Consider the following 48226-nt stretch of genomic DNA (forward strand, 5'->3'; position numbering starts at 1 on the left):
CGGCTTTCATCCAGTCGCTGTAGCGCGAGTAGACCGAGTTCCAATGTCCGAAATATGTCGGCAGATCCCGCCATGGACTGCTGGTCCGCGCAATCCACAGGACCGCCTCGATAAAAAGGCGGTTATCCTTCCCGCTGCGCCCCCGATCTGTCTTCTTGCCAAGGCACAGGGGTTCCATCTTCGCCCATTGGGCATCCGTTAGTATGAAGCGATCCATACAGACCTTGAATCACATCCAGCATGCTTCAGAAAAGCATAATTCCCAACAGGCCCTGAAAAAAGCTTCACCAAAAACTTCTTCATGCTTACGGCGTGACGGTGGGTTCCATCATCACGTCCTCCGCCTGCCGCAAGACACGCGACAGAATCTCCATCATGCCCTGCACCCTGTCGGCGGGAATGCCATCCAGCACGCGGGCTTCCATGTCGGCGCAGATCCGGTGCAGGGTCACGCATTTGCGCCGGCCGCGCGCGGTCAGCACAAGGCTCTTGGCGCGCCTGTCCTCCTGATCGGGATGGCGTTCGACCAGCCCTTCCTCCTCCAGCAGGTCCAGCACGCGCACCAGCGCCGAACTGTCGGTGTTCATGGCATGGGCCAGCGTGCGCTGGCTGACGCGGTCGGGCAGCATCATGAGATACGCCAGCGGGCGCATCATCGCCATGCTCATGCCTTCGGGCCGCAGCGCGCGGTCCAGGCCCAGCCGCCACGTATTGGCCAGCCGCATGGTCAGGAACGTCATCCTCATGTCCTGAAAGCCCGCGCCCTCGATATCAGGCAATGGTGAACGGTCAGCCATGCGCATCCCCTGCTGGTGTCAGACCCCGCCGAAGTCCTCTGCGTGCCCGATAGCATGCCCGCATGGCCCGATCATGACCCATTTATGCGATGGCTGCCCGGCGGCACCGATATGCAGGACAGATATAATTGACATGGCATTAATTGTCATACAATAAATTACGCTCCATGCCCTTTAACTTCCTGCGGCATGCGTTATCAGATGCCCCAAACGCCGCAGCCGGGAGTCGGCACCCACATGTTGTCCAGCCTTACGCGCCATTTTTCCGATGATGCCCAATGGGCCGCGCTGCGCACCACGGCGGCGTTCAGCGCGCGCGCCCTGCTGTCGGTTGCCATAGCCCTGTTCCTGGCGTTCAGCTTCCAGCTCCAGTCCCCGATGAGTTCGGTCACCACGGTCATGATCGTGGCCAACCCGACGGTGGGCGCGCTGGTATCCAAAAGCGTGTGGCGCGTGATCGGGACCATTATCGGGGCCTCGATCAGCGTGGGGCTGATGGCGGTGTTCGTGCAGTCGCCGGCGCTGTATTTCATGGGGCTGTCGGCCACGGTGGGGCTGGCATGCATGGCGGCGACCTTCCTGCGGCTGTTCCGCGCCTATGCCGCCGTGCTGACGGGTTATACCATCGTCATCATCTCGGCCCCCGCCTTTGATGACCCGGATGGCATTTTCCTCAGCGCCATGTCGCGGCTTTCCGCCGTTGTGGTGGGAATCGTGACCACGGCGGCGGTATTCATGGTCACCTCGCCGCGCCGGTCGGACACGCTGTTCGTGCAGATCCACGGCCTGTTCCGCGACACGGTCAGCTATATCCTGGCCTTCCACCAGGGCTACACCAACGTGCCGGCGCAAAACCCGGACGCCCTGCCGGGCAGCACGTTTCGCGCGCTACCCACCAATTTCCATGACAGCCGGGCCGCCATGCTGGCGCGGATCGGGCGGCTGTCGGATGCGGTGGAATACGCGGCCACCGACAATTACGACATAAGCGTGCGTGAACGTGAAATCCGCGCGGGACTGGCGCGTCTGTCGGGCATCGTGGCGTCGTACCATCCCCACACCATCACCGCATCCGATACCGAACAGGACCGTATGGTGCATGCCGAGATCGTGTCCATGCTCCAGTTCCTCATGGACCGCACGGCGGACCGGACGCTGGAAGCCAGCTGGATGGAGGGCTGCGCGCGCATACGCCATACCCGCGACCTCATGATCGCGCAGGCGCGCGAGACGCATTCCCCGCAGTCGCTGCTGTTCCTTGACGACATACAGGACCTGCTGGGCCAGATCGAAACCGCGCTGCAGGACCTGTCGCGCCGGGGCAGCGCGGGGCGCAGGCTGCGGTTGCAACCCTACCTGGAATGGCCGACGGCGCTGCGCAACGGCGCGCGCGGCATGCTGATCACCATGTCGGCGTGCCTGATCTGGTACGTGCTGCACTGGACGGCGGCCCCGACCATGATGCTGTACGTGGTGGCGGCGGCCAGCCTGCTGTCCACCCTGCCTTCCGCATCCCGCGCGGCGGGGCTTATGGCGGCGGGCACGGCGCTGGGGGTGCCGGCGGGGCTTTTGTGCCATACCTACCTGCTGCCGCAGATAGACGGCTACCCGCTGCTGTGGCTTTCGCTGTGCATCATGCTGCTGCCGGGGATATGGTTGCAGTTCCACCCGAAATTCGGGGTTGGCGGGTTTGGCTACGGCGTGTTTTCGACCGTGATGCTGCAGGTCAACAACCCGATCCATTACTATAATGATATCAGCCTGCTGAACGGGTGGATGGCGCTGCTTATGGGCTGCATCATGCTGGTGCTGTCGTTCCGGGTCATCCTGCCGCCCAACCACAGGCTGGATGCCGCCCGCCTTGTCACGTCGCTGACGCGCAGCCTGCGCAGGCTGGCGCTGTCGGGGCGCAGGCAGGGCAGGGAATGGCTGGTGTGGGAAAACCTGCAATTGCAGAAGGTGCTGCGGCTGGCGATGCGGCTGTCGTTTTTCGCCCGGCCCGCCATGATCCATGAATACATAGACGCCGCCCTTGCCACGCTGTCACTGGGGCGGCTGGTGGAACGGATCCGGATGCTGGCCGCAAGCCCCGACATAACCGGGGCGCAGCAGGTCGCCATTTACGATGCGCTCGATACGTTTTCCGAACTGGCGCACAACCCGCTGCTGACGGCGGCGGGGCTGCGGCGGGCCGCCAGCGTGCTGTGCCCGCCTGACGCGATCACGCTACGCCCCCCCGCACAGGTCGAGGCCATGGCGTGCCTGGTGCAGGCGGCGCGGATCATCCAGGACATTCCCGGCTTCCTTGACCAGCGCGGCCCGCTGCAATGGGCGGAAGATTATCCCGCCGCCCACCGTCCGCCGCTTGCGGCCGTCAGGACGGAATCCGGCTGAGCACCGAGAACGACACCGCATCCATGACCGTCGTGTCCACCTCGTCGCCCGGCTTCAGGGTTTTCAGGAATTCCTGCATCGGCTTCTGGCGCACCAGCACGACGCGGGTAATGTCATCGGGATCGACAAACACGACCTGATTGCGCGTGGTGTCCACGCCCGTCACCTTCACGCGTTCACGCTTGAAGGACACCATCATGCCATGCGGGTGCGGGCCGGTGCGCGTGCCTGCGGCGTTTTCGGTCGATTCCGGCATCGGCGCGCCCGGCGGCGCAATGACGGCGTCAATGGTGCGCACGATGCGCAGGCCGATCTTGTCACCGGCATGAAAGGTCGGCAGCTTGGCGCGCAGGTCGGGGTCAATGCGCACGGTGTCCAGGTTGCCCGCCTTGTCACGCAGCAGCACCATGCCTGCATCGTGGTCCACGCTTTCGACGATGGCGGTCGCCGTCTGGTTGCCCACGATAACCGGGGCGGCCTGCGCCATGGCGGACTGTGATGCGCCACACAGGCTGGCGGCGCCTGTGGTGATGGTCATGGCCAGGGCCGCCGCAAGGCGACGGGGTGCAAACAGCTTCACGTTCATATTCCTAGTTCTTTCCTCAATCTTCCCGGGGGATGCGCCCCCCGCCAGCCGGGCCTGCGCCCGGCCCGGTTCCGTCCTATTCCATAACGTCCAAATGCAGTCATGTATCCAAAGATGTATGACGCTCACGCATAATCCGGAACGCCGGGCATGACCATGAAGCCCGGCAGGCCGCGCATCCGGCGCGCCCACCGCCGCAGGGCGGGGCAGGTATCACGCTCCACCCCAAGGTCCACCGTCAGCGCGAACGTAACAAACAGCACGACATCGGCAATGCTGGCGGCGGGGGAAGCGAACCAGTCATGCCCTTCCATCGCGCGCGCGCTCATGTGGTCTTCCATCCGGCGCAGGGCGGCCGCCAGCGCGCCCATGGGCGGCAGCACCGGCAGCGTGGTGCCGAAGGCGATGTCCCGCGCCGCCGCCATCGTATCAAGCGCCGCCGCCCCGAAATCCAGCCAGTCGAGGATCGCCCATTCATGCGCCGGGTCCAGCCATGCCCGCGCGACCCCGGGCTGACGGGCGATGAACGGCATGATGGCGCCGGGGCGGGACAGGCGCACGCCGCCCGCCACCAGCAACGGCGGCCTTTCGCCCGGCCGCAGTCCCGCCGGGCGCTGGGCCATGGGCAGGTCCATGTCCACGGCCCGTACCTCATACGTCATGCCCATGAGCGACAGGCCAAGGCGCACGGCGTAGCAGCGCACATCCGGCGTCCAGTCATACAGGACCATTGCAGCACTCATGCCCGTTCCCCCGCGGCCAGTTCGTTCATGACGGCAGCGGTCGCGGCCCCGCTTTCCACCGCGTCACGCAGCCGTTCGGCCCAGCGTGACAGTGCCAGGGGCGATACGTCCTGCGCAGCCGCCACCCGCACCACATGCAGCATGGCCTGTCCCGCCGCCGGTTCATGCACCGCCAGCCCGACCGGCCCATGCCACGCGATCCCCGCATCGGGCGCAATGCCGGTCACATGGCGCAACACGCCCACGGGCGCATTGACGTGCAGGGTGCGCACCGGCAGCACGTTGCCCGGCCCGGTCCCTTCGGCGGGAAAATCCTCCGCCCCGTCCATGCTGACCCATGCAAGGCCGGCATGTTCACGCACGCCATAGGCCTGCACATGGATCGAGGCGGGCACACGCACCTGCGGGTGGGCCGGGATCAGCCTGCACCGCGCGCCGCCGCCAAACTGCCAGCCATGGTACAGGCACCCCAGCGCGTCATCGCGCACGAAGCCGAAACTCAGCCGCATGCCACGATGGGGGCAGCGGTCTTCCCATGCATGCAGCGTGGGGGTGGGGGCGTCCTCGCGCCACAACACGACCTCGCGGCCACCAATCCGCACGCCCGCGACCTCGCCACGGCGTATATCGGACAGGACACTGACCGGCTGCCATCTTTTCATACGTTCCCCGCTTCCTTCCATCAGACCCCGAGGATTGCACACCGCCGGGCTTATCGGACGCAACAGCGTGTATTCTTTCACGCAACGCCATGGCGTGCCACCATGGGGGCAGCTAACATTGCGCCACCGTCACGGCAATCCGCGCCCAGCGCGATGGCATACCGCAAACAGGAACCGGGCAATGACACAGATCACCGCCGATGCAACCATCCTGTCCGACTGGCATGTGATCAGTCCCCTGTCACACCTGCGCACCACGCCCACCGACAGCATGCTGCTGGACCGGCATATCACCTTCGGCCTTGATGCGCAGGGCAATCCCTTCGCCTGCGACGTGGCGGACAGGCGCACCCTGCCGGTCCGCGCCCGCCATGGCTGCCTGTGGACCTGCCTGGGCACGCCCGCAGGCGACATTCCCGCCATTGACGAAGCCCTGGAACCCGACCGCAGGCTGGTGGATTGCGGGGTGTTCACGGTGCGGACATCGGCCCCGCGCATTGTCGAGAATTTCCTCGACATGGCGCATTTCCCCTTTGTCCACACCAATATCCTTGGCGCCGAGCCGAACACCGAAGTCGCCCGCTACACCATCGAGATGCGTGAAGGTGGTAACGAGGTCTGGGCCACGGACTGCCATTTCTTCCAGCCGCAGGCCGCCCTGTCCGCCACTGACGGGCTGGACACGGAATACCTGTACCGCGTGGCGGGACCGTTCGTGACACTGCTGTACAAGACCTGCCCCGCGCAGCCCGGACGCTTTGATGTCATTGCCCTGTTCGTGCAGCCCATGACGCAGGAATGTTCCCGCGCGCATCCGGTCATGTTCCTGGTTGACGATGTCTCGTCCCAGGCCAGCCTGGTCGAATTCCAGCAGACCATCTTCCTGCAGGACCGCATCATACTGGAAAACCAGCGCCCGCGCCGGCTGCCGCTTTCGGCCGGGGCGGAAATCCCCACCATGGCGGACCGCATGTCCGTCGCCTACCGCCGATGGCTGCGCGACCGCAAGGTAACCTATGGCACCACGGCCTGAACACCTGCGCCTGACGCATTACCCCCTTCCGCCGGGTGGGGCTGCCCGCGCGGGGCACATGGTGTAAGCGTCACGCATCACCAGACAGAGACACGTCAGGAAAACCACCCATGACCGACCAGACCCCGCCCGACGCCTTTGAACAGGGCAAGGTAGCCGCCACCAAGGGCGAACCACTGATCGAAAACCCGTTTGACGAGACCCTGCCCGCCTATGAACAGTGGAACAGGGGCTGGTGGAGCGTGCGTGAAAACGACGGTGACTTCGATCCTTTTGCTGAAAAATAATAGAGTCATTTTGATAATTTATTCATAAATAATAAATGCTTATGGGTGCTGCCTTTTCCCAAAAAGGCGGCATTCCCTGAAGCTTTTTGAAAAAAGCTTCACCAAAGACTTCTTTATCATTTGCACGATGATGCAACGCCAGGGCCACGATGGCGTGAGGTCATTCAAACGTGAGTGTCCCCCCCATTGTAGGGATGCTGGCCCGCGTGGGATGAATGGCGCTGACGGTTTTGCTGAAACGAAAACGGCGACTGTCCTCAGGGAAAGGCGGCATCGGCAACGGTGCCGCCTTTTTCCGTTCAGACGCTGTCTGGAAAGACTGTCCGAAACATATCGGGCGATCACTAAGACACTGTTTGAAAAGTCAGCCCATGATAGCGCTTTAAAATTAAAGGAAGTTTTTGGTGAAGCTTTTTGCAGAAGCTTCGAAAGAACGCCGCCTTTTTGAAAAAAGGCAGCACCCAAAAACTTTTATTGTTTTTTATCAATTTGTTATTCTAGGAAATCAGGATCGGGCCGACATGCTGCCCGGCGCGCTGGGCTGCGTCTGGGCCGCCATCCGTCCCCCCACCCGCGCGCAGACCCGGAAGGCCAGCAGCGCGCCAGCCGATGTGATGAAAACCGGGATCCACATGTCATGCCCCAGATGCGTGAACTCGATCCCCAGCGCCACGGCCGTCAGCGGCATGGACATGAACGTGCCAAGGAAGGCAATGCCACCCAGCAGCGCAACACTGCCCGCATCCACCGCAGGCAGCACCATGTTCCACGCCCCCGCCAGAACGGTGGACAGCAGCGCCCCCATGGTCAGGCTGGGCGTCAGCAGGCCGCCCGCCGCCCCCGCGCGCAATGCCCCCATGATGACCACCACCTTGAGGGCCAGCAGGATGGCCGCCAGTTCCATGCCCAGCCGGGCCGACAGCGCCAGTTGCATCGGCCCGCGTCCGTTGCCCGGTAGCTGCGGGTAAAAACAGGTCAGCACCCCCAGCAGGGGAAACACCACCAGGCACCAGCCGATGCGCGACACGCCCTTCGCCGCGCGGTTCTGCACGATACCCATCAGCCGCCTGGCCATATGCGCGCCAATGCCAATGGCCGGGCCGGCGCATATCGCCCACAGCACCACGGGGGCTGTGACCGCCATCGGCCCGGTTTCATACTGGTGCACATTGCCCAGCACCGCCCACGGCACGAACGCCCCGATGGCCGACGCCGCCACCGCGCACAGCACGGCACGCTGGCCTACGGTGCCCAGCAGTACTTCCAGTATGAACAGCGCACCGCCCAGCGGCACGTTATACACCGCCGACAGGCCCGCCCCGGCGCCACAGGCGATGAGGATGCGCCGGTCATCGGCCACAAGGTCCAGCATGCGGCCCGTGCCGGTGGCCAGCACGGCGCCCAGTTCACGCGGCGCGACCTCGCGCCCCAGTGGCGAGCCAAGGGCCACGGTCACGATCTGCAGCAGCAGGTGAACAAGGGTGGATAGCGGCGGCATGGGCCTGCCCAGCCCCGTCTTGCCAACAGCGGCGGCAATGCTGACCAGCGGCCGGCCAAAACGCCCCAGCGCCCACCACCCCACGCCGGCCACGATACCCGCGATACACAGGGCCATGATACGCCGCCAGGGGGGCGCGGCGCTGACGCCGAGCAGGAAGTTATGTGGCCCGCCCGCCTGGCCGTAGCCATAGGCGACATGCTGGATCATGTGCAGCAGCAGCGACAGCACCGTGCCCCCCAGCCCGGACAGGATACCCGTGCAGACGACCGCCATGGCCATGACCGGCCAAGGGGTTGAGGCAGCAGGGGGAACGGAAGGCGAAGCGGGTGTGGTCATGGCTGCATGGGGTATGCCGGATCGGGGTCCGGGCGCAAGGCAGGTTTCAGAAACGCAAGGACAGGCTGGACATGTAATAGGTGCCGCTGCCGCCCCCCGCGCGGTTCAGGGCCGGCGCGGTCATGAACCGCGACAGGGTCTGCGCCCATGAAAGATGGGGGCCGACCTGCCATGTCAGCGTGGCCTGCGGGGCCATGCCGATGAACGCCCCACTGTAATGGAACGCATACTGCAACGCACCCGGCCGCGACAGCGGGGCCTGCGTGCTGTCGCGCCAGTACAGCGGGTAGCGGGCCATCACACTCAGTGATCTGAAGAACGTCATGCGCACCTCCGGCCCGATATCGACCATGTTCGATTCGGATACCGTGAGCGAGGCATCGACATACGTCAATTGCGGGTTGAACGGCTGGCTGTACGTGCCCACCGTATCGCGCCGCGCATCCCCGCCCGAAAACACATCCGCCTGCATGCCGACAAAGGTATGGAAACGGTCATGCGGGATACGGTAGCCCACCGTGCCGCTGAACGACCATGCATCGATCGGCCGCGACGGGCTGTCCGGCCGCCCCGTGGCGCGAAAGGCCCCGCCCTGCCATATGCCGCCCACCGAAAACTCGACCGGTCCCGCGATGCCATGCCACCGCCCGCCGAAGTTGTTGCGCGTGGCCATGCCGGGCTGCACCATGAATGACGGCGCGGACACACCACTCAGCCCCCCGCCCGCCTTGGTGCCAAAGTAGAACAGGTCAAGGAAGGAGTAGCCCGCCTGCCCCATAAAGGTGAAATCAGGCGGCGCCCATGTGGTCTCCACGCCATACAGGCGGGTGCCGTAATCTTCCGTATCGTGGAAAATGCCCTTGGGGGTGATGTCGGTGCCGACAAAATCCCACGCATCCACCCGCACGCGCGACCACGCGGCATAGGCCCGGAACCCGTTCCACGCCAGCGGCACGGAGGAGGACATGCGGTAGTACAGCACATAGGCCGGCATATCGAGAAAGGCCTGCCGCCCGAACATGAAGCCCGCCTTCGCCCCCGCCACATGCCCCTTCACTTCAATGAAGGCCTGCTGCGCATCAAGCGGCTTGCGATAGGTGTCGCCATAACCATAAGGCCGCCAGCCACCCGCATCGGCATTGACCAGCTCGCCATACAGCCGCACATACGCCCCCAGGTGCAGGTCCGCCCCATACAGGTTGCGCACCGTAAAACGGCCCGAATCCACGACATGGGCCGCCCCCAGCACCGGGCGGTTCTCGAACCAGTTGCGTGCCCGGCTCTCGCCCGAAAAACTGATCCACACGCTGCCGCCGCGGGTCAGGGGAATGTATTTCAGCACATCGAAGGGATCGTTACCCTTCTTTTTGCCGCGCAGGCTGCTCCAGTCCTCCGCCCAGCGGGCCACGCCATACCGGCCGACGGGACCGAAACCCGCCGCCTCGCCGCTGTCGCGGTTGAACACGCCCCAGTCATACTGGTGGCCCGACGGGCGGCGATACGCCATGGCGGGCATGCGGATGGGCTGGCCCACGGGGTTGGCCGATGGCAGGTACTCGACCGGCGGCACGGTGGTGGCATGCACATGGATGTTTTCCGGCGCACTGCGCCCCGGCTGTGTTACGGACGCAAAGGCCGCGGGGAGCTGCGCGCCCCATGCCAGTGCCCCGGATACCGGCAGGACAAGGGCGGAAAAAGGCCGCCGCCCGGCGGTCCGGGCACGCCGCGAAACCGCGCGGGCGGAAAGATCAGACATAAAGGGGAACAGCACCTTTCGTTACGGAACGGTTCCAATAACGGCATTTCCCCGTATCGCAAGCGAAAACCGGGAACACGCCGCGTCCGTAATGGCAACACGCAGGCACTGCACAACCGGGTCCAAAGGCGGTAGCAAGTTCATATTGCTTCCGGATATGGTTACCTGTACGGAACAGAGACAGCGAAATGATGTTTCAGGGGCAAGGCAGGAAGGGAACGAAATGAAATTCGTTATTGCCGTCATCAAGCCGTTCAAGCTCGATGAGGTGCGCGAAGGGTTGCATTCCATCGGGGTGGACGCCCTGACCGCAACCGAGGTCAAGGGCTATGGCCGCCAGAAGGGCCAGACCGAAATCTATCGCGGCGCCGAATACAACATCCAGTTCCTGCCCAAGATCAAGCTGGAGATCGCGGTGGCGGACGCGCAGTGCGACAAGGTGGTGGAGGTGATCCAGGCCGCTTCGTGCACCGGCAAGATCGGCGATGGCAAGATTTTCGTCCTCGACCTTGAACAGGCAATGCGTATCAGGACACAGGAAACCGGAGAAAACGCGCTGTGATCACAAAGATTGGCAAGGGCGCCCGCCAGTTCGGGCCTGCCGCCGCAACCGTCGCGCTATCCATGGGCAGCCTGCCCGCCATGGCGGCCGATGCGCCCCCCGCCGCGATCGACACGGGTGACACGGCGTGGATGCTGGTCAGCACGGGACTTGTGCTGATGATGACCATTCCCGGCCTTGCCCTGTTCTATGCCGGGATGGTGCGCAAGAAGAACGTGCTGGCGACCCTCATGCAGTCGTTCAGCATCTGCTGCATCATGACCGTGGTGTGGATGGTGCTGGGCTACAGCCTGGCCTTCACGTCGGGCAACGCGTTCATCGGCGGCCTGTCGCGCGTGATGCTCAACGGCCTTGGCGCGGGGATCTCCAAGGGGTCCGACGTGGCCTTCACCATGGCTGCCGGCACCCCCGCCGCGACGACCATGACCATTCCCGAAAGCGTGTGGATGACGTTCCAGATGACGTTCGCCATCATCACGCCCGCGCTGATTACCGGCGCGTTTGCCGAACGCATGAAGTTCAGCGCGCTGTGTGTCTTTACCATCCTGTGGTCGCTGATCGTGTACGTGCCGGTTGCCCACTGGGTGTGGGGGCCGGATGGGTGGGTCGCCAGCAAGATCGGCGCGATCGATTTCGCAGGTGGCACCGTCGTGCATATCAACGCCGGTATCGCGGGCCTTGTCGCCGCCCTGGTGATCGGGCGGCGCAAGGGGTATGGGGAAGAAGACCTGTCCCCCTATAACCTGACCTACGCGGTCATTGGCGCGTCCCTGCTATGGGTGGGCTGGTTCGGGTTCAACGCCGGGTCCGCCGTGGGCGCGAACGGCCGCGCGGGCATGGCCATGGCCACCACCCAGATCGCGGCGGCGGCGGCTGGCGTGTCATGGATGTGCGCCGAATGGATGAAGACCGGCAAGCCGACCGTGCTGGGCATCATTTCCGGCGCGGTGGGCGGGCTTGTGGCCATTACGCCCGCGGCGGGCTTCGTGCTGCCGGGTGGCGCGCTGATGATCGGGCTGGCCGCCGGGCTGATCTGCTTCTGGGGGGCGACGGGCCTCAAGCACATGATGGGCTATGACGACAGCCTTGACGCCTTTGGCGTGCATGGCATTGGCGGCATCGTGGGCGCGCTGCTGACCGGCGTGTTCGCCTATGGCCCGCTTTCGGCCACCGACGCCAACCCTGCGGGAATCAGCGGGTCGTTCGCACAGTTCGTGGCGCAGGCGGAATCCGTTGGCATCACCATCGCCTGGTGCGCGGTGCTGACGTTCATCCTGCTCAAGCTGATTGACCTGACCATCGGGCTGCGTGTCACGCGCGATGAGGAAATGGAAGGGCTGGACATGAGCCTGCATGGCGAGCGGATCAATTCCTGATCCCCTCCGGACCTTCCCGCATCCCCTGAAACTGAGGGCGGCCCCGACGGGTCGCCCTTTTTTCATGCGCAATAATCCATTGATGAAAAAACAAGACGTTTTTGGGTGCCGCCTTTTTTCAAGAAGGCGGCGTTCTTTGAAGCTTTTTGAAAAAAGCTTCACCAAAAACTTCTTTCAATCCGCAACCGTCACGTCCCGCCGCATTGCGCAGCGTGAGCCGGGGGGGAAGCCCGCCTGCGTTTCTTCCCGCAACACGGCGGCAAGGCGTGTATCCAGCATGTCGGGCGGCAGCAGGTAAAAGCCTGATTTTTGGTAAAACGGAGCATTCCACGGAATATTGCGGAAGGTTGTCAGCGTAAGCCCGAACAGATCAAGCGCCCGCGCGCCGTCATATGCCGCAGCCAGCAGCCGTCGCCCCAGCCCCCTGCCCTGCCGGTCACGGGCCACCGACATTTCAAGGATATGCAGGTCCTGCCCACACGGCTGCGCGCTGAGGAAGCCCGCGATCCGTCCCTGTTCATCCACCACGACCCAGCAGGTGCGCGTGGCGATGCAGGCCCGGTGCGCATCAACGGACATGACCCCGTCATCCGCCACCCACGCCAGTTCGGGCACGCTGCGGAAAGCCTGCCCCGCCGAACGTTCGATGGCGGGCAGGAAGCGGGCATCGTCATCGACCGCCTCACGGATGGAAAAAGACATAAGGGTCATCCCGTTTGTGTAACGGGATGACCCTAGCACACCCGTCAGAACGACTGCGAAATACCGGTCAGGATGGTTCGGCGCAGGCCGTATTGCGGCGCGCCCACCCCCACGCCCGTGCCGCTGCGCAGCATGTAGGGGTGATCGAACAGGTTGGTCACATCCAGCCGCAACTGCGTGGTGCGCAGGAAGCGGGAGTGGAACAGGTCGCGGAAGGACTGCACGACCGACATGTTGAAGGTCGCGTATTGCGGAATGACGCCCCCATTGGGCACGTCCGAATCCTGCCGCAGGCCGCTGCCATAGACCATGGTGGCCGAAATGCGCGTGGGGTGCCCGCTGCGATGGAAGAAGGTGTAGCACCCACCGGCGGACGCCGTCCAGCGCTGGTCATGATCCAGATGGATCCAGTGCTGGCTGATATATTTCAGGTCATCGGCGTCAAAGTTGAACTGCGCGCTGGTAATGTCCTTGCCGATCGCCCGCGACCACGCGAAATTGCCATATAGCGATAGCGGCCCGTGGTCATAGGATGTGGAGAATTCATACCCGTTGACCTGCCCGCGCCGGTAATTGAACCCCGACAGGATGATGGGCGCGCCGAACTGCCCTTCATCAATCAGGTTATGGGCCAGCTTGTAATAGGCATCGAACGACACGCGCCAGCCGGGCAGGATGACCTGCTCGATGCCCGCATCAAAATAATGGTCACGCTCGGCCTTGACCGTGTCGCTGCGGCTGACATCGGTCGCAGCCGAGGTATTGGCGAACTGCCGCAGGTCGGACCCACCTACCACCTCGAACGGCGGCGGCGTGAAATAGCGGGAATAGCCCGCATGCAGCGCCGCCCCCTTCCATGCACGCCAGACCACGTTGATGCGCGGGCTGAGCTGGTGTTCGTCGGTATATTCCCCCACGCCATCAAAGCGCAGGCCATAATTGACCGTCAGGTTGCGCACCGGCTGCCATTCATCCTGCACGTACAGGCCGTAGATGTCGCCCGTACGGCCATTGCCCGTGTGGATGCTGACCTGCTGGTTCGCATCATTGAACACCGTGGCGTCAGCCTTGGTGATGTTGCGTTCGCCAAAGACCTGAAAGCCGAAACGGATGGTGTGGTCGGGGCGCACGCGCCATGTCACGTCGCTCTGGGTGCCGGTGGACATGACCGAACGTTCAGCGTGCTGGCTTATGCCCATATAGGCCAGGTCACCCATATTGGGGTCGGGGCTGTAGCCAAGGCTGCTGTAGCGCGAGAAAACCGATGTCTGCAGGCTGAACGCGCCAATCGTCTTTTGCAGCGACAGGATGCCGAAATCGGTGATTTCCTTCTGGCGTTCATTCAGGTTGCTGCTGCCCGGGGCCTGGGGCAGCAGGCTGCTGTAATTATCGCCAAACATGGGCTGGCCACCGATATTGGGCAACTGGTACTCGGCGTTGGAGACACCGGCGATCAGGCTGATCCGCGTGTTCTCATCCACCGTGTACCGCACATGGCCAAGGAAATGGTACTGGTTGCTCAGGTCATGCGGCGCGTTGAAGGACGGGGTCGTGTTCTCGATCCCCACCCGGTCATGCACGTAATCGGCGGTGAAGAAGTAATCCCACTTGCCATGCTGCCCCCCGTACTGGGCGGAGGGGAAGAAATAGTCCCGCGCACCGCCGTAAATGGACACGTTGCCGCCCTTGTTGGTGGACCCGTTCTTGGTGTTGATGTCCACCACGGCGGCTTGCAGGAAGCCATACTGCACCGGCAATGCGCCGGTCGAAAGCGACAGGTTGTCGGCAAAGCGCGTCATCAGCGTCTGGCCGAACACGTTCATGCCTTCGGGCAGTTGCACGCCATCAAGGCGGAACTGCACCTCGTTATGGTCACCGCGGACATGGATCTGCCCATAGCTGTCCTGCGCCACGCCGGGGGCCTGCAACAGCACACTGTTCATCCCGGCGTTATCGCCACCGGGAATGGTTTCCAGCGCCTTGCGGCTGAAGGCATGCACCGTGGCCCCGGTGGAAGGCTGCAACTGGATGCGCGCACGGTCCAGCCGGGCGGTGACGGTCATGGCGTCCGGGGCGGATGACCGGCGCGTGATTTCCCCATCCGTCACCTGCGTGGTGGCCGTGCCGGTCGCGCCAGCCGGCGTGCCCGCCGTCGTGGTCTGCGCCACGAGGGGAGAAACCGGGGTAAACGCGGTCATGGCCGCCAGCACGGCGGGGGATAGCGGGCGACGGGAAAACCATAGGCGGGTCATGTCAGGGCAGGCTCGCATCCAGTCAGGAGATTTCGGATGCCCCAGTTCTATATTGGTACAATATAACATAACAGGCTAAAAAAGCAGGCTTCCGCGTGACGCAGCCGGAATGTTGTTTTTATGCAACAGAAGCATGACCGCCCTGACTTACGCACAGGGCGATCCACGACACGCGCCATTCCATCAATGCGGAACCATGCAGGGACAGACCGGGTCAGGATGCCGGATCGGTCCACAAATCCGCCCGAAAACCAAAAGCCGTTTCTGGTGAAGCTTTTTGCAAAAAGTTCGAAAGAACGCCGCCTTTTTGAAAAAAGGCGGCACCCAAAAACTTTTATTTTTTATCAATGAGTTGTTTTCAAACAGCCTTTTAGAAAACCGTCGCCTTTTATGGCGTCTGGCTGGCACCGGGTGCCGGGCGTTCCATCACGACCGGCGGTTGGCGCGGCGCGTCACGCAGATAGGCATTGAGGAACGTCCGCACGGCGGAGCGGGCGATGAATTCGATGTGCGCCTCATCCGTATCAACCGGAAGTTGCAGCCGTGCGCGCGCCACGATCCGGGTCTGGCACAGGCCATAGAACTGTTCCGCCGCGAAAACCGGGTCGGGAATGTTCAGCACACCCGCGTCATTATGCTGCATGAGCCACGCGGACAGGATGCCAATGGCCTTTTCCGGCCCATACTTCCAGAAGGTTGCGGCAAGGTCGGGGAAATTGCCCGCCTCCGAAATGATGATGCGGTTGAGCATGAGCGACAGCGGCGAGGTCAGCAGCCTGATCATGGCAACGGCCAGATGTTCGAGCGATTCCGTAAGGTTCGCCCCTTCGTCAATCCGGCTGAACAGCAGGGGCATCTTCTCGCACGCGCACTGCTCCACAAAGGCGGAAAACAGCGTGGCCTTGCTTTCGAAATAATTATACAGCGTCCCCTTGGACACGCCCGCATCCCGGGCGATTCCCGACATGCTCGCCCCTTCATATCCCTGCTGGGCAAAAACACGCGCGGCACCGGCCAGGATCTGCTGGCGCTTGGCGGCCGACGCACCGGACAGCGGGCAGCTTTCGGCCTGTGTCTGGCCCGGATGGTCTGGCGTGGTACCCATGGAAATCATCCTGCTCCCGTTATCGGTGCGTACTTTCGATTGACCCCGTGTGGAAAGCCGATAGGCTAGGGGACTGACCGAACTGATCGGTCAATTCATGGCATGGTCACGAAACCATGCCAAGGGCATACAGGTTTATATCAACTGTTTTTGGGACAACAGGGGGCCGCGTTGGTGGGTAGGGGATTTTCATGGCGCACGGCGGTGGTTGGATTGTCGGTCATGACCGCCGGGTGCGCGGTCGGCCCGAACTTCCACAAGCCAACCCCGTGGACGCCCAGGGAGTATGGCGGCCCGAAGCGCATCCAGGCCACGAATGGCAAGGATGGCACGCCAGCGCAGGTCGCAAGCCAGACCACGCCCGATGATCCCGATACCGCGTGGTGGACCATCTTCAACGACCCCGAGCTGACAAAGCTGGAACAGCGCGTCGCGACCGATAACCTCGATGTCCGCCGCTATGCCTACCGCATGGCGCAAAGCCGCGCGGAACTGCGCATTGCAGGCGCCGAACGCTACCCCGCCATGTCCGCCACCGGGTCCTATGCCCGCCAGCAGTACAGCACCAAGATGCTGCAGCGGATCGTGACGGATGTGGAAAGCAGCCCGGGGGTGATGGAGCAGGCACCTGCCCTGGCTAACCTGCAACCCGGACAGGCCAAGATCCCCCTGTTCAACCAGTGGCGCGACAGCATTGACGCGACATGGGAAATTGACCTGTGGGGCCGCGTGCGCCGCCAGTACGAAGCCGCAGCCGCCCAGACGCAGGCCACGAACGAGGCCCGGCGCGGCATGCTGATTTCACGCCAGGCCGAAGTGGCGCGTGATTACATGGACCTGCGCAACACGCAGCAGCAGTTGCGCATTGTCATGGAAAACCGCGACGTGGCCAGTTCCATGCTGGACCTGAACCAGCAGCGCTACGCCAAGGGGCTGGCCAGCGACATGGAAGTGGAACAGGCCCGCGTGCAGTACCAGAACACGCTGGCGCAACTGCCCCAGCTTGAGCAGCAGCTGGTGGCCCAGGTCAACGCGCTCAGCCTGCTTATGGGCGAGCCGCCGCGCGCCCTGTCCGACGAACTGCTGACTGCCTCCGCCATTCCCCCCGTCCCGCCGCGCGTACCCGTCGGCGTGCCGTCCGAACTGGCGCGCCGCCGCCCCGATATCCGCCGCGCCGAAGCCAACCTGCATGCCGCAACCGCGCAGGTGGGCGAGGCAGTGGCCGAATTCTATCCGCGCGTGACGATCAATGCCGGGTTCGGGTTTGAATCCCTGTCCTTCCGCGACCTTGGTTTCTGGAACGCCAAGGCATGGAATGTCGGCCCGTCCATCACCCTGCCCATCTTCCAGGGCGGACGCCTGCGCGGGCAGCTGGAACTGCGCAAGGCCGCCCAGAAGGAGGCGGCCATCAGCTACCAGCAGACCGTGCTGGGCGCATGGCATGACATTGACAACGCGCTGACCGCCTATACCGATGAACAGCTCCGCCACGACAACCTGACCCAGCGCATGGAAGCCAGCCACCATGCCCTGCAACTGGCGCAGGACCAGTACCGCCATGGCATGGTGACCTACCTGAACGTGCTGGACAGCCAGCGCCAGTACCTGGGCGCGCAATCCGACCTGACCACCAGCACGGCCACCATATCAGGCAATCTTGTCCGTCTTTACAACGCACTGGGCGGCGGCTGGGAAACCACGTACCCCGAACCCGCCCCCCGCACGAAGCAGGCGAAGGCGGCCCCGACCCCGGCTTCGACCACCCTGCCCGCCACCACCCCCAACCCCGTCACATCGCACCAACCGGCCTGAATCCGGTGTTAAAGGCTTGGCGCGCACGCGCCTTGCTAGTATAAGCCGCCCCGTTCCCGACTGGATGGGCATACGCCGCCATACGGAACCACGGCGCAGGGACCTGTCATCATGATTACATTGCCCCCCGATTATCGCCCTTCGGATGATGAGGAATTCATGAATCCGCAGCAGGTGGAATATTTCCGCCTCAAACTGCTGAAATGGCGTGCGGACCTCCTCAAGGAAGCGGATGAGACACTTGCCAGCCTGTCAGAAGGCGGCATTCACGAAGCGGACATTACCGACCGCGCCAGTGTCGAGACGGACCGTGCGCTGGAACTGCGCACACGCGACCGGGCGCGCAAGCTGATTTCCAAGATCAACCAGGCGTTGCTGCGCGTCGAGGCCGGCACCTACGGCTATTGCGAGGAAACGGGCGAACCCATCGGCCTGAAACGGCTGGAAGCCCGCCCCATCGCAACCCTTTCGATCGAGGCGCAGGAACGCCACGAACGCATGGAACGCATCCACCGCGACGACTGATCACGCCTGCCTTCCGGCTGGATGACCCCAATTTGCCAGAATACGACAAAAGGGGGTTGCCAGCCGATGCAGGAAAAGTTAGGAAGCGCGCATACAGTGCTGCTGTAGCTCAGTGGTAGAGCACTCCCTTGGTAAGGGAGAGGTCGACAGTTCAATCCTGTCCAGCAGCACCATGATTTTCCTGGACTTTGTTGTTCCGCATTTCCGTGTTGTCTGGTCCACGTGGACCGGAGGATACTGATAGGGCATCAGTGGCCTTTGCCAGCCAGTCCGGGCCATGGTGGCCGTAGGGCCGAGCTCGGCCATCTCGACACCGTTTCCCAAAAAATTTGGCGACCATCTGCAATGGTACGCCCGCCATTACCATCCATGTGGCGCAGATATGCCGCAGGGTATGAGGGGTCACATCATCCAGGCCCGCTTTCGCGACGCGCCTGCTGAACGCTGTCCTGATCTTGTGGATCGGCTTCCGCCGCCCGGTACGCGGGCCAGATGGCCCCCCCAGCACCCCGGCGAATACGAAAGCAACCGATCCCGGATCATCCGGCAACACTGTTCCCATGTAGGGACACGATGATCTGTTCAGCCATGCGCCAAGTGATGATGGTCGGAATCGGTTGACTGCTACAGCCCCGACCTCGTGGTTGGACGGCCGATGAAGGCCGGGACTGCGCGCGCAAGATAGACAACCCATGCGTGTATTTATGTAAAGAAACACAACCTAAGGTAACCGCCCGCGAGGCGGTTTTTTTATGGAGACATCATTCATGGGGGCGTCATCTCCGGCGCGGGCGGCATGGTCGTCCCCATCGGGCTACGGCGCACGCCCCTGCTCAAACGGCTATGGGACCGTAGGCATAAACCAATCCGGGTATTCGTGACGGGTCGCTAGCGCATAAGGTCCGACAGGGCATCGAGTTTGTCAGCTATTGCGGCCACGCCTGAACGCAGGGTGTCTGTAACCGGCCCCGCAGGCTCCATACTGGCAGACAAGTTCTGTACGTCTGAGCGGATTTCATCCAGAAGTGTCCGGCGCTCCGCAAGCAGGCCATCTTCATCTTCCATGAGCCTCTTCCCTCTCCCGCATCCCCGTTCGGGGATGCAGGCAGTGTATGGCGTGAAGGGAGGAAACGCAAAACCTGGCTGTCGATCGGGTGCGTATGCCGCCATGGTTGCCGGACCGGGTCACCACGCAGGAGGGGCAAAGGGTGTCACTTGTTCTTGTGAAGCACAGGGGTCCCATATTAAAGCAGTGCCGCAGGCGGGGACGGGAGCGGTAGGCACCTCATGATCGAGAACATGCATTTCGGAAACATTGCCATCGTGGGCGATGTGATACTGGACCGCTATATTTCCGGCCGGATTGACCGTATCTCCCCCGAGGCCCCCGTGCCGGTGCTGGTGCATGAGCACCTCGATACCGTTGCCGGCGGGGCCGCCAATGTAGCGGCGAATGCCGCGGCACTGGGTGCGCGCGTCTCGCTTGTCGGGTTGGTGGGCACGGACGATCATGCAGCCCGGCTGGCCCGCACCCTTGCATGCTGGGACCATATCGATATCAACGGCCTGGTGCGGGATGCCAGTCGGCAGACCACGACCAAGACGCGGGTCATGAGCGGACGACAGCAGATCGTGCGCATCGATAACGAGGATACCCACCCCCCTGCCCCCGCCATGCAGGCCGAACTGGTGGAGAAGGCATATACGGCCATAGACAGGGCCGACATCCTGATCTGCTCGGATTATGGCAAGGGCGTGCTGGATGACGGTGTGCTGGAAAAAATCATTGCCCGCGCGCGCATGCGGGGCATTCCGGTCATCGTCGATCCCAAGCGCACGTCCTTTGCCGCCTATCGGGGGGCGACGCTGGTGACACCCAACCGGAAGGAACTGGCACGGGTCACCGGCCTGCCGGTCAGCACGGACGCGCAGATCATGACGGCTGCCCGGATGGCGGGCGCGCAGTTTGGCGGCAGCGTACTGGTCACGCGCTCGGAAGAAGGCATGACGCTGTGGCGGGATGACGGGGCGGTCAGCCATGTGCGCAGCCGGGCGACCGAGGTGTTTGACGTCTCTGGCGCCGGGGACTGCGTGGTCGCGACCGTGGCCGCGATCCTTTCGGCGGGGCAGTCCATGGAAACGGCGGTGACCATCGCCAACACGGCCGCCGCCGTGGCGGTGGGCAAGCTGGGCACGACAACCGTTTCACGCACGGAACTCAGCCACGCCCTGATGCGCGACATGCCGGATTCGGGTAAATGCGTCTCCCTTGAACAGGCGGCCGCCATGGCGCGGGACTGGCGGCACCATGGGGCGCGGGTCGTCTTTACCAATGGGTGTTTCGACCTGCTGCATCCGGGGCATATATCGCTGATACAGGGGGCTGCGGCACAGGGGGACAAGCTGATCGTGGCGCTGAACACCGATCGCTCCGTCCGCCGCCTGAAGGGGGAAAGCCGCCCCATACAGGATGAACGCGCGCGGGCCACCGTGATCGGCGCGCTGCGCAATGTCGACCTGGTTGTGCTGTTTGACCAGGACACGCCGGAAGAGGCCATCCGCGCGATCCTGCCCGATGTCATCGTAAAGGGTGCGGATTACCGCGAGGACGAGGTGGTGGGCGGCGATATCGTGAAAGCCAATGGCGGCCGCGTCGTGCTGGTTGACATCATGCCCGGCCGGTCAACCACATCGCTTGTGCGGCAGGCGGGCGGCCAGCCCCGGGCCGAGAGTGATACCACAGCGTGACACCCGACCGCTTCCAGGCATGGGCTGTCCGGCAGGCCCTGCCGCTATGGTCTGAAAACGGGTTCGACAGGGATCGGACCCTGTTCCACGAACGGCTGGATTTCAGCGGGCGGCCCATCATCCTGCCCGCCCTGCGCCTGATGGTGCAGGCGCGCCAGATCGCGACCTATTGCCGCGCGGCCCTGCGCGGCGACCATGACGCGGGCGATCTGGCGCTGCGCTGCCTTGCGGAAGTCGAACACCGCTATCACCGTGCCGATGGCGCGGCGGGCTGGATATTCTCCCTCGCTCCCGATGGGCGGCCTGCCGACCGGCGGCGTGACCTGTACGGCCATGCCTTCATCCTGTACGCCCATGCATGGGCCTGCCGCCTGTCGGGTGATCCGGGGCTGCGACGCCGTACGGGAGAGATGGCGACCGAACTGGAAACCATTTTCAGCACGCCCGGCCCGGGCTTCATGGATGCCGTGCCGCCGCAGGACGCCATCCGGCGCCAAAATCCGCACATGCACCTGCTGGAATCGTGGCTGGCCCTGTTCGAGGCCACGGGAGAGGATATTTACCGCCACCGCGCGGCCGGGCTGGTCACGCTGGCCATCACGCACTTCATTGACCCGGCAAGCGGCCTGCTGCTGGAAGATTTCACCACGGACTGGCGTCCCCTACACCCGGCGGGCCAGAACCGGGCGGAACCGGGGCACCTGCTGGAATGGTCATGGCTGCTGCACGAATACCTGCGCCTGTGCGCGCCACGGGATGCGGATGCGATCCGCCAGGTCGCCATGCGGCTCCATACGACCGCGCTGGCCCATACCGCATCCGTCCATCCACCCGTCATCCGCAATGCCGTGGGACAGGACGGACGGATCGTGGATGAGGGCACGCGCATCTGGCCCCAGACGGAACTGATCCGTTCCCTTGGCATGAATACGGCATCACCCGCCCTGATTGCGGGCGTACTGGCGCATTTCGCCACCCATTACATTCCCCCCAACCTGAATGGAGGATGGATCGACCGCCTCAACGCGGACGGGACACCGGCAATGGACCACATGCCCGCCAGTTCGCTTTACCACATTTATGGGGCGGTCTGTGACCTGACCGATGGCAGGAAGGCGGGATGTCGGAACGCGGCAGGCAGGCTTTCGCACTCCGGACCGTGATATCAACCGGATCGGCTGGCGTGGCGGCGGGCGGGCCGCCGATAAAAATTTCCGGGCGTCGTCATTTTTCAGCAAAGGCGGCGTTGCCTGAAGCTTGCTGGAAAAAGCGTCACCAAAAACTTCCGGTTACGGTCCATCCAGCCCGAGGGCCGCGATATCCGCGGGCGGCCCCGCCAGCATGCAGGCAACCCCGGTCGTGCGGTCCACCACCATGCGGATGTCCACCGGGCCTTCCGCGCCAAACAGGTCGGATGTCACGACATAGGCCGGGCGCAGGGGTTCATCCGTGGTGGCGTCATGGCGCGCCACCTCCGTCATGATGCGGCCCAGCGCCTGTTCCAGCCCATCCATGACGCGTGAAGGGGCAAGGCGCGGGTGCTGGGGCGTACCGTCACCGGCGCAGTGCAGTTCCAGCAGCTTCGCCCATGCGGCAGTGGGGATGAACATGGGCATGCGCGACCCGTCATTATGCCGCTCGGCATGCATGATGCGCCGCGTATTGGCCAGTTCGATGACATCGACGCGCGGCAGGTCATCACCAATCCGGGCGGCCACGGTACGGGGCGTATCGGTCATGCGCGGGTTGCTCCATCAAAATGCGATGGCAGCCGGAGGATATCCTGCGATGACAGGGCGGAAGAGATGTAGAAGCCCTGTATGCGCTCCGGCTTCATCTGCATGACCAGGTCGAACTGTTCACGGTTTTCGACGCCTTCGACCGTGATTTCCATCCCGAAGCCCTGCCCCATGTCGATCAGGCTGGACAGGACCATGCAGGCATCGGGGTTGCCGACGATATTGGCGACCATGCTCTGGTCGATCTTGACCTGTGAAAAGGGCAGTTCGCGCAGGTGGTTCAGCACGGTAATCCCCTTGCCGAAATTATCCAGCGCAATGCGGAAACCCGAACGGGCCAGTTCGCGCAGGTTGCGGATGCCCTGATCCGCCCGGCGGCCATGCAGCATCGCCTCGGTCACCTCCAGCACGAAGCTGTCCGGGGACATGTTGAAGCGCCTGAGCGATTCCTCCAGCTCGCGCTGGTAGTCATCGCGGATCAGGTCCATGCGCGACAGGTTGATGGCAAGCTGGCGCGGGGGCTAGCCCTTCTCGTTCCACATGAGCACGTCACGGCGGAACGCCTCGATCATGCGTGGCCCCATGGCCTGCGCCAGGCCGGCATCGGTGAACACGTCGGAAAAATCCTCCGCCGCCAGCAGCCCGCGTTCGGGGTGCTGCCAGCGCAGCAGCGCCTCGATCTGGTCCATTTCAAGCGTGCGGCAGTTCAGGATCGGCTGGTAATAGACCTCGAACTGGTTGCGTTCGACACCGCACCGCGCCTCGCTCAGGATGGATACGCGGGCCTGCGCGCGCTCACGCAGGTTGCGGGTGAACATCTGCGACTGCTTGCCGCCCGCGCGCTTGGCGGCATACATCGCCATGTCGGCGTTTTTCTGCACGTCTTCCATCGTGTCGGTGCCATCCAGCAGCACCGCGCCGATGCTGCCCGCGACGCTGACCGTCACCGTTTCAATGTCGATGGGACGTTCCAGCACGCCCTGCAGGCGGTCCATGTACCGCTCCAGCGATACATCCTCCAGCGTGCGGTGCAGGATCACCGCGAACTCATCCCCGCCCAGGCGGCTGACAGGGTCATCGGGGTGGGTCATTTCAATCAGGCGCGAGGCAATGGCGCGCAGCACGATGTCGCCGGCATGATGGCCATGCACGTCATTGATCTGCTTGAAACCATCAAGGTCGAACATGGCCAGGGCGGCCTGGGGCACCCCGCCACCGGCAGGCTCGCGGCAGCGCGCGATCTCATCGGCCAGCGCGGTGTTGAACCCGCCACGGTTCAGCAGCCCCGTCAGCGTATCCGTTTCCGCCAGTTCACACAGGCGGTCACGGGTATTCATCAGTTCGGTGATCTCGAACCGGCTGGCGACGTAACCCAGTATCCGGCCCTGCCTGTCCTTTTTGGGAATGATGGTGGTCGCCACCCAGTACAGCGACCCGTCCTTGGCGCGGTTGCAGATATTGCCCTGCCACAGTTCGCCTGCCTCGATCGTGCGGTACAGGTCACGGAAGAAATCAGCGTCATGATAGCCGGAATTGACGATACGGTGCGTGGAACCGAGCAGTTCCGCCCGCGAGTACTGGCTGATTTCGCAAAAACGGTCATTCACGTAGGTGATGACCCCCTTTGTGTCGGTAATGGCGACGATCAGCACACTATCAACCAGGTCGGCCCAGAAATCCGAATCCTGGTGTGTCAGTGCCCGCAGCCGATCATCGTGTTGCAATGCCATATTCCCGCCTGGAACCTACAATAAAAAACAGAACAGAATGCTTCATGGAATCAGCCCGGCAACAGGACCGGAACAGTGCATGATATACCCATGCGGCTTCACCAGACCAGAGACCACGCCATATCACGCCTTGGTCGGGATAAGGAACGAGCCGCGTTCCTGCCGCTCACGGAACCATTTTTCCAGTTCTTCCGGCGGCAGGGGTTTCGCGAACAGGTAGCCCTGCATCACATCACAGTTCAGTTCCTCCAGCAGGCGCCACTGCTGTTCGGTCTCGACCCCTTCGGTCACCACCGTCATGCCCAGGCGCGACCCGATGCCGATCACGGCCATGGTCACGGCCTGGGCATTGGTATCATGCTCGAAATCATTGATGAAGCTGCGGTCGATCTTGATTTCCGTAAGCGGCAGGCGCGTCAGCCTTGAAAGCGACGAATACCCCGTGCCGAAATCATCCATCGACAGCCCGACATCCAGCTTGCGGATGGCGTACAGCACCTCCTCCGTGTCGCTGCTGTTATCCATCATCACGCTTTCGGTGATTTCCACCGTCAGGCGGTCCGGCGTCAGGCCATGCTGCTTCAACAGGTTGGCGATATATTCCGGCAGCGCGCGGTTGCGGAAATGCACCGCCGACAGGTTGACCGCGACCGTGGGCACATGCACCCCGTCGCGGTCCCATTTCACCATCTGGGCACAGGCTTCCTGCAGCGACCAGCGGCCGATGGCCTCGATCTGGCCGGTATCCTCCGCCACCGCGATGAAACGGGAGGGATAGATGTTGCCCAGTGTCGGGTGATGCCACCGCGACAGGGCCTCGACCCCGTACAGGCCCCCGGTCATGGTTTCCACCTGCGGCTGGTAATGCAGCCTGAGCATGCCCTTGGCCAGCGAGTCGCGCAGCGCGGACCCCAGCATCAGCCGTTCCTGCGCCACCTGGTTCTTTTCATGCCCGGCGAAGCGGTACAGGCCGCGCCCGTCCTCCTTTGCCTGACGGGCGGCGGAATCGGCCAGGCTGAGCAGGGATTCGCTGTCCGGTCCGTTTTCAGGGAACGTGCTGATGCCGACACTACAGGAAATGCTCAGCGTGTTCTCGCCCACCTGCAGGGGCCTGGCGATGGCGTTGATCAGGTTTTCGGCAAACTGTTCCGCGCGCTTGTGCGAACAGTCGGGCACGACAATGATGAACTCGTCCCCACCCGAGCGGCTGACGATATATTCGTCATTGACCAGCGAACGGATGCGGCGGCCGATCTCGATCAGGAAACGGTCGGCGTTCACATGGCCCAGCGCGTCGTTGATATCGCGGAAACGGTCGATATCCACCATGAACAGCGAGAACTGGCTGTCCCCCCCGCGCATGATCAGGCGTTCGATGACGTTATGCAGCGACGTACGGTTCATCAACCCGGTCAGGCTGTCGAAATTGGATAGCTGGGCAATATGCTGGCGCGTCTGGTTCTGTTCGATCGCCAGCGCGCAGAAGGGCATGCAGGTTGAAACCACCCGTTCGGGCCATGCCAGCGATGGCTCGTCATCCCGCAGGTACAGGGCGAACACGCCCATGACCTGCCCCGTGCGGGAAATGACGGCGGAAGAACAGCACCGCTCCAGCCCCAGTGAGCGGGCAAGGGAGGAATAGCCATCCCACACCACGATGTTGCTGCTGGCGGGGTCTTTGCGCAGCGCGTCCATCTGTTCGGGTGTCAGTTGCATGCTGTCCAGCGCCGAGCGGTAGCGATTGGGCATGCCGGGGGAAGACGTGACGGAGACCTTGCGCGCGCTGTCAAACAGTATGAGCGCCGCCACCCCGCCGGGCACGAAGCCGTCCACGCGGCGGCATAGCTGGTCGCTCACTTCCTGCAGGGTCACATCGGACGCCAGTGACTGGAGCACCTCGTTCTGCAGGATCAGGATCTTGCGCTGGCGGCTCTGCTCCGTCACGTCCTTCATGACGGCGATGTAGTAGATCCCGCCCGTCTGGCCCACCTGCACGCGCGAAATCGACAGCTCACCGCATACATATTCGCCATTGGCGCGGCGGAATTCGACCTCACGCGATGTACCGACAATGCGGCCTTCGCCCGTCTCGCGGTTACGGTCGATATAGCTGTCATGCAGGGCACGGTCCGCCTGCGGCACAAGGCAGCTGACATTCTGGCCCATCACCTGCGCGCGCGTCAGGCCCCATATCCGTTCAGCCGCGGCGTTGAACAGGATGATGCGATTATGCTCGTCAATCACGACCATGGGATCAATGGCCTGTTCCATCGCGGAAAGCAGGACATCGGCGCTTATCTTCGGCTGATCCACCGTAAACTCCAGAACGTTGGCACGACCCGTCGCGCCATGTGAGATCACTCTCCCTGATCGTGGCACGCCCCCTTGCGGCGCCATGCCGGACAGACCAGCCCTATCCGGCGGCAGGCGCCACCGGGACCGTCGATTGGGGGGCTACCCTAGGAGGTAAGGGGGAGTGGAAACATGACATGTCTCAATCTTGACACAAAGCCCTCAGTTCCGGTTCCGTTCAAGATCCTGCGGCAGCATGCCCGCCAGCGGACGGCAGGCATACGCGGTTTCGTTTTCCGGCTGGGGCTGGTTCTGGCGCAGTTCGGCCGCCCCCGCGGCCACCGCCCGCCACGCCGCCTGCGCCAGCGCCTTGCGGCTGGGGAAATCATCGGGGTCCAGCGGCGCGTGCAGCAGTACCGTCGCGCGCATCGACCGCCACTTGACCAGCTGCCACACATGCGGCCCCAGTTCCATGTCGCCATACCAGGCAAAGACCGGGCGGCGCGCATGGTTGACCGGCAGGCCCTCCAGCCGGTCATACACCACCGATACCGGCTGGATCAGCGGCGTCATGCCAGGACGCGCCGCGATGGCCTCGGCCTCGCTTTCCGGCGCCACCGGCCCCTTGCCCGGCGGCAGGCGCGGCGGCTTGGCAATGGCGAAAAAGGCGGACAGGAACGGCAGCACCCGCGACCCGTCGGACGACGTGCCTTCGGGGAACAGGATCAGGTTGTCGCCCTCCACCATCAGGCGGTGCAGCATTTCGTCGCGTTCGCGGCCGGTGGTGCTGCGCTGGCGGCTGACGAATATGGTCCGGCCAATGCGCGAGACAAGGCCCATGATGGGCCAGCCCTCGATATCGCCCTTGGCCACGAAATTGGATGGCAGCACCGTGCCCAGCACCGGCACATCCAGCCACGACGAATGGTTGGACACATAGATCACCGGGCGTTCGCCATTCTGTCGCGCGCGCCGGCCGCCCACGCCGCCCGCCCTGCGTCCCACCACGCGGATGCGCAGCGACAGCAGCAGGCACAGCCCGCCCCAGACCATGCGCGTCCACCGGATCTTGGCCGTGCCGGGCACCAGCAGCAGCACCGCCTCGAACCCGACCGACAGCGGCACCCATACGGTAATGGCGGCCAGGCGCCCCACCCCGCGCGCGGTCCGGGCGCAGGCGCGCAGCCGCCCCGAGGGCAGGACCGTCGTGGTGGCGATGGCCCGTTCCGCGACCGAGCCGGGCTGTGGCGCAATCACCGGGCGGGTGGCGCGCGACGTGGACCGGGACACAGGCTGCGGGGCGCGGCGCCGGACAAGGCGGCGGATGAAATCGGCAATCATGCGCCTATCCATAGCCCCACCCGATGGCGCGGGACAATATGGCGAAAACGTGCAGGGCATGCGGCGTGTCCCGCACGCAACGGCGCGGCATGCATCAACCCTTTCATCATGCGGTCATATTATGCGGCCATGATGATCCATGCGCGCCATGCGGCCTGTTTGTCACATCTGTAATTCTTCCTGACTGGACCCGTCGTGCATACCCGTCCATGTTGGGTCCCCATCCTTCAGGAGTTGTCCCTTATGTCCGCATGCAGCCGTCGCGGCCCCCTTGCTGCCGCCACGACCGCCCTCATCATCCTTGCAGCCATCCGGCCCGGCCCGACACGGGCGGCGGATGATGTGCTGAACGTGCTGACATGGTGTGACCATGAAGACCCGGAACTGCTCGGCCCCTTTGAACAGGCGAACAAGGTACGGGTCCATTTCAAGGATATCGACAGCACCACCGCCGCCCGGACCATCCTGCGCCAGTCGCAGGCGGGCGACTGGGACGTTGTGATCCTGGAGGAAACCGCCGCCCCGCAACTGGCCGCCGCTGGCCTGCTGGCGCCGCTGGAACCTGCTGATTTCCCGTCGGATGGCATTCCCGCGGCGATTGCCAGCCCGGCCGCCGGCTCCTATCAGGGGCGGCTTTACTCGGTGCCGGAAAAATACGGCTTTCACGCCGTGGCCTTCAACCAGGCCCATGTCAGCGCGCAGGACATGCAGGATATCAACGCGGTGTGGCAGCCGCGCTATCACGGGCATATCGCGATTTATGACAGCTACCTGCCCATCCTGTCCTATATCGCCCTGGCGCTGGGGCTTGATCCCGCGCACCTGACGGAGGCCGACCTGCCCGCGTTGCAGGACAAGCTGGCAAGCCTGCGCGCCAACGCGACACTGGTGGGCGACAGCGCCAGCGTGCAGCAGGCCCTGGCGGATGGCGTGGTGGATATTGTCGTGGGCGGCGGCGCATGGACCACGGCGGGCGTGGGCGAAGGGGGGGCGGTCAGCACGCCCACGGCGCAACCCGATACCCCGAAACAGCGCCCGGAGCTGACATTCACCCTGCCCCGGCAGGGCGGCATCCGGTGGCAGCATGGCATCTCGATCATCGAGTCCTCGCAGCGCAAGGCGCTGGCGCTGGCCTTCGCGCAATACCTGCGCACGCCCGCGGCGCAGGCGCGGCTGGCCACGTCATCATGTTTCTGGGGCATGCCCGCCAACGCCAACGCACCGCTTGATGCGGATACGAAAGCCGCCCTGCACTGGGACCAACAGCCTGCCTATATCGCGGCAAGCCACCCTTTCCCCATGCTGGATGACGGCATGGACACCAGGCTGCACGCGATATGGGACAAGGTGATGAAGGACAATACCCCCAGCGCCGCCCCGACGCCGGACAGGATCGGCGGCGGCCATGATGGGGAGGATACGCCGGTTCAGCCGTAACGGGACGCGCCGCGTCCCAGCAGCCGGTCGGCCATCATGCCGAACACCAGCCCGAGGCTGCCCCACAGCACGACCTGCATGCCAAGGGCGGCCTCGCGGAAGCGCCACAGCAGGGCGGCGGGGAAATTGTCCGGCACTTCACTGATGTCGGGCAGCGCCCATTGCAGCAGCGCCACCAGCACCACGAACACCGCCCCGCCACATAACGTCGCGCCCCAGTCACCAAGGCGCACGGCCAGGGCGCGGCCCGACAGGACCGCCAGCGTCAGCGCGCACAGCGAAAAGACGATCATTTCAAAATAGGCGGTCGTGCGCAGGCCAATGGTTTCCGGCTGCCCCACGGCAGGGGGATTGGCCGGGTATTTCAGGTACGGCACCAGCACCACGGCAAGGAATCCCGCCCCCGCCAGCAGCATGGACAGCATGCGCGGCGAAAACCGGCCGATGCGTCCGTACGCCAGCGAGAACACCAGCGCAAACAGCCCGCCATAGGCCGCGCCGTACATGATGGCGGCCGTCAGCAGGCCAAGCGACGCCTGCACGCCCCGGCTGACCAGTTCGGGTTCCGGTGGCTCGCCCGATGCCGCATCCATGGCGGATTCAAAGGCAATGGCCAGGTTGACCTGCGGTTCACCGAACACACGGGCGAACAGGAAGGCAAGGATGGCAGCGGCAATACCCGCCAGCATACCGCGCAGCAGAAGGCGTCCGGCCATCAGGGCGCATCCCGGTTCATGCGGGGGGAAATGAAGGACATGGGGGTCAGATCTCCTGTCGGGAAAGCGCGTCCCGTAACGGAATGAAGTTCCATCCGCCGGGAGGTCTGACTTCCGCAGGGGCTGCGGTGTACAGTGGCGCGACCGTGCCGGAATCCCACCGGCTTCTCCCCACGGATACGGAAATGCCAGTCAATACCGTGCGGGGCGCGCAAGTCAATGTTGCGGCCCCGGGGACCACTTCAGAAAACCATCTGAAATCATAAGACGTTTTTGGTGAAGCTTTTTACAAAAAGCTTCGAGGAACGCCGCCTTTTTGAAAAAAGGCGGCACCCAAAAACTTTTGATTTATCAATATTCTGTTTTTGAAACAGGCTTTTACTAAGGTTTCGCAGGCAGCGTGACCTTGCTGGCATTGCCCTGCGCCGCGCGCCACTGCTTCAGCGCGTCCAGCGTCCCGCTGACATGCCCCTTGGGCGACAGGGCGCTGTAGGCATAAATCACCTTGCCGTCCGGGGCGATGACATAGGACGTGCGGCTGGCGCGGTTCACCAGCGGCAGGCGGCTGTCATACATCTTCGCGATCTGGCCCTTCGGGTCGGTCGCGACGGGGAAGCGGCCATGGCCCTCGCTTACGGAAAAACGGTCGAGGGTCGGCATGTCATCGGTGGAAACGCCAATGACCATAGCACCCAGCGCCTTATACTGGTCCATGGCGTTGGCGAAGTCATGCGCTTCCATGGTGCAGCCACGGGTAAAGGCGGCAGGGTAGAAATACAGCACCACCGGCCCCTGCCGCAGCGCATCGGCCAGGCGGAAATCGAACTCGCTGCCATTGGTGGTGGCCTGCGCATCAAACATCGGGGCCTGGCTGCCGACTGGCAGGGCCGCGCGCGCGGGGGAAAAACAGACAAAGCCGGCGAACGCCATGACACCGACCAGCGGCAGGCACAGTCCCGGCAGGGACCAGCGCGAACGCCTGTAAAAATACCTCATGTATCCTCATCACCCTGCGGGCAGGGTTTATGCCGTCATGTGGTTGGCGGCAGGATCTGGCATCCTGATCCGCCCAGTCGCTGACAGACCTGCTGGGCCGCTTCGTGCGACAGGCCGGTCAGCCTTGCACGATAGACATGACGGCGCCCCGATGCAACGGTCGCGACCTGCGTATGCACGCCACTGAACGAAACCTTCGCCCGTGCCTGCCCCGCCGCATGCTCGGCCTGTCCGATCGAGCCATAGGCGCCGACCTGCACCATCCAGTCATGGCTGTTGCCCATGCTGATGACGCCGGGGCGGGTTCCGGCTGCCGCCATCGGGGCCAGCCCGCTCTGCTCACGGGCGCTCCATGCCGCGCGCACGGCGGCGGCTTCGGGCGATGGGGTATCGGCGGCGGCCCCGCGCGGCACGGACGCCAGAAGCCGGCGGCCCCGGCTCTGCCCGCCCCGCGCGTTCTGCGCCGCCTGCGCGCGGGCAAGGGCGCGCGCTTCCACCAGCAGGTCGGCCTGTGAACGGTTTACAGGAGTGCTTCCCGCGATCCGTGGCCCGATGGAGGCGACGTAATCACGCGTTTCCTTGGGCAGGGTATGGTAGCGGTCAAGGAAGTCATCCAGCCGCCCCGGCCCGCTATTATAGGCGGCAAGGAAACCGGGGGAGCCGTAAATGTCGTACATTTCACGGATATAGGCCGTACCCGCCGTGATATTGTCGTGCGGTTCATACGCATCGGGGCCAAGGTTGTAGCGCGTGCGCATCGCATCATAGGTAGGCGGCATGAGCTGCATCAGCCCCATGGCGCCCGGCAGCGAGGTCACGAACTGGCCATTATGGTACAGCTGCCCCCCCGACTCGCGCCGCATGACCTCGCGGATCCAGACACCAGGCACATCGAAACGCTGCGAGGCCTCGTTGATATAAGGCCCCCACGGGTCTTCCGGCGGTCCCGGCGGGGTATAGCTGCTCTGGGCACGGGCACGATAGGACTCGGCCTCGTGGATGATCTGTTCCTCACTCATTTCAGGAGAAGGATTGCTGGCGCAGGCCGCCAGCATGCCCGCGAACCCCAGCGCCAGCCATCGCAGCGACCGCCGCATGGGGGAAGCCTGCGCGGCCAGGCCGCCATGTCCGTCAGATGCCGCTACTGCCTGCGCTGGTGCCATGCTGGTGGTATGATCCCGGTCATGCCCGTTTCCCCATGGCAGACGCGCCAACATGGCCCGCCCGACGGGACGGGCGCCGCACCATAACAGCGTGGCTTTGGCTTGTGCAATCCTGACCCGCTGACATGTCCATGACGTAACCGACGGGTCAGGTTAAGGCGAACCTGCAGATTATAGAAAAGTTTCTGGTGAAGCTTTTTTCAAAAAGCTTCGAGGAACGCCGCCTTTTTAAAAAAGGCGGCCCCAAAAAACTTTTACTTCTTAACAGGTTATTCCTCGACAAAGGTGGCAGGGTCGCCACCCGTGCGGTTGTGGGGGCTGTCGAGCGTCGCAAGGTCGCCCATATCATCCGGCGTCAACTGGAAATCGAACGAATGCAGGTTCGCGCGCATGCGGTCGGGATGTGCGCTCTTGGGAATGGGGACCGCGCCGCAGTCGATCACCCAGCGCAGCAGGACCTGGGCCGTGGACCTGCCGTGCCGGTCCGCAATCCGTTTGACAACGGGGTTTTCCAGCAGCTTGCCGCGCCCCAGCGGACTCCAGGCCTCGGTCAGGATACCCAGCTTTTTATGCAGGGCGACCAGTTCCGACTGCGCGAAGTCGGCATGCATCTCGATCTGGTTGACGGCGGGGGTGACGCCGGTTTCATCAATCAGGCGTTGCAGGTGTTCAGGCAGGAAGTTGGAGACGCCGATCGAACGGATGCGTCCTTCCTTCTGCAGGCGGATCATCGCCTTCCAGCTTTCGACATACAGGTCCTTGGCGGGCAGCGGCCAGTGGATCAGGTACAGGTCGACATAGCTCATCTTCAGGCGTGCAAGGCTTTCATCAAACGCGCGCAGTGTGCTGTCATACCCTTGGTCGGCGCCGCGCAGCTTGGTGGTGACGAAAATATCCTCGCGCCCCACATCGAAGCTGACCAGCCCGGTCCCCACCCCGCTTTCATTTCCGTAGCGTGACGCAGTATCGAACAGCCGATAGCCCGCCGAAAGGGCCTCGCGCACGGCCTTTTCGGCCTGCGGGTTGTCCAGTGGATAGGTGCCGAACCCCATGGCGGGGATCTTGTGGCCATCATTCAGCTTGAGCAGGGGGATGGAGGTGGTCATGGTCGTTCCTTCGTCAGGCGCTCCCGGCGGCTCATGGTGCCCTGCGCGCAGGCGGCAGGGTGGCGACCGGGCCGGGGGCTGGACGTGCGTCGCCGGTCCCTACCCTAACGACAGGCAGCCACTTTTGGTTTATGCCCAGTTTTCAGGACTGGGCTGCATGTGGTTCATTATCACCATTGCTGGAGGCTCCATGACTGACGCACCGACCGACATATCCGACACCGACGCGACCGCACTGCACCGCACGCTGCTGACCATCGATACGCATGTGGACATACCGTGGCCGGACCGGGACGACTTTGCCACGGGCGCCCCGTCGCGACGGGTGGACCTGCCGCGCATGCGCGCAGGTGGCCTGAAGGCCGCGTGCCTTGTGGCCTATGTGGGACAGGGTGCGCGTGACGCGACGGGACATGCGGCGGCGTCCACGCGGGCGGAAGCCATGCTGCGCGTGATCGGGGAGACGGGCCGGATTCCGGGCGTGCGGACATGCGATACGGCGGCGGCGGTGCGCGCCGCCTATGACGCCGGGGAAATCGCCATCATCCCCGCCGTGGAAAACGGTTATGCGATTGGCGAGGACCTGTCGCTTGTCGCGCGTTTCCGGGCCATGGGCGCGCGCTACATGACGCTGACGCATAACGGGCACAACCAGCTGGCCGATTCGGCGCGCCCCATGCACCATCTTGCCGATCCCGAAACGCTGCATGGCGGCCTGTCCGGCCTTGGCCGCGACGCGGTGGCCGAGATGAACCGCGTGGGCATGCTGGTCGATGTGTCGCATACGTCACGCGACACCATGATGCAGGCGGTCGAACTGTCCCGCGCACCGGTCTTCGCCAGCCATTCCTGCGTGCGCGCCCTGTGCGATCACCCGCGCAACCTTGACGACGGGCAGCTTGACGCGCTGAAGGCGTGTGGCGGGGTCATCCACATTACCGCCATGGACGCCTTCCTGCGCCCGCGTGACGTGCGCGACATGCGCCCGGTCACGGTGGCGGACTTCGTGGACCATATCGACTACGCCGTGCAGCGAATCGGAATCAAGCATGTCGGCATCTCGTCCGACTTCGATGGCGGCGGCGGCATACGCGGCTGGGCCGATGCTTCGGAATCGCCCAATCTTACGGCGGAACTGCTGCGCCGTGGCTATGACCGCAGCCAGATCGCGGCCCTGTGGGGGGAAAATTTCCTGCGTATCCTGAAACAGGCGGAAGAGGTCGCCAGCACGTTCGCGTGACCATGAAATCCCGCGCGCTCTGGATCACATGCGCTCGACGGGGTATATCCTGTGCCGCATTGACGAATACAGGATAGAAAATGACTGCCAGCACTGATTACAAGGTCAAGGACATCTCGCTTGCCGACTGGGGCCGCAAGGAAATCTCGATCGCTGAAGGCGAAATGCCGGGACTTATGGCGCTCCGCGAGGAATACGGCGCGTCCAAGCCGCTGAAAGGCGCGCGCATCGCCGGCTGCCTGCACATGACGATCCAGACCGCCGTGCTGATCGAGACGCTGACGGCGCTGGGCGCCACGGTGCGCTGGTCCTCGTGCAACATCTTCTCGACGCAGGACCAGGCGGCCGCCGCCATCGCCGCGACCGGCGTGCCCGTGTTCGCGTGGAAGGGCCTGACCGAGGACGAGTTCTGGTGGTGCATCGAGCAGACCATCAAGGGGCCGGATGGCTGGACGCCGAACATGATCCTCGACGACGGCGGGGACCTGACGACGCTCATGCACGAGAAGTATCCCGAGATGCTCAATGACGTGCGCGGTGTCTCCGAAGAGACCACGACGGGCGTGCATCGCCTGTGGGACATGGCCAAGAAGGGCCTGCTAAAGGTTCCGGCCATCAACGTCAACGACAGCGTCACGAAGTCGAAGTTCGACAACCTGTATGGCTGCCGTGAAAGCCTGGTGGACGCGATCCGCCGTGGCACGGACGTGATGATGGCGGGCAAGGTTGCCGTGGTCGCCGGTTATGGCGACGTGGGCAAGGGTTCGGCCGCATCGCTGCGCAACGCGGGCTGCCGCGTGCTGGTGACCGAGGTTGACCCCATCTGCGCGCTGCAGGCCGCGATGGAAGGCTATGAGGTCGTGACGATGGAAGAAGGCGCGCCGCGCGGCGACATCTTCGTCACCGCGACCGGCAACGAAGGCGTCATCACCATCGAGCACATGCGCGAGATGAAGAACCGCGCCATCGTGTGCAACATCGGGCATTTCGATTCCGAAATCCAGATCAACGCCCTGCGCAACTACAAATGGGACAACATCAAGCCGCAGGTGGACGAGGTCATCTTCCCCGATGGCAAGCGCCTGATCGTGCTGTCCGAAGGCCGCCTGGTGAACCTGGGCAACGCGACGGGCCACCCGTCCTTCGTCATGTCCGCGTCCTTCACCAACCAGACGCTGGCGCAGATCGACCTGTGGCAGGCGCCCGAAGGCAAGTACGAAAACAAGGTCTATACCCTGCCCAAGCACCTGGATGAAAAGGTGGCGTTCCTCCACCTCGCCAAGGTCGGCGCGAAGCTGTCGAAGCTGTCAAAAGCGCAGGCGGATTACATCGGCGTGCCGGTCAATGGCCCGTTCAAGAATGATCTGTATCGTTACTAAGCGCTGCAAACGTCCCTAACATACGCGTGAGGGGTCCGGCATCCGCCGGACCACATCATGTGATGGAGTAAAGAGAACATGAGCATCTTCGGTTCAATCCTGTCCAAGATTTTCGGCAGCCACACCGCCGCTGCCGCCACCCCGGCCGCCGCTGCCACCGCGGCACCTGCCGCAGGCGCACCCGCAGCGGCCGTGGCTGCGGCCCCTGCCGCCCCGGCGCAGCCGGTGGACGTGAACGCCGTGCTGACCGCGCTGGCAGCCAAATACCCCGAAAAACTGAACTGGCAGACCTCCATCGTGGACCTGATGCGCCTGCTGGGCCTCGACAACTCGCTGGCCGCGCGCAAGCAACTGGCGACGGAACTGCACTACACCGGCGACATGAACGACACCGCGCCGATGAACATCTGGCTGATCAAGCAGGTCATGCAGAAGCTGGCGGAAAATGGCGGCAAGGTTTCCCCTGATCTGATGAAGTAATACGCCGCTGGTGTAACGGGCGGGCGCGTGGCCAACGGCCACCGGCCGCCCGTTTCGTATCAGCCACGGACAGGGCCACCAGAACCAGCCGGACCAGCAGCATGACGGAGGGATACGCGATGGGAAACGTCCCCGATTTCCCCATGATGGACACCGCCACCGGGCTGTCTGCCGACATGTTATCCGCGTCCGCCGTCTCCAACGGGCTGGTATGGGCCATTGCCTGCCAGCCGGGCCAGAAACCCGAGCGCCTGACGGATGAACAGATCGCCCGCGCGCTTGAAGGCAGCCCCCCCGATGAGCCGGCCACATGGGTCTGGCTGCATTACGACATTGTCCACACGGCCAGCCGCGCCCACATCCAGGCCATTCCCTGCCTGCCCGAGGAAGTGCGCCTTGCATTGGGCAGCACCGATCGCGGCACCAATGTCGAGGCGGAAGGCGACATCGTCTATGGCGCCCTGCCCGGCTTTGACGATGCCATGTCGGAAGATGACAAGAACCTGTCCGCATGGCGTTTTGCGGTCCTGCCTACCCTGCTGATCACCACACGCCGCCAGCCGGTTCCGGCCCTGGGCGTCATTTACCGCGCCATGCAGCGGGCGTCATTCGACTCCCCCGCCGAGGTCGTGGACCATACCCTGCTGGAATTCGCCGATACCGTACGGCGCAATATCGCCATGCTGGATGACCAGCTGGACCGTGCCGAGGACCTGCTGCTGACACTGGACCAGCACACCGATTTCGGCCGCATAAGTGGGCTGATCGGGCGCGTGCGCCGCCGTTCGACCGAACTGCGCCGCGTGATTTCGCCCGTGGACCGCATTTTCCATAACGAGGACCTGGACCTGCCCGAATGGGCGGAAGATGACATCCGCGACCGTTCGCAGCGCCAGATCCACGCAGCCCTTGATGACCTTCTGGCGCTACAGGACCGCGCCCGGTCGCTGCAGGACGAACTGGCGTCCGGTCAGGCGGAGGAGACCAACCGCCGCCTGTACACCGTGTCCATCGTGACCACGCTCATGCTGCCCGCAACCTTTGTGACCGGCTTTTTCGGCATGAATACTGGCGGCATGTTTCTGGCCACGGGCACACTGGGCACCGTGGAGGCAGGCGGTATCTGCTTCGTGTTCATGATGATTACGTGGCTGCTGCTGAAAGTCATGAAGCTGCTGTAGTCAGGACCCTGCCTAATCCAGTCAGGCTGTTTCCGGAGCCAGCGATACCCCTTCCGACCCACGCGCATCATCTGACGCCAGACACGCCCCTGAAACGTCCCGATCCCACCGCATTGAGGGATGTCGTGCAGGCAATTGCGCCGCAATGATCTTCTGGCGTCATTATCATCATGGGAAACTTTACGCGGATTGATGAATTTCCATGAAAAGTGTTAGAATTTGCCGACCTGCAATGGCTCGGATATACACTATCGCCAGTACAGGCTGAACGGACAAATCCCTTCATATGACCAGCAAATTTTCTTCTTCCACGGATGAACATTCAGCCCTGGAACAGGAGATCGTAAGGGTCCGCCTGCAACTGGGACAGGCGCAGATGGAAACGGCCCTGCGGGATCAGCGGATTTACAAGCTGCGTCATTCCCTGTCATGGCACCTCACGTTGCCCGTACGTAAAATACGCCCTGCGGTGCTCAAGCAGCGTGATCTTATACAGACAGGGCAGCAGAAAATCGTCAATTGGGGCAGTCGTGTCAGTCGCCGCGTGGCGTCCATGCTGAAGGATGGGTCATCTGCCGCCTTACAACAGGTCGATGATGCGCCCCTGCCCCCGGCGGGCGTAAGGCGCGCCTATGCCGACTGGATCGCCCGTTTCGATATCCTGCATGATGCGGACATGGATATTTTCCAGCAGATCGAAACCACGTATCACCGCCAGTTCGCTCCTGTCCGTATCCTGTACCAGTTTGACAGCCATACGCTGTGCAATGCTGCTGAAATTATAGAAAGCCTGCAAGCCCAATACTTTACAAACTGGCGGGCGATTTTCCTGTTTGATCCGTCATGTGATGCGCAACAGGTGGCCGCAGTCAACGCCCGTATCGCTGATGCCCGCATCACGGCTGCTGCTCCCTTCCCCATGCTGCAGGAGGATGAGGCGCTGGTCCTGGCGTCCGGTCATGTCTGCCTGCGCCCCCATGCCCTTCTTGCCCTTTCCTGCGCCGCACGCAGCGGGGCGCGTCTGGTTTATGGCGATGAAGACATGCGTTCGCGGGGCGGGACCCGGCATACTCCCTTTTTCAAGCCTGATTTCTCGCCAGAACTGCTGTATCACGTGGATTACCTGACCGGCGGCAGCATGCTGGCGGGAAATGCGGCACTGAACCGGCATGTCCATACGGCGCTGCTGGCGGGGCAGGACATGCAGGCCGTGCTGCAACAGGCCGTGGAAGGTCTTTCCCGCGCGCAGACATGTCATATCCCGTTCATCCTGTCCCATCTGCTGGGACCTGAACCAGACCGTCAGCATGGCACGCCGCCCCTTCTCTCCTGTCCGACGGGCGGTTGGCCGACCGTTTCCATCATTATCCCGACCCGGGACCGTCTTGGCCTGTTGCGCGCCTGCCTGGACAGTATCAAGACGCGGACGGATTATCCGTCCGACAGGATCGAAATCATCATTGTTGATAACGGGTCGGTCGAGCGTGCCACGCTTGACTACCTGTCCGCGGGTCAGGGCGAGAACCGCTTTACTGTCATTCGCGATGACGGACCTTTCAATTACTCACGCCTTAACAATCTGGCCGCCGCACAGGCCCATAATGATATCATTGTCCTGCTGAACAATGATACCGAAGTGCTTACGCCCGCATGGCTGAAACTGCTGATGTCACAGGCGATCAAGAAAGATGTCGCGGCTGTGGGCGGAAAACTGCTGTATGACAACCGCACGGTGCAGCATGCGGGATGCGTGATTGGCAAGGGAGGCGGCGGCACGGACCATGCCGGCATCGGCCTGAAAGCAGATGATGGCGGCTATTTTGGTCTCATGAATGCCACGCGGGAGGTCTCGGCGGTTACCGCGGCCTGCCTTGCCATCCGAAAGTCCGTGTTCGAGGAACTGGGGGGGCTGGACATTCATCTTGCGGTTGCCTTCAACGATACGCTTCTATGCCTGGCGGCACAGGAGAAGGGATATCGGAATATCACGATCGGCACGCCGCTCATGCTTCATTACGAATCCCGTTCGCGTGGATATGATGATACCCCGGACAAGCAGGCGCTCTGCCGTGAAGAACTGAAGCGGACGCGGGACCGTCATGTGGATGTGTTTGAAAACGATCCCTATTACAATCCCAATCTTGATATATTCCACCTTTATGGACTGGCATGGCCACCACGGCGCGGAAAATTCTGGCGGCGTATCCCTGGCATTTCCCATGCAGGCAACATTCTGATCCTGCTGCCAGCATACCCGCATGATGAAAAAATCCATCCTTTTGTAGAATTGCAGGCACAGGCGCTGCTGAATGCGGGTTATAACGTCACTATTGGTGGGGGTCGCGCCGGGACGGGTACGGATACGTGTCCCTATGTCCGGGTCAATACGATAAAAGATGCCGCCAGTCTTGCTGTCGCACAGGATATGGACTGCGTTGTTGCATCCGTTGATAAATTCTATTCCATTACCGATATGCTCGGCAATGCCTGCCGCACTGTTTTCTATGATGCTGACATGGACAACATGCAGGATTGCGCTTTCCGTTATTTCTCCCCTCGTGGTCATTCATTCGGTCGTCTTCACATGACCAATGCTTCAGGTGATGCAAAATATGACCTGACATCATTCGTGGATATTGTAACGCAGAACATGCCGGTGGCCTGCCCGATCTGATTACGCCATTTTCAGGAAGCCATCGGCATTGACGCCATAGCGATAAAGACTGACAGAAAGACACCCGTACTGTGCCCAAAGCCCTGAAGATCCGTAACCTGCTGCTGCGTCCCCACAGTACGATCAAGGCGTTAAAAGCCGTTTCAGCAGCCCGTGCCGCAGCACGGCAGCATGATTGGAAAACCGCCAGGGAACACTATGCCCAGGCCCTGGCATACAATCCCGATCAGGCACGCATATGGATACAGTATGGCCATGCCCTGGGGCATATGGGACAGGCCAGCGAAGCGATGCAGGCCTATGCGCGTGGTACAGCTATGGTGCCCAGTGCGGACAGTTTCCTGCAATTGGGCCGAAGCTATAAAATTCTTGGCATGCGGGAGGCGGCCATCGAGGCATTCCGCAAGTCACTGGCACTCGATCCGGCCAACAAGGATTCACGTCTGGAACTGATTGCGCTGGGTGGCGCGGTCATGACAAAAAAGACCATTGATTTTACACCCGATGCCAAATTTTTAAAGAAAAATTATAATATTGATATTGAATCCGATGCGATCAGCGAAAAAGACAGAAAGGCGTTCGAACGTAAGGGAATATACCTGAACCTGTCGCATTTTTTACATACTCATGGCCTGACTACAGATTTCCTGACCCTGTTTGATCGGGATTATTATGCCCAAAAGCATAAGATTACAGGGGTAGATCCTGATGATCTCATGTTCAATAGCCTGAAGCATTTTACGACAACCGGCGTGCGGAACCAGTTCGCCGTCCGGAAAGGCATGGAATTCGAACCAGCCTTCTATCAGGAAAACTATGGACTTCCCGACATGTCAGGGGAAGACATTTATCGTTACTGGTTAAATCAGGGGATCATGCATGGGCATGCCCCCAATTCCACCGTCTGGATGGCATTGCGCAAGGCCCTTGAATACGGCGAAAGCGATGGGGGCGTGGCAAACCTTATCGACAATCTGGAGCAATCAACGGTTATTGCCGCCCTGGTGCGTGGAGATATGCTGCAGGGGATCAGGCCCACGGCCCGAACGGCCTTTCTATTCCAGATGGGCGCGGAATATCTATTTGATAAAGGGGATGGAAAATCCGCTGCCTTATTGCTTGAACGCCTGCTGGATGTCTTTCCGCATCATGAAGAGGCGCTCCTGCTTTACGCCGAGTACCAGATAACGCTGGAACAGTACCTGCTGGCAAAATGGTGCCTTGAAAAACTGGGCAAAGACACCCGGCATGGGTACCGGTTCCGGCTTGGCATGGCAAAATGCGCGTTGGGATTGGTTCATCATGACGAAGCCTATGATGATGTTCTGCAACTGATCCGGGATTATCCCGCCATTGCTTCCCTGCGTGACCTGCGATGGAAAATTGCTGAAATCTATTTCCATGCCGCCATGCGATCCTATCAGGATCAGGCACATATGGAACGTCGGGCGGACGGAATCCGTACCCTTGACCGATATTGTGCGGTCGTAACACAGGATAGCGGTGCCGAGATCCTGCCGCCACGCCCGATCCGTTCAGTCGCGCTATTTGGCATTACGGAACTGGAACAGTGTTATTTCTATCGGATATTACAAAAAGAAGAACAGATAAAGGCGGCCGGTTTCGATGTTGCATTTTATGACGCCAATCGGGACCATGAGAAGTTCGTTGCAGATATAAACCGTTTTGACGCAGTCATATTCTACAGGGTTTTTGCCAGCCCTTCCATTATCCGTGCGGTGGAAGCCGCACGGGTGGCGGGCCTGATTACGTTTTATGAAATAGATGACCTGTTATTTCAGTCGCAGCATTACCCGGACCCTTATGAAACATATGCAGGTCAGATTACATATGCACAGCATATTCGTGAGGGGATGGGTCCCCCATTGACATTGGGTGTGCTGCGCATGTGCGATTATGCCATTGCATCGACTGCGGTACTGGCCGAAGCCATGCAGCCTTATGTCAGGCAGAAAAAAGCGTTCCTGCATCAGAATGCAATGGGTGCGGACCACGAACGCTACCTGACCTATAAGCCGCCAGAAGCCGATAACGACGTCATCACCATCTTCTATGGTTCGGGAACACGCGCGCATAAGCAGGATTTTCTGGAACTGCTGGAGCCAGCCCTGCTGGAGATCGCGCGCCGTCATGGGGCGCGGGTACGATTTGTCATTTTGGGCTGGTTACCGCTTTCGGATACCTTCCGTAAGGAAGCCGGCGACCGACTGACGTTAAGCGAACCGATATGGGACATTCATCAATACTGGTCACTGCTCAGTCAGGCGGATATCAATCTGGCCGTTCTCAAGCGTTCACCGCATACGGATGCAAAAAGCGAGAATAAATGGATGGAAGCGGCAATGTTCGCCATTCCGTCCATTGTCAGCCGTACCCCGGCCTACGAGGCCGCAATCGAGGACGGGCGAACGGGAATCATGTGTTCCACGACAGGGGAATGGACGGATGCACTCGATCTGCTTGTGTCAGACAACAGGCTGCGACGACAGATCGGCCTGAATGCCCAGGCAGAAGTCCATGAAAAATATTCCCTTTCCCGAAAAGCGGAAAATATAAAAACCATATTCAATACGGTTTCCCCCCCTGTTGTTGCCGATACACGCAAGCGCCTGCTGGTTGTGCATGTTTTTTATGCGCCGCAGGTAATCGGGGGGGCAACGCGCGTCGTACATGACAATGTCATGTACATGAAACAGAATTACGGCAATGAGTTCAATATAGATGTTGTGTGCGTTATTGACGGCGCTGAAAAAGAATATGAAATCGAGACCTATGCCTGGGAAGGCGTAAGGGTCAAGGCAGTCACCCGCTCCCATCGGGGGGAAGGCATAGTACCTTATCATGACAGGAAAATGGGGGACATATTCTCCGCCACCCTGAAGGAATTCCAGCCAGATATCATTCATTTCCACTGTATCCAGCGCCTTACGGTCTCTGTCGTTGATGTCGCTCGGGAAGCAAATATTCCTTATGTCATCACGGTGCATGATTCATGGTGGATTTCAGACGAACAGTTTATTGATGAAAAACAGCCAGATTCCCTTTACAATTACAGCAATATAGCTTCGCTGCCTGCCCAGCTTCCTGAAACAGAGCGCATGCAGGCGCTCAAGCCTGCCCTGGACGGCGCCAAAGCTGTCCTGGCCGTATCAGAACCGTTTGCCGCGCTATATCGCAGTTGTGGCGTGCCCCATGTCATGACGGTTGAAAACGGTCTCTCTGCGTTTCCTGATCCCTGTGAAAAAAGCATTTCCCCGACCGGCCGGGTGCGACTGGCGCTGATTGGGGGCATGGCCCAGCACAAGGGCTTTGATCTGATCCGGGAGGTATTAAAAACAGAACAGTTCCATAATCTGCATTTCACCGTCATTGATCTTTCACGCATGTCGGGATTCTGCCATGCGGAAGAATGGGGCACGACCCCTGTGGAAATTATCGGGAAAGTCCCGGACAGCCAGATTTCCCAACTGTATCGTCATATTGACGTGCTGCTTGCGCCTTCATGCTGGTTTGAAAGCTACGGTCTGGTAACGCGCGAGGCCCTGGCGCATAAATGCTGGGTTGTCAGTTCGGATCGCGGTGCCATCGGCCAGCCTGTTGTGGAAAACAGAAATGGTCATATCATTGATGTTTCATCGACGGCTGGACTGAAGTCCATCTTACATAAAATCGATGCACATCCGGAAATATACACTCATCCCCCGGAATTTGAGACCAAGCTTCGCAGTGCGGCAGAACAGGGCAAAGAGCTAATAGACATTTATCGTCAGGTACTGGAAACCGGGCATGTCGTGTAAAAATGCAACCGGTTCATCCATACTTCTGTCACAACTGACGTGTCTTGGTTCAGGCGTATAGCCAGAACATGACACCTGCCGCGACTGATCGCCCGCCATGTCGCCTGCCCAATACTCTTTCAGGAAGCCAACATGCGGGTGTCTGACATGATGCATCCTGAACCGTCCGGCGCATCTTTTGACCATGACTGTGATGACATTTCCGCCGCCCTGCCCCGATCTCGCCTCCACGTGGTAACCAAATTTACGGTTGCAAATCTGCGCCGCCAGCGCCTGTTTCATGCATCCAGCAAGCTGTCAGCAGCCGCCACGGCACGATAGGCCAGAAGCAGGTCACGGACAGTGTCCGGAATGGACGGTTTCTGATATCGGGCCATCATTGTTCGCCCCGCCCACACCTCAATGGGAAGACAGAGCACCGAAACAGATTGCCGGACAAGGAACCCGAAGGCATACTTCCACCTTCCTTGTCATCACGCCCGACACAAGCCATAAAACCCGGACACCCTTCTTTTGCGCGGCAACGAAAGGGGGTAGCAGTAGCTTTCGATATAAATGAGGCGCCAAATGTTAAAGAAAAAAAAACTTCGTAGTACGCAATACTACCGTATGCATTCCGCCCCAGGGAAAGCGCTTGATAATTTCAATAAGAAAACCAAAAATCATATATTTAAAAAAATTATAAATAAATTACAGTTTGGATTATTGCCTACAGTTTTCCCATTTTTTAGAATTCACGTCATTCAATGTGGCAATATTTTATCGAAAAACAAAACACCTGTTTTATTGGGCATTGTCGCGGTTCGTGCCATCATTTCCATTCCAGGAACCGTTACAATTGCCAATATAAGAAAAAAAGATTCTGGAGCAATAATTGGCCGAGCTGTTCCCAAGCATATTGGTTCCGAAAATGGCATTAATATATGGTCAGCGAATATATGGATAGATAGTGGCATTATTGAAAAAAAAGAAGGAATAAAGCTGGCCCTTGAATTCAGGCATCATGAAAAACTTGTGTCTGAAAAGGAGCTGACAGTTGATGTTATTAGAGAAAATGATTTACCAGCTTATTTTATAGAGGATTTCAAACGCTCTGATTCCTACACGCCATCAAATGATAATCCATCAGAAAACCCTGTTACAACAGTATCCTCCAGACCTGCAATGATAAGGAATCCGGGAACAGGTATATTTTCAACCCCCATTAAATCAATAATACTACTAAGAATAGACCAGCTTGGAGATGTCATGTCATCTCTTCCAAGTGTACTTTATATAAAACGCATGTTCCCTGATGCGCATATCACGACCTTGACCCAGAGCAATGTAATTCCGATCATTGAAGCATCAGGAATTGCAGATGAAACCTTGCCCATCAGCTTAAATTTTCATGCTGAAAGTGAAAGCCGGTTTATAACAGATGACGAAAAAGAAAAAATAAAAGAAATATTTTCAGATCGCCATTATGATCTGGCAATTGATCTATCACCGGTCGATGATAGCCGCCCGCTTTTGCAACTTTTTTCCGCACATTACCGTGTAGGATTTAAACCTGAAAAATTCCGTTTTCTGGATTTTGGTATTACCGTAGATTCACATGATAAGCTGAACAGCCTATCCATTATCAGTCATGCCAGCCACATTGCCATGCTTATTAATGCATTGGCTCAGGCTATCAGTCCAAAGCAGGAAATCGTGCCACGCCTGCCAGTTAAAGATCATGACGAAAATTCCATTTTTTATAAATACAGAATAACAAAAAACAAATATATGGTTATTCATACCGGCGCTCGACACGCCATGAATAAATGGAAAACAGAAAATTTTATCAATCTTGCTGAAAAAATACATTCAAATACTGGTATGAGAATTGTCATTTTTTTTGATGATGAGTCAGAAATAAAAAAATTAGGGAATGTGGATCATCTTCCTTTTGTCATGCTTAGCAACTTAACAATTACACAGTTTGATGCAATCGTATCCAATTCATTATTGATGATTTCAAACGATACAGGCCCCAAACATCTTGCTGCGGTCCGTGGCATAGAAACAATCAGCATTCATCTCGCACGTCTGAACTGGCAGGAATGGGGACAGAATCAAAGAGGCGTTATCGTGACCAAACCTGTTCCCTGTGCTGGATGCATCATAAACAATGATCTGGATTCATGCGATGCAGATACGATATGTATTAAAAGCATAACAGTAGATGATGTCTATCGTGCGTTCCTGCAATGTTTTGAAAGGGTTTCTGCCCATTTATCCAATGGAAGGGAGAATTTATCATAAGGCACATTCCCAAACATTGCGATCAATAATTTATGGAAGGAGCAGTTATCACATGGAGACTGGGCGGCATCTCGTTACATTACTGATCTGCTTCCCTTGAAGGAAAAAATCGACCAGCAGGATTACGCGATTTCGACAGACGAAACTGAAATAACCCATTCGTCGGAACCGATCGCTGTGCTGACCAGTTTCATGGAATTAGCGATGAGGAATGGAAGCGCATAGCCCCTGATACCACCTGCGAACCGGCGAGGCCGGAAACGGGCAATTGATTTTCATGATATCATCAAAGCATCGTGCTATCTTGTCCGTTCAAGCTGTTGCTAGGCAACTTGTGGGTAAGGCTCAAGAAATGGCGGGCTATTTCCTCACGCTACAGAAAGACTGCTGCGTCCTTCCTGTCCGCCACTCCTTGAGCCTTGCCCACAGATTTTCGACCAGGTGCCGGCGTTTGTAAGCCCATTTGGGACAAGCGACTTCCGGATCATTCTTCCTTGACGGGATGACAGGACGAGATCCCCGGTCCCAGAGATATTCACGGAATTTATGCGAGGCATATCCGCGATCACAGACGACATAGGTCGGTGGGTGTGGCAGGTCGTCGAGCAGGGAATAAGCGGATGGCAGTTCATGTGCCTGTCCGGGCGACAGTGTGAAGGACAGTGTCCTGCCATGACTGTCCGCAGCTACACAGACCTTGGTGCCAAATCCTCCACGTGAGCGGCCAAGAGCCTCACGATCCTTTCGGCGCTCTCTGTGCCCCCTTTTTTAGCCGCTCCGGCTGCCTTGTGATGGGCACGGATCACCGTGCCATCAAGAAAGACCATACCCAATTCCGGGTCCGCGCCTCTTACCTTTTCAAAGAGGCGCTGCCATACACCGAGCTTCGACCAGCGAATGAATGACTGTGCTGCAATCCACCAGGGACCAAACTCAGATGGCAAGGCAAGCCACTTCGCGCCGTTCTGATGGCGCCAGAAAATCGCGGAAATCGTCCGTCGAAGGTTCTTCGGTGGGGTCTTGCCCTTCGGACGGACTTCCTCGATCAAAGGCTCCCAGACGGAACATGTGGTATCGGAGAAGACAGACTGCATCATGCTCATTATAAACAGCTATGCAGTCCGTTCTGTTATTCAAGACCTAACAGGCCCTAGCAGCCTGTCGGGTTGGGGTACCCTGTGAAGAGGTGAAGTTGTAAGGTGGTGTGATGAGCAGCTTCATCCCGTTTGACCGGTCTCAGCCGTATCTTCTGCCGCCTGATCTGAAGTCGTGGCTTCCGGCTGATGATATGGCGCATTTCATTTTAGCCGCCGTTGAGCGGGTTCCGATGAGTGCGTTCTGCGTGCCAGTGCGCACGGGAGGCAAGGCACAGTATCATCCGCGCCTGATGCTGGCCCTTCTGATCTTCAGCTATGCGAACGGGTTGTTTTCCTCACGCCGGATCGAGCGGGCGACATATCGCGACATC

39 protein-coding genes, 1 tRNA gene and 2 pseudogenes are annotated in these 48226 nt (G+C 61.0%); 19 read left to right on the forward strand and 23 right to left on the reverse strand.

Annotated elements, in window-relative coordinates; all coding sequences use genetic code 11:
* The coding region (locus tag CFR76_RS12935; protein ID WP_146222680.1) for a transposase at positions 1-217 on the reverse strand (217 nt) is incomplete at its 3' end.
* An 88-nt stretch (positions 218-305) separates the two neighbouring features.
* Positions 306-797: a MarR family winged helix-turn-helix transcriptional regulator gene (locus tag CFR76_RS12940; protein ID WP_208624001.1), complete on the reverse strand. Its 492-nt coding sequence runs from the start codon at positions 795-797 to the stop codon at positions 306-308.
* Positions 798-986: 189 nt separating this feature from the next.
* Here CFR76_RS12940 and CFR76_RS12945 point away from each other — a divergent pair, with 189 nt between their 5' ends.
* Positions 987-3191 carry an FUSC family protein gene (locus tag CFR76_RS12945; protein WP_110557418.1) on the forward strand — a complete coding sequence of 735 codons (2205 nt, stop codon included), beginning with the start codon at positions 987-989 and terminating at the stop codon, positions 3189-3191.
* Here CFR76_RS12945 and CFR76_RS12950 read toward each other — a convergent pair.
* From CFR76_RS12950 to CFR76_RS12960, 3 genes are all read right to left on the reverse strand, one after another.
* Positions 3172-3777: a hypothetical protein gene (locus CFR76_RS12950; protein WP_025439483.1), complete on the reverse strand. Its 606-nt coding sequence runs from the start codon at positions 3775-3777 to the stop codon at positions 3172-3174. The two genes, CFR76_RS12945 and CFR76_RS12950, sit on opposite strands and share 20 nt — an antisense overlap.
* A gap of 125 nt (positions 3778-3902) precedes the next feature.
* Positions 3903-4520, reverse strand: coding sequence for a glutathione S-transferase family protein (locus CFR76_RS12955; RefSeq protein WP_110557419.1), 618 nt, complete (start codon positions 4518-4520; stop codon positions 3903-3905).
* On the reverse strand, positions 4517-5182 hold the full coding sequence (locus CFR76_RS12960) for a Rieske 2Fe-2S domain-containing protein (RefSeq protein WP_110557420.1): 666 nt from the start codon (positions 5180-5182) through the stop codon (positions 4517-4519). Before CFR76_RS12960 ends, CFR76_RS12955 begins: the two co-directional genes overlap by 4 nt.
* A 181-nt stretch (positions 5183-5363) precedes the next feature.
* Between CFR76_RS12960 and CFR76_RS12965 the strand changes: the two genes are divergently transcribed.
* Both CFR76_RS12965 and CFR76_RS18125 read left to right on the forward strand, forming a co-directional pair.
* Positions 5364-6215 (forward strand): aromatic ring-hydroxylating oxygenase subunit alpha, encoded by an 852-nt coding sequence (locus CFR76_RS12965; RefSeq protein WP_110557421.1) that lies wholly within the window; start codon positions 5364-5366, stop codon positions 6213-6215.
* Positions 6216-6325: 110 nt separating this feature from the next.
* Positions 6326-6502, forward strand: a complete 177-nt coding sequence (locus tag CFR76_RS18125) for a hypothetical protein (protein WP_167402140.1) — start codon at positions 6326-6328, stop codon at positions 6500-6502.
* Positions 6503-6524: 22 nt separating this feature from the next.
* Here the strand turns inward: CFR76_RS18125 and CFR76_RS18725 are convergent, their stop codons facing one another.
* The 3 genes from CFR76_RS18725 to CFR76_RS12975 form a co-directional block, all read right to left on the reverse strand.
* The gene (locus CFR76_RS18725) at positions 6525-6650 is read right to left on the reverse strand and encodes a hypothetical protein (RefSeq protein ID WP_279628935.1); all 126 of its coding nucleotides are present in this window, start codon (positions 6648-6650) and stop codon (positions 6525-6527) included.
* A gap of 357 nt (positions 6651-7007) precedes the next feature.
* Complete coding sequence (locus CFR76_RS12970) at positions 7008-8282, reverse strand: chloride channel protein (RefSeq protein WP_110557422.1); 1275 nt, start codon at positions 8280-8282, stop codon at positions 7008-7010.
* 103 nt (positions 8283-8385) lie between these two features.
* Positions 8386-10095: an alginate export family protein gene (locus CFR76_RS12975; protein WP_110557445.1), complete on the reverse strand. Its 1710-nt coding sequence runs from the start codon at positions 10093-10095 to the stop codon at positions 8386-8388.
* A gap of 223 nt (positions 10096-10318) precedes the next feature.
* On the opposite strand from CFR76_RS12975, the gene CFR76_RS12980 reads away from it, so the two are divergent.
* Together CFR76_RS12980 and CFR76_RS12985 are read left to right on the forward strand one after the other, a co-directional pair.
* Positions 10319-10657: a P-II family nitrogen regulator gene (locus CFR76_RS12980; protein WP_025439489.1), complete on the forward strand. Its 339-nt coding sequence runs from the start codon at positions 10319-10321 to the stop codon at positions 10655-10657.
* Positions 10654-12033, forward strand: a complete 1380-nt coding sequence (locus tag CFR76_RS12985; RefSeq protein ID WP_110557423.1) for an ammonium transporter — start codon at positions 10654-10656, stop codon at positions 12031-12033. Before CFR76_RS12980 ends, CFR76_RS12985 begins: the two co-directional genes overlap by 4 nt.
* A 174-nt stretch (positions 12034-12207) precedes the next feature.
* Here CFR76_RS12985 and CFR76_RS12990 read toward each other — a convergent pair whose 3' ends face one another.
* The 3 genes from CFR76_RS12990 to CFR76_RS13000 all read right to left on the reverse strand — a co-directional run bounded on the left by CFR76_RS12990 (position 12208) and on the right by CFR76_RS13000 (position 16092).
* Entirely contained in the window at positions 12208-12744 is a 537-nt protein-coding gene (locus CFR76_RS12990; protein ID WP_110557424.1) for a GNAT family N-acetyltransferase, read from the reverse strand.
* Between the two features lie 35 nt (positions 12745-12779).
* Positions 12780-14987 (reverse strand): TonB-dependent receptor, encoded by a 2208-nt coding sequence (locus CFR76_RS12995; RefSeq protein ID WP_110557425.1) that lies wholly within the window; start codon positions 14985-14987, stop codon positions 12780-12782.
* 388 nt (positions 14988-15375) lie between these two features.
* Positions 15376-16092, reverse strand: coding sequence for a TetR/AcrR family transcriptional regulator (locus tag CFR76_RS13000; protein WP_110557446.1), 717 nt, complete (start codon positions 16090-16092; stop codon positions 15376-15378).
* A gap of 222 nt (positions 16093-16314) precedes the next feature.
* On the opposite strand from CFR76_RS13000, the gene CFR76_RS13005 reads away from it, so the two are divergent.
* The 3 genes from CFR76_RS13005 to CFR76_RS13015 all read left to right on the forward strand — a co-directional run bounded on the left by CFR76_RS13005 (position 16315) and on the right by CFR76_RS13015 (position 18602).
* A complete protein-coding gene (locus CFR76_RS13005) occupies positions 16315-17904 on the forward strand; it encodes an efflux transporter outer membrane subunit (protein WP_244191941.1) in 1590 nt (529 codons plus the stop codon).
* A gap of 111 nt (positions 17905-18015) precedes the next feature.
* Complete coding sequence (gene dksA / locus CFR76_RS13010) at positions 18016-18429, forward strand: RNA polymerase-binding protein DksA (protein ID WP_025439494.1); 414 nt, start codon at positions 18016-18018, stop codon at positions 18427-18429.
* Between the two features lie 98 nt (positions 18430-18527).
* Positions 18528-18602 (forward strand) — tRNA-Thr (locus tag CFR76_RS13015).
* Here CFR76_RS13015 and CFR76_RS18820 read toward each other — a convergent pair.
* Together CFR76_RS18820 and CFR76_RS18130 are read right to left on the reverse strand one after the other, a co-directional pair.
* On the reverse strand, positions 18581-19123 hold the full coding sequence (locus tag CFR76_RS18820; protein WP_110557426.1) for a tyrosine-type recombinase/integrase: 543 nt from the start codon (positions 19121-19123) through the stop codon (positions 18581-18583). The genes CFR76_RS13015 and CFR76_RS18820 overlap by 22 nt on opposite strands.
* 194 nt (positions 19124-19317) lie before the next feature.
* On the reverse strand, positions 19318-19494 hold the full coding sequence (locus tag CFR76_RS18130; RefSeq protein WP_167402141.1) for a hypothetical protein: 177 nt from the start codon (positions 19492-19494) through the stop codon (positions 19318-19320).
* 222 nt (positions 19495-19716) lie between these two features.
* On the opposite strand from CFR76_RS18130, the gene rfaE1 reads away from it, so the two are divergent.
* The gene (gene rfaE1 / locus CFR76_RS13025; RefSeq protein WP_110557427.1) at positions 19717-21177 is read left to right on the forward strand and encodes a D-glycero-beta-D-manno-heptose-7-phosphate kinase; all 1461 of its coding nucleotides are present in this window, start codon (positions 19717-19719) and stop codon (positions 21175-21177) included.
* Positions 21174-22340, forward strand: a complete 1167-nt coding sequence (locus tag CFR76_RS13030; RefSeq protein WP_110557428.1) for an AGE family epimerase/isomerase — start codon at positions 21174-21176, stop codon at positions 22338-22340. Before rfaE1 ends, CFR76_RS13030 begins: the two co-directional genes overlap by 4 nt.
* A 126-nt stretch (positions 22341-22466) precedes the next feature.
* Here the strand turns inward: CFR76_RS13030 and CFR76_RS13035 are convergent, their stop codons facing one another.
* The 4 genes and pseudogenes from CFR76_RS13035 to CFR76_RS13050 form a co-directional block, all read right to left on the reverse strand.
* On the reverse strand, positions 22467-22916 hold the full coding sequence (locus CFR76_RS13035) for a hypothetical protein (RefSeq protein ID WP_110557429.1): 450 nt from the start codon (positions 22914-22916) through the stop codon (positions 22467-22469).
* Positions 22913-24646, reverse strand: a pseudogene (locus tag CFR76_RS13040) (putative bifunctional diguanylate cyclase/phosphodiesterase). Before CFR76_RS13040 ends, CFR76_RS13035 begins: the two are co-directional and overlap by 4 nt.
* 123 nt (positions 24647-24769) lie before the next feature.
* Positions 24770-27007 carry an EAL domain-containing protein gene (locus CFR76_RS13045; protein ID WP_110557430.1) on the reverse strand — a complete coding sequence of 746 codons (2238 nt, stop codon included), beginning with the start codon at positions 27005-27007 and terminating at the stop codon, positions 24770-24772.
* Between the two features lie 153 nt (positions 27008-27160).
* Positions 27161-28279 (reverse strand): lysophospholipid acyltransferase family protein, encoded by a 1119-nt coding sequence (locus CFR76_RS13050; protein ID WP_244191942.1) that lies wholly within the window; start codon positions 28277-28279, stop codon positions 27161-27163.
* Positions 28280-28522: 243 nt separating this feature from the next.
* Here CFR76_RS13050 and CFR76_RS13055 point away from each other — a divergent pair, with 243 nt between their 5' ends.
* Positions 28523-29716 (forward strand): extracellular solute-binding protein, encoded by a 1194-nt coding sequence (locus CFR76_RS13055; protein WP_110557432.1) that lies wholly within the window; start codon positions 28523-28525, stop codon positions 29714-29716.
* Here the strand turns inward: CFR76_RS13055 and CFR76_RS13060 are convergent.
* The 4 genes from CFR76_RS13060 to CFR76_RS13075 form a co-directional block, all read right to left on the reverse strand.
* Positions 29707-30432 carry a CbtA family protein gene (locus tag CFR76_RS13060; RefSeq protein WP_110557447.1) on the reverse strand — a complete coding sequence of 242 codons (726 nt, stop codon included), beginning with the start codon at positions 30430-30432 and terminating at the stop codon, positions 29707-29709. The genes CFR76_RS13055 and CFR76_RS13060 overlap by 10 nt on opposite strands.
* A gap of 381 nt (positions 30433-30813) precedes the next feature.
* Entirely contained in the window at positions 30814-31428 is a 615-nt protein-coding gene (locus CFR76_RS13065) for a peroxiredoxin (protein WP_110557433.1), read from the reverse strand.
* A 35-nt stretch (positions 31429-31463) separates the two neighbouring features.
* On the reverse strand, positions 31464-32591 hold the full coding sequence (locus CFR76_RS13070) for a lytic transglycosylase domain-containing protein (protein ID WP_244191943.1): 1128 nt from the start codon (positions 32589-32591) through the stop codon (positions 31464-31466).
* Positions 32592-32860: 269 nt separating this feature from the next.
* Positions 32861-33697 (reverse strand): aldo/keto reductase, encoded by an 837-nt coding sequence (locus tag CFR76_RS13075; protein WP_110557435.1) that lies wholly within the window; start codon positions 33695-33697, stop codon positions 32861-32863.
* A 190-nt stretch (positions 33698-33887) separates the two neighbouring features.
* On the opposite strand from CFR76_RS13075, the gene CFR76_RS13080 reads away from it, so the two are divergent.
* From CFR76_RS13080 to CFR76_RS13105, 6 genes are all read left to right on the forward strand, one after another.
* The gene (locus CFR76_RS13080) at positions 33888-34937 is read left to right on the forward strand and encodes a dipeptidase (RefSeq protein ID WP_208624003.1); all 1050 of its coding nucleotides are present in this window, start codon (positions 33888-33890) and stop codon (positions 34935-34937) included.
* A gap of 80 nt (positions 34938-35017) precedes the next feature.
* A complete protein-coding gene (ahcY, locus tag CFR76_RS13085) occupies positions 35018-36316 on the forward strand; it encodes an adenosylhomocysteinase (protein WP_110557437.1) in 1299 nt (432 codons plus the stop codon).
* Positions 36317-36394: 78 nt separating this feature from the next.
* Complete coding sequence (locus CFR76_RS13090; RefSeq protein WP_110557438.1) at positions 36395-36796, forward strand: DUF3597 domain-containing protein; 402 nt, start codon at positions 36395-36397, stop codon at positions 36794-36796.
* A 101-nt stretch (positions 36797-36897) separates the two neighbouring features.
* Positions 36898-37977, forward strand: a complete 1080-nt coding sequence (locus CFR76_RS13095) for a transporter (protein WP_408884372.1) — start codon at positions 36898-36900, stop codon at positions 37975-37977.
* A 286-nt stretch (positions 37978-38263) separates the two neighbouring features.
* Complete coding sequence (locus tag CFR76_RS13100) at positions 38264-40651, forward strand: glycosyltransferase family 2 protein (protein WP_110557440.1); 2388 nt, start codon at positions 38264-38266, stop codon at positions 40649-40651.
* Between the two features lie 71 nt (positions 40652-40722).
* A complete protein-coding gene (locus CFR76_RS13105; RefSeq protein ID WP_110557441.1) occupies positions 40723-44469 on the forward strand; it encodes a glycosyltransferase in 3747 nt (1248 codons plus the stop codon).
* On the opposite strand, the gene CFR76_RS17790 is transcribed toward CFR76_RS13105, so the two are convergent.
* Positions 44422-44751 (reverse strand): hypothetical protein, encoded by a 330-nt coding sequence (locus CFR76_RS17790; protein ID WP_146222684.1) that lies wholly within the window; start codon positions 44749-44751, stop codon positions 44422-44424. The two genes, CFR76_RS13105 and CFR76_RS17790, sit on opposite strands and share 48 nt — an antisense overlap.
* Positions 44752-45036: 285 nt before the next feature.
* Between CFR76_RS17790 and CFR76_RS13110 the strand changes: the two genes are divergently transcribed.
* Entirely contained in the window at positions 45037-46758 is a 1722-nt protein-coding gene (locus tag CFR76_RS13110; protein WP_167402142.1) for a glycosyltransferase family 9 protein, read from the forward strand.
* A 387-nt stretch (positions 46759-47145) separates the two neighbouring features.
* Here the strand turns inward: CFR76_RS13110 and CFR76_RS18495 are convergent.
* Positions 47146-47852: pseudogene (locus CFR76_RS18495) on the reverse strand (IS5 family transposase); the annotation flags it as partial.
* Between the two features lie 113 nt (positions 47853-47965).
* Here CFR76_RS18495 and CFR76_RS13130 point away from each other — a divergent pair.
* The coding region (locus tag CFR76_RS13130) for a transposase (RefSeq protein ID WP_167402143.1) at positions 47966-48226 on the forward strand (261 nt) is incomplete at its 3' end.

It is taken from the genome of Komagataeibacter swingsii, assembly GCF_003207895.1.
GTDB lineage: Bacteria > Pseudomonadota > Alphaproteobacteria > Acetobacterales > Acetobacteraceae > Komagataeibacter > Komagataeibacter swingsii.

Excerpts from the sequence above, each read along its gene's own strand:
- CFR76_RS12940 (WP_208624001.1), bottom strand. The coding sequence starts at position 797 with ATGGCTGACCGTTCACCATTGCCTGATATCGAGGGCGCGGGCTTTCAG.
- CFR76_RS12945 (WP_110557418.1), top strand. The coding sequence starts at position 987 with ATGCGTTATCAGATGCCCCAAACGCCGCAGCCGGGAGTCGGCACCCAC.
- CFR76_RS12950 (WP_025439483.1), bottom strand. The coding sequence starts at position 3,777 with ATGAACGTGAAGCTGTTTGCACCCCGTCGCCTTGCGGCGGCCCTGGCC.
- CFR76_RS12955 (WP_110557419.1), bottom strand. The coding sequence starts at position 4,520 with ATGAGTGCTGCAATGGTCCTGTATGACTGGACGCCGGATGTGCGCTGC.
- CFR76_RS12960 (WP_110557420.1), bottom strand. The coding sequence starts at position 5,182 with ATGAAAAGATGGCAGCCGGTCAGTGTCCTGTCCGATATACGCCGTGGC.
- CFR76_RS12965 (WP_110557421.1), top strand. The coding sequence starts at position 5,364 with ATGACACAGATCACCGCCGATGCAACCATCCTGTCCGACTGGCATGTG.
- CFR76_RS18125 (WP_167402140.1), top strand. The coding sequence starts at position 6,326 with ATGACCGACCAGACCCCGCCCGACGCCTTTGAACAGGGCAAGGTAGCC.
- CFR76_RS12970 (WP_110557422.1), bottom strand. The coding sequence starts at position 8,282 with ATGGCCATGGCGGTCGTCTGCACGGGTATCCTGTCCGGGCTGGGGGGC.
- CFR76_RS12975 (WP_110557445.1), bottom strand. The coding sequence starts at position 10,095 with ATGTCTGATCTTTCCGCCCGCGCGGTTTCGCGGCGTGCCCGGACCGCC.
- CFR76_RS12980 (WP_025439489.1), top strand. The coding sequence starts at position 10,319 with ATGAAATTCGTTATTGCCGTCATCAAGCCGTTCAAGCTCGATGAGGTG.
- CFR76_RS12990 (WP_110557424.1), bottom strand. The coding sequence starts at position 12,744 with ATGACCCTTATGTCTTTTTCCATCCGTGAGGCGGTCGATGACGATGCC.
- CFR76_RS12995 (WP_110557425.1), bottom strand. The coding sequence starts at position 14,987 with ATGACCCGCCTATGGTTTTCCCGTCGCCCGCTATCCCCCGCCGTGCTG.
- CFR76_RS13000 (WP_110557446.1), bottom strand. The coding sequence starts at position 16,092 with ATGGGTACCACGCCAGACCATCCGGGCCAGACACAGGCCGAAAGCTGC.
- CFR76_RS13005 (WP_244191941.1), top strand. The coding sequence starts at position 16,315 with ATGACCGCCGGGTGCGCGGTCGGCCCGAACTTCCACAAGCCAACCCCG.
- dksA (WP_025439494.1), top strand. The coding sequence starts at position 18,016 with ATGATTACATTGCCCCCCGATTATCGCCCTTCGGATGATGAGGAATTC.
- CFR76_RS18820 (WP_110557426.1), bottom strand. The coding sequence starts at position 19,123 with ATGGGTTGTCTATCTTGCGCGCGCAGTCCCGGCCTTCATCGGCCGTCC.
- CFR76_RS18130 (WP_167402141.1), bottom strand. The coding sequence starts at position 19,494 with ATGGAAGATGAAGATGGCCTGCTTGCGGAGCGCCGGACACTTCTGGAT.
- rfaE1 (WP_110557427.1), top strand. The coding sequence starts at position 19,717 with ATGATCGAGAACATGCATTTCGGAAACATTGCCATCGTGGGCGATGTG.
- CFR76_RS13035 (WP_110557429.1), bottom strand. The coding sequence starts at position 22,916 with ATGACCGATACGCCCCGTACCGTGGCCGCCCGGATTGGTGATGACCTG.
- CFR76_RS13050 (WP_244191942.1), bottom strand. The coding sequence starts at position 28,279 with ATGATTGCCGATTTCATCCGCCGCCTTGTCCGGCGCCGCGCCCCGCAG.
- CFR76_RS13055 (WP_110557432.1), top strand. The coding sequence starts at position 28,523 with ATGTCCGCATGCAGCCGTCGCGGCCCCCTTGCTGCCGCCACGACCGCC.
- CFR76_RS13060 (WP_110557447.1), bottom strand. The coding sequence starts at position 30,432 with ATGGCCGGACGCCTTCTGCTGCGCGGTATGCTGGCGGGTATTGCCGCT.
- CFR76_RS13065 (WP_110557433.1), bottom strand. The coding sequence starts at position 31,428 with ATGAGGTATTTTTACAGGCGTTCGCGCTGGTCCCTGCCGGGACTGTGC.
- CFR76_RS13070 (WP_244191943.1), bottom strand. The coding sequence starts at position 32,591 with ATGGCACCAGCGCAGGCAGTAGCGGCATCTGACGGACATGGCGGCCTG.
- CFR76_RS13075 (WP_110557435.1), bottom strand. The coding sequence starts at position 33,697 with ATGACCACCTCCATCCCCCTGCTCAAGCTGAATGATGGCCACAAGATC.
- CFR76_RS13080 (WP_208624003.1), top strand. The coding sequence starts at position 33,888 with ATGACTGACGCACCGACCGACATATCCGACACCGACGCGACCGCACTG.
- ahcY (WP_110557437.1), top strand. The coding sequence starts at position 35,018 with ATGACTGCCAGCACTGATTACAAGGTCAAGGACATCTCGCTTGCCGAC.
- CFR76_RS13090 (WP_110557438.1), top strand. The coding sequence starts at position 36,395 with ATGAGCATCTTCGGTTCAATCCTGTCCAAGATTTTCGGCAGCCACACC.
- CFR76_RS13095 (WP_408884372.1), top strand. The coding sequence starts at position 36,898 with ATGACGGAGGGATACGCGATGGGAAACGTCCCCGATTTCCCCATGATG.
- CFR76_RS13100 (WP_110557440.1), top strand. The coding sequence starts at position 38,264 with ATGACCAGCAAATTTTCTTCTTCCACGGATGAACATTCAGCCCTGGAA.
- CFR76_RS17790 (WP_146222684.1), bottom strand. The coding sequence starts at position 44,751 with ATGAAACAGGCGCTGGCGGCGCAGATTTGCAACCGTAAATTTGGTTAC.
- CFR76_RS13110 (WP_167402142.1), top strand. The coding sequence starts at position 45,037 with ATGTTAAAGAAAAAAAAACTTCGTAGTACGCAATACTACCGTATGCAT.